At 62.4% G+C, this 57,671-nt stretch carries 50 protein-coding genes, 1 tRNA gene and 1 pseudogene (2 of these 52 cut by a window edge); 24 read left to right on the forward strand and 28 right to left on the reverse strand.

The window, feature by feature from the left end; translation table 11 throughout:
* Positions 1-682 carry the 3' portion of a tRNA pseudouridine(38-40) synthase TruA gene (gene truA / locus AC1DVS_RS21765; protein ID WP_478026313.1) on the forward strand. It extends 59 nt beyond the left edge of the window, so the window shows 682 of its 741 coding nt (coding positions 60-741); its start codon lies off the left edge, out of view; its stop codon occupies positions 680-682.
* Between the two features lie 79 nt (positions 683-761).
* On the opposite strand, the gene AC1DVS_RS21770 is transcribed toward truA, so the two are convergent.
* Together AC1DVS_RS21770 and dnaE are read right to left on the reverse strand one after the other, a co-directional pair.
* On the reverse strand, positions 762-2,342 hold the full coding sequence (locus AC1DVS_RS21770; protein WP_478026396.1) for a long-chain fatty acid--CoA ligase: 1,581 nt from the start codon (positions 2,340-2,342) through the stop codon (positions 762-764).
* Positions 2,343-2,479: 137 nt separating this feature from the next.
* On the reverse strand, positions 2,480-6,082 hold the full coding sequence (gene dnaE, locus AC1DVS_RS21775; protein WP_478026315.1) for a DNA polymerase III subunit alpha: 3,603 nt from the start codon (positions 6,080-6,082) through the stop codon (positions 2,480-2,482).
* An 87-nt stretch (positions 6,083-6,169) separates the two neighbouring features.
* Here dnaE and AC1DVS_RS21780 point away from each other — a divergent pair, with 87 nt between their 5' ends.
* A complete protein-coding gene (locus AC1DVS_RS21780; RefSeq protein WP_478026317.1) occupies positions 6,170-6,310 on the forward strand; it encodes a hypothetical protein in 141 nt (46 codons plus the stop codon).
* Positions 6,311-6,329: 19 nt separating this feature from the next.
* Here AC1DVS_RS21780 and AC1DVS_RS21785 read toward each other — a convergent pair whose 3' ends face one another.
* From AC1DVS_RS21785 to AC1DVS_RS21815, 7 genes and pseudogenes are all read right to left on the reverse strand, one after another.
* On the reverse strand, positions 6,330-6,812 hold the full coding sequence (locus AC1DVS_RS21785) for a glutathione peroxidase (protein WP_478026318.1): 483 nt from the start codon (positions 6,810-6,812) through the stop codon (positions 6,330-6,332).
* Positions 6,809-7,414: a GNAT family N-acetyltransferase gene (locus AC1DVS_RS21790; RefSeq protein ID WP_478026319.1), complete on the reverse strand. Its 606-nt coding sequence runs from the start codon at positions 7,412-7,414 to the stop codon at positions 6,809-6,811. Before AC1DVS_RS21790 ends, AC1DVS_RS21785 begins: the two co-directional genes overlap by 4 nt.
* A pseudogene (locus tag AC1DVS_RS21795) lies at positions 7,411-7,509 on the reverse strand (ABC transporter); the annotation flags it as partial. The pseudogene AC1DVS_RS21795 and the gene AC1DVS_RS21790, both read right to left, overlap by 4 nt.
* Before the next feature lie 10 nt (positions 7,510-7,519).
* Entirely contained in the window at positions 7,520-8,125 is a 606-nt protein-coding gene (locus AC1DVS_RS21800) for a GNAT family N-acetyltransferase (RefSeq protein WP_478026321.1), read from the reverse strand.
* On the reverse strand, positions 8,122-8,796 hold the full coding sequence (locus AC1DVS_RS21805; RefSeq protein ID WP_478026323.1) for an ABC transporter ATP-binding protein: 675 nt from the start codon (positions 8,794-8,796) through the stop codon (positions 8,122-8,124). The genes AC1DVS_RS21800 and AC1DVS_RS21805 overlap by 4 nt, the downstream gene beginning before the upstream one ends.
* Positions 8,789-10,039, reverse strand: coding sequence for a lipoprotein-releasing ABC transporter permease subunit (locus AC1DVS_RS21810; protein ID WP_478026325.1), 1,251 nt, complete (start codon positions 10,037-10,039; stop codon positions 8,789-8,791). The genes AC1DVS_RS21805 and AC1DVS_RS21810 overlap by 8 nt, the downstream gene beginning before the upstream one ends.
* Before the next feature lie 385 nt (positions 10,040-10,424).
* Positions 10,425-12,971, reverse strand: a complete 2,547-nt coding sequence (locus AC1DVS_RS21815; protein ID WP_478026327.1) for a TonB-dependent receptor — start codon at positions 12,969-12,971, stop codon at positions 10,425-10,427.
* A gap of 257 nt (positions 12,972-13,228) precedes the next feature.
* On the opposite strand from AC1DVS_RS21815, the gene AC1DVS_RS21820 reads away from it, so the two are divergent.
* Together AC1DVS_RS21820 and AC1DVS_RS21825 are read left to right on the forward strand one after the other, a co-directional pair.
* Positions 13,229-13,702, forward strand: coding sequence for an Hsp20 family protein (locus tag AC1DVS_RS21820; RefSeq protein ID WP_478026329.1), 474 nt, complete (start codon positions 13,229-13,231; stop codon positions 13,700-13,702).
* A gap of 154 nt (positions 13,703-13,856) precedes the next feature.
* Positions 13,857-14,435 carry a PAS domain-containing protein gene (locus AC1DVS_RS21825; protein ID WP_478026331.1) on the forward strand — a complete coding sequence of 193 codons (579 nt, stop codon included), beginning with the start codon at positions 13,857-13,859 and terminating at the stop codon, positions 14,433-14,435.
* Positions 14,436-14,521: 86 nt separating this feature from the next.
* Here the strand turns inward: AC1DVS_RS21825 and AC1DVS_RS21830 are convergent, their stop codons facing one another.
* From AC1DVS_RS21830 to secG, 3 genes are all read right to left on the reverse strand, one after another.
* Positions 14,522-14,950, reverse strand: coding sequence for a hypothetical protein (locus tag AC1DVS_RS21830; protein WP_478026333.1), 429 nt, complete (start codon positions 14,948-14,950; stop codon positions 14,522-14,524).
* A 181-nt stretch (positions 14,951-15,131) separates the two neighbouring features.
* Positions 15,132-16,763 (reverse strand): CTP synthase, encoded by a 1,632-nt coding sequence (locus AC1DVS_RS21835; protein ID WP_478026335.1) that lies wholly within the window; start codon positions 16,761-16,763, stop codon positions 15,132-15,134.
* Positions 16,764-16,857: 94 nt separating this feature from the next.
* On the reverse strand, positions 16,858-17,226 hold the full coding sequence (gene secG, locus AC1DVS_RS21840) for a preprotein translocase subunit SecG (protein ID WP_478026398.1): 369 nt from the start codon (positions 17,224-17,226) through the stop codon (positions 16,858-16,860).
* A gap of 213 nt (positions 17,227-17,439) precedes the next feature.
* On the opposite strand from secG, the gene AC1DVS_RS21845 reads away from it, so the two are divergent.
* From AC1DVS_RS21845 to eda, 8 genes are all read left to right on the forward strand, one after another.
* On the forward strand, positions 17,440-17,760 hold the full coding sequence (locus tag AC1DVS_RS21845) for a MarR family transcriptional regulator (RefSeq protein WP_478026399.1): 321 nt from the start codon (positions 17,440-17,442) through the stop codon (positions 17,758-17,760).
* 118 nt (positions 17,761-17,878) lie between these two features.
* Positions 17,879-18,070 (forward strand): hypothetical protein, encoded by a 192-nt coding sequence (locus tag AC1DVS_RS21850; protein ID WP_478026336.1) that lies wholly within the window; start codon positions 17,879-17,881, stop codon positions 18,068-18,070.
* Positions 18,067-18,996, forward strand: a complete 930-nt coding sequence (argC, locus tag AC1DVS_RS21855; RefSeq protein WP_478026338.1) for an N-acetyl-gamma-glutamyl-phosphate reductase — start codon at positions 18,067-18,069, stop codon at positions 18,994-18,996. Before AC1DVS_RS21850 ends, argC begins: the two co-directional genes overlap by 4 nt.
* A gap of 85 nt (positions 18,997-19,081) precedes the next feature.
* A complete protein-coding gene (zwf, locus tag AC1DVS_RS21860; protein WP_478026340.1) occupies positions 19,082-20,542 on the forward strand; it encodes a glucose-6-phosphate dehydrogenase in 1,461 nt (486 codons plus the stop codon).
* A 53-nt stretch (positions 20,543-20,595) separates the two neighbouring features.
* Positions 20,596-21,306, forward strand: coding sequence for a 6-phosphogluconolactonase (pgl, locus tag AC1DVS_RS21865; RefSeq protein WP_478026341.1), 711 nt, complete (start codon positions 20,596-20,598; stop codon positions 21,304-21,306).
* Positions 21,303-23,120 (forward strand): phosphogluconate dehydratase, encoded by a 1,818-nt coding sequence (gene edd, locus AC1DVS_RS21870; RefSeq protein ID WP_478026342.1) that lies wholly within the window; start codon positions 21,303-21,305, stop codon positions 23,118-23,120. The genes pgl and edd overlap by 4 nt, the downstream gene beginning before the upstream one ends.
* A 2-nt stretch (positions 23,121-23,122) precedes the next feature.
* Positions 23,123-24,091: a glucokinase gene (gene glk, locus AC1DVS_RS21875; RefSeq protein WP_478026344.1), complete on the forward strand. Its 969-nt coding sequence runs from the start codon at positions 23,123-23,125 to the stop codon at positions 24,089-24,091.
* Entirely contained in the window at positions 24,088-24,693 is a 606-nt protein-coding gene (gene eda, locus AC1DVS_RS21880; protein WP_478026345.1) for a bifunctional 4-hydroxy-2-oxoglutarate aldolase/2-dehydro-3-deoxy-phosphogluconate aldolase, read from the forward strand. The genes glk and eda overlap by 4 nt, the downstream gene beginning before the upstream one ends.
* Before the next feature lie 116 nt (positions 24,694-24,809).
* Here eda and mltG read toward each other — a convergent pair whose 3' ends face one another.
* The 6 genes from mltG to fabD form a co-directional block, all read right to left on the reverse strand.
* On the reverse strand, positions 24,810-25,778 hold the full coding sequence (mltG, locus tag AC1DVS_RS21885) for an endolytic transglycosylase MltG (RefSeq protein WP_478026346.1): 969 nt from the start codon (positions 25,776-25,778) through the stop codon (positions 24,810-24,812).
* A 5-nt stretch (positions 25,779-25,783) separates the two neighbouring features.
* Complete coding sequence (gene fabF, locus AC1DVS_RS21890) at positions 25,784-27,043, reverse strand: beta-ketoacyl-ACP synthase II (protein ID WP_478026348.1); 1,260 nt, start codon at positions 27,041-27,043, stop codon at positions 25,784-25,786.
* Between the two features lie 145 nt (positions 27,044-27,188).
* Positions 27,189-27,425: an acyl carrier protein gene (locus AC1DVS_RS21895; RefSeq protein ID WP_478026350.1), complete on the reverse strand. Its 237-nt coding sequence runs from the start codon at positions 27,423-27,425 to the stop codon at positions 27,189-27,191.
* 85 nt (positions 27,426-27,510) lie between these two features.
* Entirely contained in the window at positions 27,511-28,056 is a 546-nt protein-coding gene (locus AC1DVS_RS21900) for a hypothetical protein (RefSeq protein ID WP_478026352.1), read from the reverse strand.
* Between the two features lie 85 nt (positions 28,057-28,141).
* Positions 28,142-28,879, reverse strand: coding sequence for a 3-oxoacyl-[acyl-carrier-protein] reductase (gene fabG, locus AC1DVS_RS21905; protein ID WP_478026353.1), 738 nt, complete (start codon positions 28,877-28,879; stop codon positions 28,142-28,144).
* Positions 28,880-28,921: 42 nt separating this feature from the next.
* A complete protein-coding gene (gene fabD / locus AC1DVS_RS21910; protein ID WP_478026355.1) occupies positions 28,922-29,857 on the reverse strand; it encodes an ACP S-malonyltransferase in 936 nt (311 codons plus the stop codon).
* Positions 29,858-30,022: 165 nt separating this feature from the next.
* Here fabD and AC1DVS_RS21915 point away from each other — a divergent pair, with 165 nt between their 5' ends.
* The 5 genes from AC1DVS_RS21915 (at position 30,023) to AC1DVS_RS21935 (ending at position 32,907) form a co-directional block, all read left to right on the forward strand.
* The gene (locus AC1DVS_RS21915) at positions 30,023-30,406 is read left to right on the forward strand and encodes an RcnB family protein (RefSeq protein WP_478026357.1); all 384 of its coding nucleotides are present in this window, start codon (positions 30,023-30,025) and stop codon (positions 30,404-30,406) included.
* 243 nt (positions 30,407-30,649) lie between these two features.
* Positions 30,650-31,072 carry a 30S ribosomal protein S6 gene (gene rpsF, locus AC1DVS_RS21920; protein ID WP_478026359.1) on the forward strand — a complete coding sequence of 141 codons (423 nt, stop codon included), beginning with the start codon at positions 30,650-30,652 and terminating at the stop codon, positions 31,070-31,072.
* A 14-nt stretch (positions 31,073-31,086) separates the two neighbouring features.
* Positions 31,087-31,311 (forward strand): 30S ribosomal protein S18, encoded by a 225-nt coding sequence (gene rpsR / locus AC1DVS_RS21925; protein ID WP_034158365.1) that lies wholly within the window; start codon positions 31,087-31,089, stop codon positions 31,309-31,311.
* 11 nt (positions 31,312-31,322) lie between these two features.
* Positions 31,323-31,931, forward strand: a complete 609-nt coding sequence (gene rplI, locus AC1DVS_RS21930) for a 50S ribosomal protein L9 (RefSeq protein ID WP_478026360.1) — start codon at positions 31,323-31,325, stop codon at positions 31,929-31,931.
* A 325-nt stretch (positions 31,932-32,256) separates the two neighbouring features.
* The gene (locus AC1DVS_RS21935) at positions 32,257-32,907 is read left to right on the forward strand and encodes a CAP domain-containing protein (protein ID WP_478026362.1); all 651 of its coding nucleotides are present in this window, start codon (positions 32,257-32,259) and stop codon (positions 32,905-32,907) included.
* Positions 32,908-32,928: 21 nt separating this feature from the next.
* Here the strand turns inward: AC1DVS_RS21935 and AC1DVS_RS21940 are convergent, their stop codons facing one another.
* The 8 genes from AC1DVS_RS21940 to mutL all read right to left on the reverse strand — a co-directional run bounded on the left by AC1DVS_RS21940 (position 32,929) and on the right by mutL (position 44,635).
* Positions 32,929-33,729 (reverse strand): hypothetical protein, encoded by an 801-nt coding sequence (locus AC1DVS_RS21940; protein ID WP_478026364.1) that lies wholly within the window; start codon positions 33,727-33,729, stop codon positions 32,929-32,931.
* A gap of 25 nt (positions 33,730-33,754) precedes the next feature.
* Positions 33,755-34,108 carry a low molecular weight protein tyrosine phosphatase family protein gene (locus tag AC1DVS_RS21945; protein WP_478026365.1) on the reverse strand — a complete coding sequence of 118 codons (354 nt, stop codon included), beginning with the start codon at positions 34,106-34,108 and terminating at the stop codon, positions 33,755-33,757.
* Positions 34,105-34,467, reverse strand: a complete 363-nt coding sequence (locus AC1DVS_RS21950) for a hypothetical protein (RefSeq protein WP_478026366.1) — start codon at positions 34,465-34,467, stop codon at positions 34,105-34,107. Before AC1DVS_RS21950 ends, AC1DVS_RS21945 begins: the two co-directional genes overlap by 4 nt.
* Positions 34,468-34,986: 519 nt before the next feature.
* Positions 34,987-40,944, reverse strand: a complete 5,958-nt coding sequence (locus AC1DVS_RS21955; protein WP_478026368.1) for a beta strand repeat-containing protein — start codon at positions 40,942-40,944, stop codon at positions 34,987-34,989.
* A 163-nt stretch (positions 40,945-41,107) separates the two neighbouring features.
* On the reverse strand, positions 41,108-41,233 hold the full coding sequence (locus tag AC1DVS_RS21960; protein WP_478026370.1) for a hypothetical protein: 126 nt from the start codon (positions 41,231-41,233) through the stop codon (positions 41,108-41,110).
* Positions 41,234-41,471: 238 nt separating this feature from the next.
* A complete protein-coding gene (locus AC1DVS_RS21965) occupies positions 41,472-41,894 on the reverse strand; it encodes a hypothetical protein (protein ID WP_478026371.1) in 423 nt (140 codons plus the stop codon).
* A 515-nt stretch (positions 41,895-42,409) separates the two neighbouring features.
* The gene (locus tag AC1DVS_RS21970; protein WP_478026401.1) at positions 42,410-42,751 is read right to left on the reverse strand and encodes a VOC family protein; all 342 of its coding nucleotides are present in this window, start codon (positions 42,749-42,751) and stop codon (positions 42,410-42,412) included.
* Between the two features lie 18 nt (positions 42,752-42,769).
* Positions 42,770-44,635: a DNA mismatch repair endonuclease MutL gene (mutL, locus tag AC1DVS_RS21975; protein WP_478026373.1), complete on the reverse strand. Its 1,866-nt coding sequence runs from the start codon at positions 44,633-44,635 to the stop codon at positions 42,770-42,772.
* 161 nt (positions 44,636-44,796) lie between these two features.
* Between mutL and AC1DVS_RS21980 the strand changes: the two genes are divergently transcribed.
* From AC1DVS_RS21980 to AC1DVS_RS22010, 7 genes are all read left to right on the forward strand, one after another.
* Positions 44,797-45,843, forward strand: a complete 1,047-nt coding sequence (locus AC1DVS_RS21980; protein WP_478026375.1) for a rod shape-determining protein — start codon at positions 44,797-44,799, stop codon at positions 45,841-45,843.
* A 102-nt stretch (positions 45,844-45,945) separates the two neighbouring features.
* On the forward strand, positions 45,946-46,818 hold the full coding sequence (locus AC1DVS_RS21985) for a rod shape-determining protein MreC (RefSeq protein ID WP_478026376.1): 873 nt from the start codon (positions 45,946-45,948) through the stop codon (positions 46,816-46,818).
* Positions 46,815-47,330, forward strand: coding sequence for a rod shape-determining protein MreD (mreD, locus tag AC1DVS_RS21990; protein WP_478026378.1), 516 nt, complete (start codon positions 46,815-46,817; stop codon positions 47,328-47,330). The genes AC1DVS_RS21985 and mreD overlap by 4 nt, the downstream gene beginning before the upstream one ends.
* Positions 47,327-49,411, forward strand: coding sequence for a penicillin-binding protein 2 (gene mrdA, locus AC1DVS_RS21995; RefSeq protein WP_478026380.1), 2,085 nt, complete (start codon positions 47,327-47,329; stop codon positions 49,409-49,411). The genes mreD and mrdA overlap by 4 nt, the downstream gene beginning before the upstream one ends.
* Positions 49,408-50,520, forward strand: a complete 1,113-nt coding sequence (gene rodA, locus AC1DVS_RS22000) for a rod shape-determining protein RodA (protein ID WP_478026382.1) — start codon at positions 49,408-49,410, stop codon at positions 50,518-50,520. The genes mrdA and rodA overlap by 4 nt, the downstream gene beginning before the upstream one ends.
* A 114-nt stretch (positions 50,521-50,634) precedes the next feature.
* A tRNA-Lys gene (locus AC1DVS_RS22005) sits at positions 50,635-50,710 on the forward strand.
* Between the two features lie 352 nt (positions 50,711-51,062).
* A complete protein-coding gene (locus AC1DVS_RS22010) occupies positions 51,063-54,077 on the forward strand; it encodes a TonB-dependent receptor (RefSeq protein WP_478026383.1) in 3,015 nt (1,004 codons plus the stop codon).
* A 1,130-nt stretch (positions 54,078-55,207) separates the two neighbouring features.
* Here AC1DVS_RS22010 and AC1DVS_RS22015 read toward each other — a convergent pair.
* Both AC1DVS_RS22015 and AC1DVS_RS22020 read right to left on the reverse strand, forming a co-directional pair.
* Complete coding sequence (locus AC1DVS_RS22015; RefSeq protein WP_478026384.1) at positions 55,208-57,058, reverse strand: hypothetical protein; 1,851 nt, start codon at positions 57,056-57,058, stop codon at positions 55,208-55,210.
* A 74-nt stretch (positions 57,059-57,132) separates the two neighbouring features.
* Positions 57,133-57,671: the 3' end of a glycoside hydrolase family 28 protein gene (locus AC1DVS_RS22020; protein ID WP_478026386.1), read on the reverse strand. It continues 889 nt past the right edge of the window; 539 of the gene's 1,428 nt are visible here — the last part of the coding sequence; its start codon lies beyond the right edge, outside the window; its stop codon occupies positions 57,133-57,135.

Genomic DNA, 57,671 nt, shown 5'->3' on the forward strand with positions numbered 1-57,671 from the left:
CCAGGCCCATGGACCGAGCGTGCAGGAAGCGATCGAGGTGGCGGCGCGAAAGATTACCGGGGAGACGGTGGCCGTCCACGCCGCCGGGCGGACCGATGCCGGCGTCCACGCAACCGGCATGCGCGCCCATCTCGATATCGAGCGGCCGATCACGCCGTTCCGGCTGAAGGAGGCGCTCAACGCCGTAGTGCGGCCAGCACCGGTGGCGATCCTCGCTTGCGAGGTCGTGCCCGACGACTGGCATGCGCGCTTCTCCTGTACGGCGCGCCACTATGAATACCGTATCGTCACACGCCGCGCGCCGCTGACTTTCGAGAACGGGCTGGCGTGGCGATTACCCGGCAGGCTCGATGCCACAGCTATGGCCGAAGCCGCTGCGCGCCTCGTTGGACGTCACGACTTCACCACCTTCAGATCGGCGCACTGCCAGGCGGACAGCCCGCTCAGGACGCTCGATCGGCTCGATGTGGTGGAGACGGGCGAGCGGATCAGCGTCTTTGCCTCGGCACGGTCGTTCCTGCATCACCAGGTACGCTCGATGGTCGGCTGCCTGGCGCTGGTCGGGCAAGGGAAATGGTCTCCGGACGATGTACAGTCAGCGCTGGAAGCGTGCGACCGCGCGCAGCTTGGGCTGAACGCACCGTCGGATGGGCTGTATTTCCGCCAGGCGGATTATCCCTGAATGCCGCCCCTTCCTTTTCCTTTCCAACGGTTGAAATTGTTCCGGTGGGCCCGAAGGCCCAAAACCTTCCTGTTCGCCGCTAGGCGGCCGCCAGCTTGTAATCCTTGAACTGAGCCCGAAGCTCAGTCTTGAGGAGCTTGCCGGTCGCGGTGTGGGGCAGTTCATCGACGAAGACGATCTCGTCGGGGAGCCACCATTTGGCGACATGCTTCGCCAGATGATCGGTGATTTCGTCGGGGCTCACATTGCTGCTCGGCTTGCGGACGACGAGCAGGATCGGCCGCTCATCCCATTTCGGGTGATAGACGCCGATCGCCGCGGCTTCGTGTACGCCGGCGCAGCCGATCGCGGCGTTTTCGAGTTCGACTGAGCTGATCCACTCGCCGCCCGACTTGATAACGTCCTTGGCGCGGTCAGTGATCTGCATCGTGCCGTCGGGGTGAAGCACCGCGACATCGCCCGTATCGAACCAGTTGTCGGGGCCGACCGCATCGGCATCGGCCTTGAAATAGCGCTTGATCACCCAAGGACCGCGCACCTGGAGCCGGCCCGAGCTGACGCCGTCACGCGGTTGTTCGCGGTCGTCATCGTCGAGCACGCGAAGCTCGATGCCGAACGGGATCTGGCCCTGTTTCGCGACAAGATCGAGCTTTTCGTCGAGGCTCATCTCGTCCCAGTGCGGCGGCGGCGTGCCGGCAGTGCCGATCGGCGACGTCTCGGTCATGCCCCAGAGATGCTTGACGGTGACCCCCATCCCCATGATCCGCTCGATCATCGCCCGCGGCGCGGCCGAGCCGCCGATCGTCACCTGCTGGAGATGGCGCGGCACCACGCCGCTGCTGTCCATATGCTGGAACATCGAGAGCCACACAGTGGGCACGCCGGCGGAATGCGTCACTTTCTCGTCGTTCATCAGGCGGCAGAGCAGCGCCGGATCATTGACCGCGGCATAGACGAATTTCGCGCCCGACAGCGCACCGGCGAAGGGCAGTCCCCAGGCGGCGGCGTGGAACATCGGCACGATCGGCAGCACCACCGCGCGGGGCGAGAGGTTGAACACCCAGGGCGCGACCTCGGCCATGGCGTGGATCATGGTCGAGCGATGCTGGTAGAGCACGCCCTTGGGATTTCCGGTGGTGCCGCTGGTATAGCAGAGCATACAGGGATCGCGCTCGGAGCCCTCGACCCATTGATAGTCACCATCCTGGGCGGCGATCAGCGCCTCGAAGCTGTTCGGCCCATCACCGTCGAACACCACATAATGCTCGATGCTGGTCCATTGCGGCTTCAGCCGGTCGATCAGCGGCTGGAAGACCTTGTCGTAGAACAGCACCCGATCTTCGGCATGGTTGGCGATATAGACGAGTTGCTCGTCGAACAGGCGCGGGTTGATGGTGTGGATCACCCCGCCCAGCCCGATCGCGCCGTACCAGGAGACGAGATGGCGGCTGTGGTTCATGCCCAGCGTGGCGATGCGGTCGCCGGGCTTGCAGCCGAGCTTTTCGAGCGCCTGCGACAGTTTCCGGGCGTCGCGGGCGATGCCGGCCCAGTTCGTACGGGTCTCACTGCCATCGGCCCAGACGCTTACAATCTCACGAGTGCCATGCTCTCGCGCGGCGTGATCGAGCAGCCGCGGCACCCGGAGTTCGAAGTCCTGCATTCCACCTAGCACGCGTATCTCCCCTCCCGCTTCTTCTCCCCTCCCGCTTGCAGGAGGGGCTGGGGGAGGGCCTGCCCGACTATTCACGCCTATAACAGGCCCTCCCCTAGCCCCTCCCGTAAACGGGGGGGAATAGGTCATCCCACGAGCGCCAGCCTCGTCTCGGAGGTCTTCAGCGTCACGTTGCTCACATCCTGCAGGTTCTCGATCCGCGTCGCAAGTTCGCCGTCGAGGAGGAAGTCGCGGCCAAGCAGTACCCGCGCCACGCCGCCATCGGGCAAGGCAGCATTGACCCACACCTCGCCCCGCGCGCCGCGCGCCTCTGCGATGAGGCTGCCCAGCGCCGCCATCGCTTCGGGGGTCGCCACCGACAATTCCATCACGAACCGAGCGCTATTGGCGAGTGTCTCGAACGGCTGAATGCGCTTCACCGTAACCCGCGGCGTATCCTCGCCCGGCCGGCGATCGAGCTCGACCGTCACCAGCCCGCAACCGCCGTTGCGCGCAGCCTCTTCGAGATCGGCAGCGACTGCGTCATCGAAACAGGTCGCGATGAACTGTCCGGTCGGATCGGAGAGCGTCGCCATCAGATAGCGTTTGCCCCGCGCCGAGGTCCGCCACCGCGCATCCTCGACCAGGGCCGCCATCGTCGCACCCGACCGGGTCCCGTCATCGGGAATGGCGAGCTCGCCCAAAGCCGCATAACTGCGCGCGCCGTGCATCTTGGCGAGATGCGCATGGCGATCGACCGGGTGTGCCGAGAAATAGAAGCCGAACGCTTCCCTTTCCTGTTCCATCCGCTGCGCCAGCGTCCAGCGCGCCGATAGCGGCAGCTTGATCGCCGGTTCGACTGCATCCGTGCCGCCGAATAATCCCCCCTGCCCGCTGATCCGCATATCATGGACGCGGGCTGCGGTGGCGAGGATCGTTTCGGCAGTGGCGAAGATGCCGGCGCGGTTCGTATCGAGCGAGTCGAATGCGCCGGCGGCGGCGAGCGTTTCGAGCTGGCGCTTGTTGAACATGCGCGGATCGACCCGGCGCGCCAGATCATCGAGCGAGGTGAAGGGGCCGTTCTCGTCGCGCTCGGCTACCACCCGCTCCATCGCGCCTTCACCCACGCTCTTGAGCGCTGCGAGCGCATAGCGGACGGCGAGCCCGTCAGGCGTACTCTCGACCGAGAACTCAGCCTCGCTGCGGTTGATGTCCGGCGGCAGGATGGCGACGCCCATCCGTCGCATATCGTCCGTGAAGATGCCGAGTTTGTCGGTCAGCGTCATGTCGAAGCACATCGACGCGGCGTAGAATTCCTCCGCATAATGCGCCTTCAGCCACGCCGTCTGATAGGCGAGCAGCGCATAAGCGGCGGCGTGCGACTTGTTGAAGCCATAGCCGGCGAACTTGTCGATCAAATCGAACAGCTCGTTCGCCTTTGCCGCCGKGATCTTGTTGACTGCCAGGCAGCCCTCGACGAACCCGGCGCGCTGCGCGTCCATCTCGGCCTGGATCTTCTTGCCCATCGCGCGGCGCAGCAGATCGGCCTGACCGAGGCTATAGCCGGCCAGGATCTGCGCGGCCTGCATCACCTGTTCCTGATAGACGAAGATGCCATAGGTCTCGGCCAGGATCGTCTCGAGCAGGGGATGCGGATAGGTGATCGGCTCGCGGCCGTTCTTGCGGGCGCCGAAGCTCGGGATATTGTCCATCGGGCCTGGGCGGTACAGCGAGACGAGCGCGATGATGTCGCCGAAATTGGACGGGCGGACTGCCGCAAGCGTGCGCCGCATCCCTTCCGATTCCAGCTGGAACACACCGACCGTGTCGCCCTTCTGGAGGAGCTTGTAGACGCCCTCGTCTTCCCATTCGAGCGCGTCGAGATCGACATGGATGTTCCGGGCTTCCAGCAGCTGAACCGCTTTCTTCAGCACCGACAACGTCTTCAAGCCAAGGAAATCGAACTTCACCAGCCCCGCACCCTCGACATATTTCATGTCGAACTGAGTAACGGGCATGTCGGACCGAGGATCGCGGTAGAGCGGCACGAGTTCAGCCAGCGGCCGATCGCCGATCACCACGCCGGCGGCATGGGTCGAGCTGTGGCGCGGCAGGCCTTCGAGCTTCATCGCAAGGTCGAGCAAGTGGCGCACGCCGGCATCGCTCTTGTATTCGGCGTGGAGCTCGGAGACGCCGTTGAGCGCGCGGTCGAGTGTCCAGGGGTCGGTCGGGTGGTTCGGGATCAGCTTGGCGAGGCGATCGACCTGGCCGTAGCTCATCTGGAGCACGCGGCCGGTATCCTTCAGCACCGCGCGCGCCTTCAGCTTTCCGAAGGTGATGATCTGCGCGACCTGGTCGCGGCCATATTTCTCCTGGACGTAGCGGATCACTTCGCCGCGACGCGTTTCGCAAAAGTCGATGTCGAAATCGGGCATCGACACGCGTTCCGGGTTGAGGAAGCGTTCGAAGAGCAGGCCGAGCTTCATTGGATCAAGATCAGTGATAGTCAGCGACCAGGCGACCACTGAACCCGCGCCCGATCCGCGGCCCGGGCCGACCGGAATGTCATGGTCCTTCGCCCATTTGATGAAATCGGCGACGATCAGGAAATAGCCCGGGAACCCCATCTGGATGATGACATCGAGCTCGAATTCAAGACGGTCGCGGTAAGGCTGGCGCCAGTCTTCTTCTTCTCCCCTCTCGCTTGCGGGAGGGCCTGTCACAACTTCGGACGCCGCGTCTGAGGACACGCCCTCCCCTAGCCCCTCCCGCAAGCGGGAGGGGGATAAGGAAGAAGGGGCAGAGCCCGCCAACTCCTCGATCCGCTTCAGCCGTTTCTCCAACCCTGCCCGAGCATCGCGACGCAGCGCCTCAGCCTCAGCCGCCGGGTCGCCCGCCAGACTCGGCAGGATCGGCTTGCGATACGGCGCCATCACCGCACAGCGCTGCGCCACGACCAGCGTATTCGCGATCGCCTCGGGCAGATCAGCGAACAGCAGCCGCATGTCCTTGGCCGGCTTCATCCAGGCATCCGGCGAGCTGCGCGGGCGATCGGTGCTGGTGATATAAGTCGAATGGGCGATGCACAGCATCGCGTCATGCGCGTCGCCGAATTCCTGCTCGGCAAAGCAACAGGGGTTCGTCGCGACGATCGGCAGATCTCGTGCATAAGCGAGATCGAGCAATGCCGGCTCCGCCTTGCCTTCGGTCTCGTCGAGGCGGCGGACCAGCTCGATATAGAGCCGGTCGGGGAACAGCGCCTGGAGGCGATCGGCATAGGCCAGTGCCCTATCGGTCTGGCCCTCGGCGAACAGGCGGGTGAGCCCCCCTTCTCCACCCGCGGTCAGTGCGATCAGCCCCTCGGTGCGCCCCTCGAGCGCCGCGAAGTCGACGTGCGGCAGGAGTTCAAGCGGCCGATCCAGATGAGCTCGCGACACCAGCGCACAGAGATTCTCATAGCCGGTCTCGTCCTGCGCATAGAGCGCGAGCCAGTCGAGCGGCGCCTCCATCCCCTCGGGCATGTCCGGGCGGGCAAGACCAAGCATCGCGCCGATGATCGGCTGGACGCCGCTTGCCTTGCAGCCATCTGAAAAAGCCATCGCCGCGTAGAGGCCATTGCGATCAGTCAGCGCAGCGGCGGGAAAGCCGAGCTCCTTGGCGCGCTTGGCGATTGCCTTTGGCTCGATCGCGCCGTCGAGCATCGTGTAGGACGAGAAAATACGAAGGGGCACGAACGCTGAATGCGGCATATCGCGACTATGCGTTCCTGATCCGATTCTGTGAAGGCCATGCCGGCAAATTGCTGTGGATCGTCACCCGAACCGTTCCACGCTCCGGTGGTCAATCTGTTGCTCGCCCCCTTCATCATCTGGACGATCCCGCTGACCGCGCGAACCCTGCCGGGTTATATCCTCGGCGTCAGCTTCCTGATGAGCGGCATCATCGCGATCGCGGACACAAGCGTGGCGCCTGCCTGAGGGCTGAACGGCGGGCGAGCTACCCCAGCAGCTTCTCGATATCAGCCTCGATATCGCCCGGCTTGGTCGTCGGCGCATAGCGCTCCACAGTCTTCCCGCTGCGGTCGACCAGGAACTTGGTGAAGTTCCACTTGATACCCTTGGAGCCGAGCAGCCCCGGCGCGTCGCTTTTCAACCTCTCGAACAGCGGATCGGCATTGTCGCCATTCACGTCGATCTTGGCAAAGACCGGGAAGGTCACGTCATAGGTCAGCGAGCAGAAATTGGCGATCTCAGCCGCGTCGCCCGGCTCCTGTCCGCCGAACTGATTGCAGGGGAAGCCGAGCACCTCGAAGCCACGGTCAGCATATTTACGGTGCAGCGCCTCGAGCCCCTCATATTGCGGGGTGAAGCCGCATTTCGAAGCCGTGTTGACGATCAGCAGCACCTTGCCGGCATAAGCGGACAGATCCGCGACGCTGCCGTCGGCTGCCTTGACGCTCATCTCGGTGATCGCGGTCATGCGCTCTTCTCCTCGTGACGGCCCAGCATCATCTGCAGGTTGCGGCGTACGCCTGGCCATTCATGGTCGAGGATCGAATAGACCACCGTATCGCGAACGCGTCCATCAGGCATGATCCGCTGCCCACGCAACACCCCGTCCTGCTTGGCGCCAAGTCGTTCGATGGCGGCCTGGGAGCGTTTGTTGAACCAGTCAGTCCTGAACTGCACGCAAACGCAGCCCAGCGTCTCGAACGCATGTGTGAGCAGCAGCAGCTTGGCCTCGGTATTGACGCCCGAGCGCTGCACGCTGGCGGCGTAAAAGGTGCCGCCGATCTCAACGCGCCGATTGGACTCGTTCATCCGCAGATAGCGGGTCGAGCCGACGACCCGACCGGCTTTATCCTCGACCGCGAAGGTCATGCTCCGCGCCTGCTCCTGGTCGCGGAAGGTGTAGGCGAACCAGAGGTCGATGGTCTCGGGCCCGGGCGCGAGTGAATAGAATAGCTCCCAAAGCCGCCCGTCGGAGGTCGCCGCGACCAGCGCGTCGCGATCTTCAATCGCCAGCGGACGCAGCGTGACGTGCCCGCCGCTCAGCACTGGCGTTTCGCGCCAGTTGCTCATGCCAGCCGTCCGTCGTGAAGCCGCATCACCCGATCCATCTTCAACGCCATCTGCTCATTATGTGTCGCGACTAGGGCAGCCGAGCCTTCATCTCGGTGATCGCCGTCATGCGCTCTTCTCCTCATGACGGGCCATCAGCAAGTCGAGATTGGCGCGTACCCCGGGCCATTCGTCGGTAATGATGCTGTAAACAACCGTGTCGCGAAAATGCCCGTCGGGCATGATCTTGTGGTTGCGGAGCACCCCGTCGAGCTTGGCGCCGAGCCGCTCGATCGCCGCCCGTGAGGCGCGGTTGTGCCAGCCCGTGCGGATCTGGACACAGCGGCAGCCGAGCCCGTCAAAGGCATGGCCGAGCAGCAGCCGCTTCGCCTCGGTGTTGAGCCCGGTGCGCTGCACGCTCTTCGCATAGAGCGTGCCGCCGATTTCAAGGCGTTTGTCAGCCTCGCTCATCCTCATGAAGCGCGTCGTGCCCGACAGCCGGCCGTCAGCTGCAATCACCGCGAACGGCAGCACACGCCCGGCGTCGCGCTCGGCGAACACCTTGTCGAACCAGGCGTCCACTGTCTCCGGCGATGGCACGAAGGTATAGAAGAGCGAGGCGAGATCGCCGTCAGCCATCGCCTCAAGCAGCGCCCCGCGATCCTCCATCGCCAGCGGACGCAGCGTGACGTGCCTGCCAGCCAGCGTCGGCGTCTCACGCCAGACGCTCACACCAGCCGCCCGTCATGCAGCCGCACCACCCGATCCATCTTCAGCGCCATGCGCTCATTATGCGTCGCGACCAGAGCAGCCGAGCCCTCTTCGCGCACCAGTCGAAGGAACTCCGCAAGCACTACATCGGCAGTCGCCTCGTCGAGATTGCCGGTCGGCTCGTCCGCAAGTACCAGCGCGGGGCGGTTGGCGAGCGCGCGCGCGACCGCAACGCGCTGCTGCTCGCCACCTGAAAGCTGGTTCGGGCGGTGAGTCAGCCGGTGACCGAGGCCGAGCGCGCTCAGCAGCTCGGCAGCGCGCGCATCCGCTTCCTTACGCGTGCGATCCTTGATCAGTTGGGGCAGCACGACATTCTCGGTCGCGTTGAAATCGGGCAGCAGGTGATGGAACTGATAGACAAAGCCGAGCTGATCGCGGCGCACGCGGGTGCGCCCATCCGAATCGAGCTTAGCAGCCTGTTCGCCGGCGATGCGGATCGAGCCACCGAAACCGCCTTCGAGCAGCCCGACTGCCTGGAGCAGGGTCGATTTGCCCGACCCCGACGCGCCGAGCAGCGCCACGATCTCGCCCGCGCCGACAGTTAGGTCGACGCCGCGCAACACCTCGATGGTCACGCCGCCCTGGGCGAAGCTGCGGGTCAAACCCGCGACCGCTAATACCGGCTCACTCATAGCGCAGCACCTGGACTGGATCGGTGCTCGCCGCCTTGAACGCAGGGTAGAGCGTCGCGAGGAACGTCAGCAGCAAGGCGATCGACACGATCCCGATCACCTCGAATGGGTTGGTTTTGGAGGGCAATTCGGCGAGGAAGCGGATCGACGGATCCCACAGATTCTGCCCGCTGATATATTGCACGAAATCCACCACGCGCTGGCGGAAATAGAGGGCGATGAATGCCAGGATCAGGCCCGAGACGATCCCCAGCACGCCGATCGTGGTGCCCACGGTCATGAAAATCCTGATCATCCCGCCCCGCGTGGCGCCCATCGTGCGCATTATGGCGATGTCGCGGGTCTTCGCGCGCACCAGCATGATCAGCGATGAGGCGATGTTGAATGCGGCAACCAGGATGATGAGGCTCAGCACGCAGAACATCACTACGCTCTCAACCGCCAGCGCCTCGAACAATTGTGCATTCATCTGCCGCCAGTCCTGCACGACCGCCCTGCCTCCTACCTTCTCGGCCAGCGGCGCGAGAATCGGCCCGACATTGTCGGGGTCAGCCGTCTGGAGCTCGATCATCTGAACCGAATCGCCCATCAGCAACAGGGTCTGGGCGTCCTCCATCGGCATCAGCACATAGGCTTTGTCATAATCATAAATGCCGACCTTGAAGATCGCGCCGACCGTGTAGTTGACGATCCGCGGCACCGTGCCGAACGGCGTGGTCTGGCCCTGCGGGCTGATCAGCGACACCTGGCTGCCGACCTGCGCGCCCAGCGCATCGGCAAGGCCCGATCCGATCGCAATCTGATTACTGCCGGGCGTAAGGCCTTTCAGCGAGCCCATCACGACGTTGGTGCTGATCGTCGGATTAGTGCGGATATCCTCGACTCGCATGCCGCGCAGCAGCACCGCTTCGACTCGGCCATTGAAGGTGGTCATCAGCGGTTGTTCGATCAGCGGTGTCGCACTGGTCACGCCAGGCGTTGCCTTCGCGATCGTCATCACGTTGCGCCAGTCGGGCAATTGCCCGCCAATACCCTGGACGACCGCATGGCCGTTCAACCCGACGATCTTGTCGAACAGCTCGGCGCGAAAGCCAGTCATCACGCTCGTCACCACCACCAGCGCGAAGACGCCGAGCATCACCGCGCCAAGACTGAAGGCGGCGACGACGAGGATGAACGCCTCGCCCTTGCCCGGCAGCAGGTAGCGGCGGGCGATCATGCGTTCGTAGCGCGACAGGATCATGATGTTCGGAACAACCCGTCCGGAGAGAGAATCGGCGTAGCTCTAAGGCGCGCGTGCATTGCTGGCAACTGAACGGGCCTGTTGCGCAATCGCCACAGGGTTGCCGTAATCCGTTCGGGATCGCCACATTCCCGGTGACAAACTGCAGGTCCGCACCTAGCAATCCTTTCACTGACACACAGGCAACGGCCGTGGTTCGGGGAATGCTTTCAGCGCCGCTCGGGAAACGAGCCTGGTAGCGGAAGCGGACAAGGGGGCTGACGAGCAGTCGTCACGCAGGCGCCCGGGTTGGAAACAGCCCGGGCGTTTCCGATTCTGGCGGTAGTGCAGCCGGCGAAAGCTGGGCCGCTCTCCGCAGGACATCCCATGGAGAGCGCACCCACCCTTAGAACGACTTGCTGATCGTCCCGCCAAAAGTGCGCGGGTCACCCGGCTGACCGACGATCAGGCCAGTGCTGCCCGACTGAGCGCTCAGCAACTCGTAGTAATTCTTGGCGAACGCGTTGCGGACCCAACCATAGACATTGAAATCCTTGTGCCGATAGCCAAGGCGGAAGTTCGAAAGCGCATAGCCGTTGATATTCATATAGGCGGAGTAGGACGGGTTCGACGAGTATTTCGAACGATAGCTGCCGTCATAGCCGAGGTAGACCTGCCCCTCGCCGACCGGCACATTATATTCCGCGCCGTAAGAGAAAGCCCATTTCGACACGCCGGGCAGCACCTGGCCCGATATGTCGCAAACGAGCGGGCTCAGCCCTGGCGTTCCCGCCGGCGACGGCGTCGCGCCATTCAACGCCGGGTTGCCGCCAGCCAGTTCGGGCGGGCACGGTGCGTTGACGAAGCGCACATATTTGGCATCGGTATAGGCGCCGTTGGCATAGATGTTGAAGCGATCGGTGGGGCGGAACGACGAGTCGAACTCGATGCCGCGCACCCGAACCTGGCCGGCATTGGCGAGATAGCCGCGAATGACGGTCGTCTGACCATTGTTCACCGTCGCCTGGAAATCATAGACATCATCCCAGAAGCCGGCGAGATTCAACGTCACGCGTCGGTTGAGGAACTGGGTCTTCAGGCCGAGCTCGAAATGATTGACCTTTTCCGGCTTCACGGTCTGCGTGGTCAGGTCAACACCGGTATTGGTCGCATTGAGCGGCAGGCCCGAAAGGTTGATCCCGCCCGACTTGAAGCTACGCGCATAGGTCGCGTAGCCATGGACGTCAGGCGTGAAATCATAAGAGAGCGTCACGTCGCCCGACACGTTCCATGCGCTGAAGCGCGGGCTGTAGCGCTGTGGGGCCAGCGTATTGATCTGGTTCGTAAACGTCGTCTTGGCAGCTCCAGCCGGATAGGCAGCCAACAACGCAGCGACATTGTCCGCCGTCGCGACAAAGTCATACTGGCTGTTATGAATGCTGACGACGGCATCATAGAAGCCTGACTTCTTGTCATAATTGACGCGAAGCCCGGGCTGGAGGTGGAGCTTGTCCGTCACGGCCCAGTTCAGCTTGCCGAACACGGCGAAGCTGGTGTTGTTGAAACTGATCGTGTTGGTCGAGGTCAGGCCGTTCAGGACCAACGGGTTGCAGGCATCAGGCGATGAGGCGGCGCAGGCGCTCGAGCCCACCGGTATTGATGACCCTGGATTGAGCAGCCACCGGCTCGCCGCCGAGCCCTGAACCTGCAGGCCGTGCGTATTGATCTGCTGGTGAAAGAAGAAGGCACCAAAGGTGTATTGCAGGCTCTGCTTCCCGTTCGAAGCGATACGGAGCTCCTGCGATTCCTGTGTCTGATGTGAGGGATTCGCCGAGACCGTGGTGATCGGCAGGCCGGTGAAGTCACGGTCATTCGCCGGCTTCCAGTCCCAGTAGCGCCACGCGCTGACAGAGGTGATTGTGGCCGATCCGATATCCCAGTTTCCAACCAGGGAAGCGCCGCCCATCTCCTGTTTCGCGTTCAGATCAGCATCCAGGTCGGTCACCCGGTCGAATGGGTCGGTGCTCGGTGGAGCGTAGTGCAACGCCGCGGCGAGCGACGCATATTGCCTGTTCAGAGGGCGCTGCGTCGGCGCGACGTACGCATAATATTGCACGCAGCATAACGGGTTCTGGAGGTTGAAATCACCAGCCAGCGTGAAGCTGAGATCGGGCGTCGCGCGCCACAGCAATTGCCCCCGAGCGCTGAAATTATCCTGCCGGTGGATATCTTCGTCAGTCGTCACGTCATGGATCGTGCCGCCGCGGCTGGTGCGCGACACCGAGACCCGGACGGCGAGTTTGTCGTCGATGATCGGCGCCGATGCAGACCCCTTGATCTGCAGGAAATCATAATTGCCGCCGCTCACCTCGAAACGCGCCTCAGGCGAGAAGCTTGGTGGGCGCGTCGTGACGTTGATTGCGCCAGCGGTGGTGTTCTTGCCGTAGAGCGTCCCCTGCGGGCCGCGCAGAATTTCGACGCGGTCGACATCGACAAAGTCGAAGGTCGCAGCGCCGGCGCGCCCGACATAGACACCGTCGAGATAGAAGCCGACGCCCTGTTCGATGCCGTCATTGGTGAGGCCGAACGGCGCACCAAGGCCGCGAATATTGATCGCCGAGTTGCGCGGGTTGCTCGAGACGAACTGGAGCGTTGGCTGAAGCTGCTGGAGCCGGTTGACGTTGAAGGAACCGGTGCGGCTGATCTCCGCTCCGCCGACCACTGACAGTGCGAGCGGTACTTCCTGTGCCCTCTCCTCGCGCCGCCGTGCGGTCACGACGATATCGCCGGAACTCGGCGCTGCCGCGTCCGGTGCGATGGTCTCCGGCGTAGCGGCCTGCGCATCCGGAGCAGCGGGCGCCGGAGCGGCAGTCGTGGCCGCAATTTCGGCGCTGACAGTCGGCGAGCTGAGGGCGGTCTGGGCAAGCAACAGGGCAGGCAAGTGGGCGAGCATCGATATCCCCTTTATCCTCGGCTATCCGAGTCGCAGCTATAATGCCTACCAATTCGATATGGTTTCACCCCCGTAAGAACTTGCCGCCTCAAAAGTTGAGCTTTCACCCGCGCAAATCCGCCATTTCCCCTCTTGAAACCTCGGTGAAGCGCCCCAGATTTGCGGTGCGCGGCGCCATAAGGGCCGCGTGAATCCAGGGTGCCGCGCATGTGCGGGTGCCCCTTCGACGAATATCTCGCTTATCAAGGAGACACGTGATGCGTCAGTTCGATTTAACCCCTTTCCGCCGCTCGACGATCGGCTTCGACCGCCTGTTCGACATGCTCGAAACCAGCGCACGACAGTCGGCTGCGGACAATTATCCTCCCTTCAATCTCGAAAAGCTCGCTGACGACCGCTACCGGATCACGCTCGCCGTGGCCGGGTTCGGCCGCGACGAGATCGAGATCACCGCGCAGCAGAACCTGCTCCAGGTGAAGGGCAGCAAGGCCGAGAAGGAAGGCGCGAATGCCGCTTTCCTCCATGTCGGCATTGCCAATCGAAGCTTCGAGCGCCGGTTCGAGCTCGCCGATTTCGTCCGGGTGGACGATGCGCGGTTGAACGACGGCCTGCTGACGATTGAACTCGTCCGCGAAGTGCCGGAGGCGATGAAGCCCAAGACGGTCGCGATCAAGACCGGCGCGCCGCTGATGGCAGTCGAAGGCGGCCGTGACGAAAGCGCTGCCGCGTAAGATCGGTTGTTAGCGTTACATCTGTCGGGCGTCCGGGCCGTTGGTCCGGGCGCCCTTTTCACGCTCTTTGCGCCGATCACACGATTTCTGGGAACTCCCGAGCGCGTTTTGCGTTTAAATGCCCGAACACAGGTCTATAATGGCCTTGGGGGGCGTGGTGAACCAAAGGGTCGAATTTGCTGAATCGCTGGTAGAAACAGCCCTTTCGGCGGTCGAATGGGGCGGCCGTGACGCGTTGACCGAAGCGCTCGATACACTTCCCGCGGCCATTTATGTTACCGCTCCCGATGGTTCGATCACCTATTACAACCGCGCCTGCATCGCCCTGGCGGGTCGCACGCCTGACCTTCGGCATGACCGCTGGTGCGTGACGTGGCGCCTCTTCACCCTTGAGGGAGAGCCTCTCCCCCATGCCGACTGCCCGATGGCGATCGCCATTCGCGAGCGGCGGCGGATCCGCAATGTAGAAGCGATCGCCGAGCGCCCGGACGGCACACGCGTTCAGTTCATGCCCTTCCCGACGCCGTGGTTCAATGCGGACGGGAATTTCGCCGGTGCAATCAACCTGTTGCTTGACGTGACCGACCAGCGCCAACTGGAAACGTTGCGCTGCCAGGCAGCGCGCTGCCGCCGCCTCGCCAACGCCATCGGTGACCGCCAGGCGATTGAGGTGCTGAGCGCGATGGCAGTGGAATATGATGCCCAGGCCGACCGGATCGGCACGCCGAACTAGTTCTTCGAACAACACGGCATTGGGGCGACATGCGCGTCAGCGCTGCCGCCCCCTTTAATCCATAATTGTCTGGCTGTTCTTCCGCCTCAATGGGCGCCGAGGCCTATCTGCTTGAGATTATTTTGGGTCTGCATCCGGGCTGCCGCGGATTCCTCGCCTTCCGGTTGCGGAGCAGCTTCCGGCGGCTCGCCCGCCTTGCGAGCGAAGAGACGCGGTTTGGCAGCTTCCTGAGGTTGCGGTTCGCCGGCGCGCAGGGTCGCGCCATCAAACACCTTCACATGACCGTCGGCAGCGTTATCCGGTTGCGGATCACCCGCGCGCAGGGTCGCGCCATCGAATACCTTCACATGACCGTCGGTGGAGCTGTCATTGCCCGGTGCCGCGATCACGGTAGTCGGAGGGGAATGATCGGCGTCCCTGAGCTTGGACGGACCGGGGTGACGCTGCCCTATGGCGGGCGCGGTGGTGAGAATCAGCGCGGCGAACGCGACGGAAATCCCGAAAGGTTTCGACATGGCGGTTCCTTGAATTGCGGCCAAAGTGCCGAATGGCGGCCTGAGTAGCGCTCCGATAACGAGCGTCCGGCGCGATTGGCAGGTGCAGCGGCGCACTGCGGCATGCGCAACCCTTGTGCAACGGTTGCACGGCGACGGGCTGCGAAACCGGTGTGTAGACAAATCCGCTTATGAAGCGTGCCTAAACCAGTCGACTCTGCCGCACCGCCGCCTCGACGAAGCTCGCGAACAGCGGGTGCGGATCGAACGGCTTGCTCTTCAGTTCGGGGTGGAACTGGACGCCGATAAACCAGGGATGATCGGGCCGCTCGACGATCTCGGGCAGCGTCCCGTCAGGCGACATGCCCGAAAAGACCAGTCCGCCCTGCTCCAGCGCATCGCGGTAATGCGTGTTCACTTCGTAGCGATGGCGATGCCGCTCGCTGATCTCGTCGCTCTGATAGACCGAAGCGACGACGCTGTTGCCGGCCAGCACTGCGGGATAGGCGCCAAGCCGCATCGTGCCGCCGAGATCGCCGCCTTCCTCGCGCTTCTGTAGCGCGCCGTCAGCCATCCATTCGGTGATCAGGCCGACGATCGGCTCATCGGTCGGGCCGAATTCAGTGGTCGAAGCATGCTCGACGCCGCCCGCGCGCGCGCCTTCGATACATGCCATTTGCATGCCGAGGCAGATGCCGAAAAAGGGGACCCGGCGCTCGCGCGCGAAGCGGACGCTGGCGATCTTGCCCTCGCTGCCACGCTCGCCGAACCCGCCGGGAACCAAAATCGCGTGCATCGGCTCGAGCCGTGCGGCCACATCATCGGCGTCGCGTTCGAACAGTTCGGCGTCGAGCCATTGAATGTTGACCTTCACCCGGTTGGCGATGCCGCCATGCACCAGCGCCTCGTGAAGCGACTTGTAAGCATCCGGCAGGCCGACATATTTGCCGACCACGCCAATCGTGACTTCGCCCTCGGGGTTATGCAGCCGGTCGAGAATATCTTCCCACCGATCGAGCCGCGGTGCAGGTCCGGGTTCGATTCCGAATGCCTTGAGTACCTCTAAATCGAGACCCTCGGCATGATATTGAGTCGGCACTGCATAAATGCTCTTCGCATCGAGCGCCGGAATCACGGCCTCGGTGCGGACGTTGCAGAACAGCGCGATCTTGGCGCGTTCGCTTGCCGGGAGCGGCTGTTCGCAGCGGCAGACCAGCACGTCAGGCTGCACGCCGAGCGCTGCAAGTTCGCGAACCGAATGCTGGGTCGGCTTGGTCTTCAGCTCGCCCGCCGCGGCGATATAGGGCACCAGCGTCACGTGGATGCTGACGGATTGGCCGCGACCGAGATCGTTGCGCAGCTGCCGGATCGCCTCGATGAACGGCAGCGATTCGATATCGCCAACCGTGCCGCCGATCTCGCACAGCACGAAATCCAGGTCCTCGGTCTCGGCCTGGGCGAATTCCTTGATCGCATCGGTGACGTGCGGAATCACCTGAACGGTGGCGCCCAGATAGTCGCCCTTGCGCTCGCGGGTGATGATCTGCTGGTAAATTCGCCCCGAAGTGACATTGTCCGACTGGCGGGAGGCAACGCCGGTAAAGCGCTCATAATGGCCGAGATCGAGATCGGTCTCCGCCCCGTCGTCGGTCACATAGACTTCGCCGTGCTGATAGGGCGACATCGTGCCGGGATCGACGTTCAGATACGGATCGAACTTGCGGATTCTCACGCGATAGCCGCGCGCCTGCAGGAGAGCCGCGAGGCTCGCTGCCATGAGACCTTTGCCGAGCGAGGAGACCACGCCGCCGGTGATAAAAATAAACCGCGCCATGGGAGGAAATGCCTAGCGTCGTTCGGGGGCGCGCGACAAGCGCGCGACTCCACTTAGTTCAAAAAAACCCGGAAAAGCTGAAAAGACCGGGAGGCTATTGCTGGAGCGGTACGCCGCTATTGCCGGTCGGTGCCTGGGCGGGCGCCGCCGGGGTCTGCGGTGCCGTCGCCGGCTGGCTCGCCGGAACCGTGCTGCTATCGGGTGCCTTGGTCGCCTGCGAAGCATCGATCTTCGAAGTGTGCCCAGAGGCCGCGATCACCGCCAGCCCGATGCTCAGGCCGACGAACAGAGTGGCCAGGATCGTGGTGAGCCGCGTCAGGAAATCGGCAGCGCCGCGCGCGGACATCAGACCCGAAGGGCTTCCCCCCATGCCAAGCCCACCACCCTCGGACTTTTGCACCAGGATGGTGGCTACCAGACTGGCGGCGATGATCGCCTGAACGACGAGAAGGAAGGTGAACATGAAAAAGCGCAACCTGTGGCTGGGGAAGGCGGGCACATAGGCGAGCCGCGCTCTCCGATCAACCACCGCCCGCCGCACATCGCAAGACATTTCGCCTGCGCACTGAAACCAGCTGCGTTCAGGAACGTTACAGGCCAGAGCTCCACCTTGCGGAGCCCGGGTGAATGGAAGTTTTTTGTGGCCACAATTCCTGATCGATCGCTCAACGGCTGGATGCGGACCCTGGTGGATTATGTGCGATCGGGCGAGCCTGATCTCACCAATCGCCAGATGGCGCTGCTGATGGTCGTTTATCTCAATCCCGGCCCACATACGGTGCGCGGACTGGCACGGCTTTTAAACGTTTCGAAGCCAGTGGTAACGCGCGCCTTGAACAGGCTCGGGTCGCTCGGCTATCTGCGCCGTCAGCGGGACGAAACCGACAAGCGTAATATTTTCGTCGCGCGTACCTCTGAAGGGGCAGAATTTCTTGAAGAGTTTGGCCAGTTCATCGGCGACGCCGATCAGCCAGTTGCCCGGCGGGCCAGCGCGTAGGAGCTTTGCGCTTCTCGGGCCGTCGGTCGTTTTTGATCCGCTGACACAGGCTGTTCGGCGCGACGTTGCTGATATTCGTCTCGCTGACCGCGTGTTCGCGCCCCATTATGCAGCACCGATGCCGCGTCGAGTCGCGACCGAAACCTCGCTGCTCTGCTCTCCTGAAGGCGATGCGGCGATTCTCGCCACACTCCGCCCGGGCGAGATCTTCGAGGTGCTTGATATCGCCGGCGGCAATGCCTGGGGAATCGCGGTTGCCCATAACCTGGTCGGCTATGTCGACGAGACCGCGCTGGATTCGGTAGTATGAGCTTCACTGTTTTCATCGACGGCGCTGAAGGCACCACTGGCCTGGAAATCCGCGAGCGGCTCGCCGGGCGGGATGATATCGCGCTGGTCAAGCTCGAAGAGAGCAAGCGCAAGGATCTCGCGGCACGCACAGAAGCGATCAACAGCAGCGATTTCGTCATTCTGTGCCTGCCAGACGACGCCGCGCGCGAAGCCGTCACGCTGATAGACAATGCCCATACGCGCGTGATCGACGCCTCGACCGCACACCGCGTCGCCGATGGCTGGACCTATGGTTTCCCGGAGCTCGAGCCCGGCCAGAGCATGGCGATCGCCGAAGCCGCGCGGGTCTCGAACCCCGGCTGCTATCCCACCGGCTTCCTTGCGCTGGTGCGGCCTCTGGTACGCGCCGGGCTGGTTCCGGCCGACTGGCCGATCACCGTCAACGCAATCTCCGGCTATTCGGGCGGCGGCAAATCGATGATCGCTGAGTTTGAAGGTGGCGGCCCCGTGCCGGCAGCACGCGCCTATGCGCTCGGCGGCGCGCACAAACATGTGCCGGAGATGCAGAAACAGGCGCGGCTCGAGCATCCGCCGATCTTCGCGCCTTCGGTCGCCAATACCTATCGCGGCATGATCGTCGAGGTGCCGCTGCCGCTCCATATGTTCGTCCGGCGCCCCTCGCTTGCCGCCTGCGAGACGGTGCTGCGCGAGGCTTACAAGGATTCGCCGATCGTCACGGTCGCCGCGGGCGATGTCTCGATCGTCCAGATCGAGGACGATGCCGGCACAGACCGTCTCACCCTGCGCGTTTGCGGCAATGCCGAGACCGGTCAGGCGCGGCTGATCGCCACGCTCGACAACCTCGGCAAGGGCGCGGCCGGCGCAGCCGTTCAGAGCCTCAACATCATGGCCGGGTTCGATCCGGCGGCTGGACTGGTGCTTTAACGCCCACCGGACTAGTTATTCGCGCTTGGCCCCCCGCCTCCGCCTCTGGTAGGCGCGGCGCCGAACGAGATTTCCAGGAGACACTATGCGCGACCCTGTGGGCAAGCTGTTGCTGTTTGGCGCGACGGGAGATCTCGCGCAGCGCATGCTGTTGCCGTCACTCTATGGCCTCCACGCCGATGGCCTGTTGCCCGAGGGACTGACGATCACCGGCACCGCGCGCTCCGACCATGACGATGCGAGCTACCGCAAATTCGCGAAGCATGCACTCGACGAGTTCCTGCCTGAGGATCGCAAGGACGATAAGGCGGTCAAAACCTTCCTCGAGCGGATCGGCTATCAGTCGCTCGATGCCTCGAAGGTCGAGGGTTTTCCCAAGCTCGCCGAAAAAGTCGGCGATGTGTCGGGCGGCCTCGCCATCTTCCTGTCGACTGCGCCCTTCCTGTTCGAGCCAACCATCAAGGGTCTAGAATCCTGCGGCCTCGCCGGGCCCAGGACGCGGATCGGCCTCGAAAAGCCGCTCGGCTATGATCTCGCTTCGAGCAAGGAGATCAACGACGCGGTCGCGATCGCTTTCCCCGAGGATCGTACCTTTCGGATTGATCATTATCTCGGCAAGGAAACCGTCCAGAACATTCTCGCGCTGCGTTTCGGCAACAGCTTTTTCGAGCCGATCTGGAATGCGCAAGGCATCGACAATGTCCAGATCACCGTCGCGGAGACGGTCGGGCTCGAGGATCGCGCTGGTTATTACGACACGGCCGGCGCTCTCCGCGACATGGTCGCCAACCACATCCTGCAACTGGTCGCGCTGATTGCGATGGAGCCCCCTGCCCGCTTCGACGGCACCGCAATTCGCGACGAGAAGGCGAAGGTGTTCCGCTCGCTCCGCAAGATCAACCCGGAGGATGTGCCGCACGTCACCGTGACCGGCCAATATACCCAGGGGGCGGTCAATGGCGAGATCGTGAAGGGCTATATCGACGAGCTCGGCAAGCCATCGATCACCGAGACATTCGTCGCGGTCAAGGCGCATGTCGATAACTGGCGCTGGCAGGGCGTGCCATTCTATCTGCGCACGGGCAAGCGCATGCCGAACCGCCATTCCGAGATCGCGATCCAGTTCAAGGCTGTACCGCATTCGATGTTCGCGAGCCGTGGGGGCCTGCTTCAGCCCAACATGCTGATCATCCGCCTGCAGCCCGAGGAATATGTCCAGCTGTTGGTGATGGCCAAGGAGCCGGGCCTCGACCGCGACGGAATCCGCCTGCGCGAGGTGCCGCTGAACCTGAGTCTCGACGCCGAATTCGCTGGCACGCGCCGACGCATCGCCTATGAGCGGCTGCTGCTCGACCTGATCGAGGGCGATCCGACGCTGTTCGTCCGCCGCGACGAGGTCGAGGCGCAATGGGAATGGATCGACGCGATCCGCGCCGGCTGGGCCGCAAACGACGTGAAGCCGAAAAATTACGGGTCGGGCACATGGGGCCCATCGGCGGCGATCGCGCTGACGGAGCGCGACGGCGTTACCTGGCAGGACGATTGACGGTCTCGCCCGCTGACGCGAACCCTGTGAAATGAACGAGTGAGAGTGAGAGTATGAGCGACGAAATCGAATGGTGGGATTATGACGACGCGGCCGAAATGGCGGCGGCAGTCGCTGGCGATATCGGCTTCGTGATCGAAAGCGCGATCGATGCGCGCGGCGGGTGCGTGATCGCGCTGCCGGGCGGCAAGACGCCTTTGCCGATCTATGAAAAGCTCGCAGCGACCAAGCTCGACTGGAAGCGCGTCACGATCATCCCGACCGATGAGCGCATTGTCCCGCTGGGCGATCCGCTCTCGAACATCACTGCGATCGGCAAGACCTTCCTGTCCAAGGGCGCCCGAGTCATCCCGATCGTGAGCGAGGCCGCCAAGGATTATCGCGCCGCCGGCAAGGCAGCCGATGCTCGGCTCGGCGATCTGCACTGGCCACTCGACCTCTGCCTGCTCGGCGTCGGCGCAGATGGCCACACCGCCTCGATCTTCCCCGGCCCGGATTATGACGAGGCGATCAACGGCCCGCGCGAGCGGCGCGCGCTCGGTGTGATGCCGGAGCCGCTGCCGCCCGAGGCGCCGGTCGCCCGGATCACGCTCAGCCGCGCCGCGATCGTCTCGGCCAAGGCGCTGATGATCGCCGTCACCGGCGATGCCAAGCGCAAGGTGATCGAGGCCGCGATCAAGCAGGGCCCGTCTTCCTCCTACCCGATCGGCCGCGTCCTTGCCGACGCAGAGCTGCCGGTCGACATCCATTGGAGCCCCGCATGAGCCTTCACGCCGATGTGAGCGCGGTCACTGACCGGATCATCTCCCGGTCGAAGCCGACCCGGGACGCCTATCTCGCGCTGATCCGGCGCGAACGCGATCAGCATATCGAGCGGCCAACGCTCGGCTGCGCCAACCTAGCGCACGGCTATGCCGGCACTGAGGAAGACCGCGACGCGATGAAGGCCGGCCGAGGCATGAACATCGGCATCGTCACATCCTACAATGACATGCTCTCGGCCCACGCGACCTATTATCGCTATCCTGAGCAGATGAAGGTCTGGGCACGCGAAGCCGGTGCCACCGCTCAAGTCGCCGGCGGCGTGCCGGCGATGTGCGACGGGGTCACGCAGGGCTATCCCGGCATGGAGCTCTCGCTGTTCAGCCGCGACACGATCGCGCTGTCCACTGCGATCGCGCTCAGCCACGGCATGTTCGAGGGCGCTGCCCTGCTCGGCATCTGCGATAAGATCGTGCCCGGCTTGTTGATGGGTGCCCTCCGTTTCGGCCATCTGCCGATGATCCTTATTCCCGGTGGTCCGATGCGTTCGGGCCTCCCCAACAAGGAAAAGGCAGCGGTTCGCGAGCAATTCGCTGAAGGCAAGGCAAGTCGCGACGATCTGCTCGACGCCGAGATCGCCGCTTATCACTCCAAGGGCACCTGTACCTTTTACGGAACGGCAAACTCGAACCAGATGATGATGGAGATCATGGGTCTCCACATGCCCGGTGCCGCTTTCGCCAATCCCGGCACGAAGCTCCGCCAGGAGCTGACCCGCGCCGCCGTTCACCGCCTGGCTGAAATCGGCTGGAACAGCGACAACTATCGCCCCTTGGGCGAATGCGTCGACGAAAAGGCGATTGTCAATGCAGCCATCGGTCTGCTCGCGACCGGCGGCTCGACCAACCACCTGCTCCACCTTCCCGCCATCGCGGCCGCAGCCGGCATCGTGATCGATTGGGAGGATTTCGACCGGCTTTCAAAGGCCATCCCGCTGATCGCCCGGGTCTATCCCAACGGTGCCGCTGACGTGAACGCTTTCGAAGATGCGGGGGGTATGCCCTGGGTCATTCACCAACTTCTTGATGCGGGGCTGCTTCATCAGGACTTGAAGACAGTCGCCGGGAGTGACATGACAACGTACGCCAAACGTCCCGGAATCGAGGCGGGGGCGCTTGTTTGGGGGGATGTGGGGGCTAGTGGAGACGATACGATCCTGCGCGCGCCGTCGGCGCCATTCGCGGCCGAGGGCGGATTCCGCATTCTCACCGGCAATCTCGGCCGGGCCTGCATCAAGGTGAGCGCTGTCGATCGCGACCGTTGGACGATCGAGGCGCCCGCACGCGTCTTTTCGGATCAGGCTGCCGTGCAGGCTGCGTTCAAGGCCGGCGAACTCGACCGCGATGTCGTTGTGGTCGTTCGCTTCCAGGGCCCGCGCGCGAACGGCATGCCCGAACTCCACAAGCTTACCCCACCCCTCGGCGTGTTGCAGAATCGCGGGTACCGGGTCGCACTCGTCACTGACGGCCGCATGTCCGGAGCGAGTGGAAAGGTGCCGTGCGCAATCCATTGCTCGCCCGAGGCGCTTGGCGACGGGCCGCTCGCGAAGCTGCGCGACGGCGATCTTATCCGGATGTCCGCTGAGACCGGCGAACTCGTCGCCCTGGTCGATGACGCCGAGTGGAATGCCCGCATCCCCGTCGAGGCGCCGCCGGCCGCTCAGGGCATGGGACGCGAGATGTTCTCACTGTTCCGCGCCTCGGCGAACGAGGCCGAAAAAGGTGCATCAGCCGTAATGGCTGCAATGGGATGGTAAATATGGAAGTCGTCGCGGTCGATATTGGCGGAACCAATGTGCGTTTCGCCATCGCCGAGATCGCGAATGGGCGCGTCATTTCGCTTGGTGAAACCTCGATGCTGAGCACCGCTGACCATGCGAGTCTGCAGACCGCGTGGGAGGCTTTCGCTGCCTCGCTCGACCGTCCTTTGCCGCGCGCTGCCGCCATCGCGGTCGCTTCGCCAATTGGCGGCGAGGTGATCAAGCTCACCAACAACCCGTGGATCATCCGCCCTGCTCTGATCAAGGAGCGGCTCCACGTCGATGAATTCGTCCTGATCAATGATTTTGGCGCGATCGGCCATGCCGCGGCGCAGCTGCCCGACAATAATTTCCTTCACCTTTGCGGCCCCGATGCGCCGTTCGCCAAGAACGGCATATTGACGGTTTGCGGGCCCGGCACCGGGCTCGGCGTGGCGCAGATTTTATGCGGACCCGATGGGTATAACGTGATCGAGACCGAGGGCGGCCATATCGATTTCGCGCCGCTCGACGCGATCGAGGACGCACTGCTCGCGCGGCTGCGCAAGACGTTTAACCGGGTCTCGACCGAGCGGATCGTCGCCGGCCCCGCCATCGTCGCGATCTACGAAATGCTCGCGGAAATCGAGGGCCGTGCGGTGCCGCGGCTCGATGACAAGGCAATCTGGCTGATGGCGCTCGAGGGTAATGACAGCCTCGCACTCGCCGCGCTCGATCGCTTCTGCCTCAGCCTCGGCGCGGTAGCGGGCGATCTCGCGCTGGCGCAGGGGGCGAAGGGCGTCATCATCGCAGGCGGATTGGGTCTGAGACTCAAAAATCATCTGGTGCATTCGGGCTTCTCCGAGCGTTTTTCGGCGAAAGGCCGTTTCCGGACGATGATGGAAGCGATACCGGTGAAGCTCATCACTCACCCCCAGCCCGGCCTGTTCGGCGCCGCGGCCGCCTTTGCCCAGGAGCATGCCCGATGAGCGGTATCGAAGCGATCATGCGGACCAGCGCCGTTATCCCGGTGCTGGTGATCGAAGACGCCTCGACTGCCAGGCCACTGGCTGAAGCTCTGGTCGCCGGCGGGCTGAAAGTGCTCGAAGTGACGATGCGGACGCCCGCCGCGCTCGACGCGATCCGTGAGATGAAAAAGGTTCCGGGCGCGATCGTCGGTGCCGGCACAGTCGTCTCGACTGAGCAGTTCGAGCAGGTGATGGAGGCCGACGTCGAGTTCATCGTCTCGCCGGGCCTCACCGAGCGGCTGGCCAAGCCGATCATCGCCAGCGGCGTTCCTTTCCTCCCGGGCATCGCCAATGCGGCCGACATCATGCTTGGGCTCGAGCTCGGGCTCAGCCATTTCAAATTCTTCCCGGCCGAGGCGTCAGGCGGACTGAAAGCACTGAAGGCTCTCGCCGCGCCCTTCTACCAATGCCAGTTCTGCCCGACCGGCGGCATCACCCAGGCAAGCGCGCCTGAATGGCTCGCGTTCAAGCCGGTGCTTTGCGTGGGTGGAAGCTGGATAACCGGCGGCTCGATGGCCGAGGTGGAGGCGAAAGCACGGTCTGCGGCGGGATTGCGTCGCTAAAAGCCCCTCCCCTTCAGGGGAGGGGTTGGGGTGGGGCAGTGCCTCAAGCAACGTCAAGGGTGAGGCAGAGTCCCCCACCCCCAACCCCTCCCCTGAAGGGGAGGGGCTTGAGAAGGTCACATCTCCCCGCGCGACCGCCTGATCGCATACCATTTCTGCACATTCGCATTATGCTGCTCGAGCGTATCGGCGAACACATGCCCGCCGGTTCCGTCCGCAACGAAGTACAGCGCGTTCGACGGTGCAGGATCGAGCACCGCATCAATCGACGCCCGCCCAGGATTGCAGATCGGCCCCGCCGGCAGCCCGGTCATCGCATAGGTGTTGTACGCGTTCACCGCATGCACTTCGGATCCGAGAATGCGCCGCCCCAGCGGTTTACCCTTGGTGATCGGATAGATGATCGTTGGATCGGCCTGCAGCATCATCCCGCGCTTCAACCGGTTGGAATAGACCGCCGCGACCAGGCGCCGTTCGCTTGGTTTGCCGGTTTCCTTCTCGACGATCGATGCGAGGATCAGCGCCTCGCGTGGTGTGCTGACCGCCAGTCCCGGCTTGCGCCGTTCCCACGCGCCAGCGAGATATTTGACCATGGCGCGCTGCATGCGATCGACGATGAACTGCTTGGTGTTGCCGCGCTGGAAACTGTAGCTGTCCGGCAGGATCGTGCCCTCGAGCGGCACTGCCACCGTACCGGTGAGCCCAGGCGTCTTGTCGAGCACCTCCTTCACCATCACTGACGGCCAGCCCTCGGGAATGGTGACGAAACGCTGCAGCGTCTTGCTGCCCTGCAGGACCTTCAGGATGTCCGATTGAGGGATATGCGCCGGAAGCCGATATTCGCCGGCCTTGATCGGCGCGTCGGATCCCAGGATCTTGGCAAACAACCGGAATTGCTGCGCCGAGCTGATCGCCCCGGCCTTTTCAAGCTGAGTCGAGGCGCCGGCCAGACTGGTGCCCGGCGCTATCTCGACCGTGATATTGTGTTTGAGCGGACCCTTCCCGCCCCAATATTGCAGCCCGACAAAGCCCAGCGCGATCGCCGCCAGCACCAGCAACAGCGCGAAGCAGCCGAGCTTGCGCACTTTTGCTAAATCGCCCGCATCACGAGGCTGGCATTGGTCCCGCCAAAGCCGAAGCTGTTGTTGAGCACCGCCTTGACCGAGCGCTTCTTCGCGACATGCGGCACCAGATCGACCCCGGCGCAATTGTCGCTCGGATTGTCGAGGTTGAGCGTCGGCGGCACGATCTGGTCGCGCATCGCCAGGATGCAGAAGATGCTCTCGACCGCGCCCGCGCCGCCAAGCAGATGCCCGATCGCCGATTTGGTCGAGCTCATCGACAAGGTGTCGATATTGTTGCCGAACAGCCGCCGCACCGCGTTCAGCTCAAGCTCGTCGCCGAGCGGAGTCGAGGTGCCATGCGCATTGATATAATCGATGTCGGAGAGCGCGAGCCCTGACTTCCGCATCGCCATTTCCATCGAGCGGAACGCGCCTGAGCCCTCGGGGTGCGGCGCCGTGACGTGATAAGCGTCGCCCGACAGACCATAGCCGATCACCTCGGCATAGATTTTCGCGCCGCGCGCCTTGGCCCGCTCATATTCCTCGAGGCAGACAACGCCCGCGCCTTCGCCCATCACGAAACCGTCACGGTCCCGGTCATAGGGCCGGCTGCCCTTCTCGGGTGTATCGTTGAAATTGGTCGACAGCGCCCGCGCCTGGGCGAAGCCGGCGATGCCGAGCGGGCAGATCGCGCCCTCAGCGCCGCCCGCGAGCATCACATCGGCATCATCCATCGCGATCATGCGCGCTGCGTCGCCGATCGAATGTGCGCCGGTCGAGCAGGCGGTCACGACCGCATGGTTCGGACCCATCAGGCCATATTTGATCTGCACCTGGCCGGTGATCAGATTGATCAGGCGGCCATGGACGAAATGCGGGGAGACGCGGCGCGGACCCTTTTCGTGGAGCACGATCGATTCGCTGGCGATGCCCGGCAGACCGCCGATCCCGGCGCCGATCGAACAGCCGGCGCGAAAGCGCTCGGCCTCGGTCATCTCTGTCAGGCCGGCATCTTCCAGCGCCTGGCCGGCGGCATCGATGCCATAGATGATGAATGGATCAACCTGGCGCTGCACCTTATGGTCGACGCGCTTGCCGGGATCGAAGCCATATTCATGCTCAGGCGGCTTCACCTCGCAGGCGATGCGGCAAGCATAATCAGTCGCGTCGAAGCGCGTGATCGTGGCCGCGCCCGATTTGGCGGCAATGATGTTGGCCCAGGCAGTTTCGACATCGGCGCCCAGCGGCGTCACGAGCCCAAGCCCGGTTACGACAACACGGCGCATGGCCATCTCCGTTCTTCAGTTCTTCTGTTCTTGGAAATAGAAACGGCTCCCCGACCCACATGGTTGCCCGGGGACGGGGAGCCGATCATTCAGTGCCGGCCCGACTTCGGGCTGGTTCCGGCGCAGCATGCGCCATCACCATGTATCAGCTCTTGTGCTCGTCGATAAAGGTGATCGCGTCCTTGACGGTCGTGATCTTCTCGGCAGCGTCATCGGGGATCTCGACTTCGAATTCCTCTTCGAACGCCATCACCAGCTCGACGATGTCGAGGCTGTCCGCGCCCAGATCGTCGATGAAGCTCGCGTCCTCGGTCACCTTCTCGGCCTCGACGCCGAGATGCTCGACGACAATCTTCTTCACCCGGTCTGCGGTCTCGCTCATTGTATCGTCCCTCTATCGCTGGGGGTTTTGAATTCCTGAACGCACGTAGAACGCGTGTGGTGCCCTTGCAAGGGGGGTGAGGCAGCTAGCGCGCGGTGAGCATATCTCGATTGGTATCCATCGTGTCGATCTCGAGGATCAAAGCAGCCACGTGGCCCACCTGCGCGCGACTGGTCAAATGGACGTTGCCCTTCTCCAAGGCATTCCCAAACGCGTTGGTACTCTCAAGCGGCGTCGTCTGATTCCGCACCAAAGCCAGACGATGGTGCTTGGGCAGCGCTCGAAAAATCGCCTCTACGCGATTCGGATCGAATCCGTCACGCCGAACCATCTCTTGCGCGCCAGGCAGACCCACCTTCGCCAAAGTATAGTTAAAAGCGGCAGTCCGCTGCGAATCCGACCATCCATGCTTCACTTGGCATTGATCGAGAGAGTCGATCACAGCGTCTCTTGTCTTTGAAACATCTGGAGGATTTTCGTGAAGCATACGAGCTTTAATGTCCGCAGCGATTGCACTCAACGTCACCGAGTCTAACTTAGTAAATACGCAATCAATCGGGGCACCTTCTGCGGCGAAAGCTGGTGTGGAAATGTATGTTGCTACGATGAAACAAACTATTCCGCTTTTCATGCAACTTCCTCCGATTCCACGCGGCCGATTACCATCGCACAAGGACAGTTTTTCACTCACTATCTGCCGGAGGCAGAAAATAGACTCAGATCATCGCCATCCCGCCATTCACGTGCAGCGTCTGCCCGGTAACATAACCCGCCTCCTTGCTGGCGAGATAGACCACGGCCGCGCCGATATCGCCGCCCTCGCCCATCTTCCCCGCGGGGATGCGCGCGTTGAGCGCTTCCTTCTGCGCTTCGGGCAGGACATCGGTCATCGGCGACGCGATAAAGCCCGGCGCGACACAATTCACGGTGATCCCGCGCGAGGCCAATTCCTGTGCCAGCGCCTTCGACATGCCGACCAGCCCAGCCTTGGAGGCGGCATAATTCGCCTGGCCCGGATTACCAGTCGTCCCCACAACGGAAGTAACCGAGATAATCCGCCCGAACCGCGCCTTCATCATCGGTCGCGCCGCAGCTCGGGCGAGACGGAAAGCGGCTTCCAGATTGACCCGGATCACCATGTCCCATTCCTCATCCTTCATCCGCATGACGAGGTTGTCGCGGGTGACGCCGGCATTGTTGACCAGGATATCGAGCTTGCCGAGCGCTTCGACGGCCTGCGGCACGAGCGCGTCCACCGAAGCTGCGTCCGAGAGATCGCACGGCAATGCGACATGATCGCCGCCAAGCCCGGCCCTGAACACCTCGAGCTTCTCCACATTCGATCCGGAGACCGCGAGGCGAGCCCCCTGCCCCGCCAGCGCCTCGGCAATCGCCGAGCCGAGCCCGCCGGAAGCGCCGGTCACCAATGCTGTCATGCCTGTCAGGTCGAACATTCTTCTCTCCTCGTTCCCTCTCCCTGAAATGAGAGCGAAATTCTAAAGTGCCTTTGCGAGCGCCTCGATATCATCCATCGTGATCACGCTCACCGCATCCACATCAGGCACGATCCGCCGGACCATCGGCCCAAGCACCTTGCCGCCGAATTCGACGAAGCGCTCCACCCCCGTATCAGCCATCGCCAGCACCGATTCGCGCCAGCGCACCATGCCCGTCACCTGCTCGACCAGAAGGCGGCGGATCGTGTCCGGGTCGCTGACCGGCTGCGCGGTCACGTTCGCAAACACCGGCACCAGCGGCGAATCGATCCGCGCCTCGGCCAGCGCCTTCTCCATCGCGTCGGCGGCAGGCTGCATCAACGGGCAGTGGAACGGCGCCGACACCGGCAGCAGCATGGCACGCTTGGCGCCATATTCCTTGGCGATGTTCACCGCGCGCTCAATCGCTTCGCGCGCGCCGGAAATCACCACCTGCGACGGATCATTGTCATTGGCGACGGTGCACACCTCGCCCTCGGCCGCCGCATTGGCGATGATCCGCGCCTTTTCGACATCGGCGCCGAGCAAAGCCGCCATCGCACCGACGCCGACCGGCACCGCCGCCTGCATCGCCTGCCCGCGATGCTTGAGCAGCAACGCCGTCGTCGCGAGATCGAGCGAACCGGCCGCACACAGCGCGGTATATTCGCCGAGCGAATGGCCAGCGACATAATCAGCCTTGTCGGCAAGGCGGACGCCGCCTTCCTTCTCCAGCACCCTGAGCGTCGCGATCGCATTCGCCATGATCGCCGGCTGGGCATTCTCGGTGAGCTGGAGCTCGTCCTCAGGCCCTTCGCTCATCAGCTTGAAGAGATGCTGGCCGAGCGCCTCATCGACTTCCTCGAACGCCGCGCGCGCAACCGCGCTCGCCTCGGCCAAAGCCTTGCCCATACCGACAGCCTGGCTGCCCTGCCCGGGGAAGATGAATGCGCGCATGCTCGGTTCCTTCGATTCAGGCTGGCGGACTAGAAAGCTGAACGAAGTTAGGCAAGCCGCGACAAATGGCGACCATTTTGCCGTGTCTTCGGGACGGGCCTGCGACAACCGCATCCTAGATAGGTCTGGACGCCGAACGAGGCGCCGAACCGAGGAGTGAGTACCATGAAGAAGTTCATCCTGAGCGCGATCGCCGCGTCGATGATCGCCAGCCCGATGGTTGCCAGCGAAGCGTCCGCGCAGAGCTATGGGGATCGCTATCCGCACCAGCGCCACGAGACCGTCGTCCGTCATCAGCCCGGCCGCACCGTGGTCGTCGACCGCACCGTGATCCGCAACGATCGCATGCAGTACCGCAACGACTGGCGCCGCGGCGAGCGCTTCGATTATCGCCGGGCGTACAATTACCGGGTGATCAACGACTATCGCGGCTATCGCCTGCGGACCCCGCCACGCGGCTATCACTATGTCCGTTCGGGCAATGATGCGGTGCTGGTGGGCGTCACCAGCGGCATAATCGCCGGGATCATCGCCGGCGCCTTCCGGTAAGCCGTCAATCGGCTCACCGTCCGGGGAACGGGAGCGGCGGGGCAGCAATGCCCCGCCGTTTCTTCGCGAGAGGCCCCTCTCTTCTCGCGAGACGCCTTGCCTTTCCGCCGATTTCAGCTAAGGGACCAGCCATCGGGGTGGAGAGCACACGCTTTTCGCCCCGGTTTGCATTGAAGAAGATAGCCGGAGGGGCGTCGCGCATGGTGCGCACGTCAGCGATCGGCCAAGATGAGAGAAAGCAGCATGGCTCTGTACGAGCACGTGTTCCTTGCGCGCCAGGATCTGGCACAGGCGCAGGTGGACACGCTGGCGGAAACCGCCACGAAGATCATCGAAGACAACAAGGGCAAGGTCGTAAAGACCGAGAATTGGGGCCTGCGCAGCCTCGCCTACAAGATCGCGAAGAACCGCAAGGCGCATTACGTGATGCTCGAAATCGACGCCCCCGCTGGTGTCGTCGCCGAGCTCGAGCGCCAGACGCAGATCAACGAAGACATCATCCGCTACATGACCGTCAAGGTCGACGGCCTCGAAGAGGGTCCGTCGGTGATGATGCGCAAGAGCGATCGTGATCGTGAGCGTCGCAGCGAGCGCGGCGATCGTGGCGACCGTCCGGACCGTGGTGATCGGGGCGACCGCCCCCGTCGCGACTTCGACGGCGAATAAGGAGCATATAGACCATGGCACGCCCATTTTTCCGCCGCCGCAAGAGCTGCCCTTTTTCGGCAAAAGACGCTCCCCGGATCGATTACAAAGACGTCCGGCTGCTCCAGGGCTTCGTGTCCGAGCGTGGTAAGATCGTTCCGTCGCGCATCACCTCGGTGAGCGGCAAGAAGCAGCGCGAACTCGCCCAGGCGATCAAGCGCGCCCGTCATCTGGGGCTCCTGCCCTACATCGTTAAGTAAGGAGCGGTCGCATGGATGTGATCCTGCTGGAACGCGTCGAGAAGCTTGGGCAGATCGGCGATGTGGTGAAGGTCAAGGACGGGTTCGCCCGCAACTTCCTTCTGCCGAACAAGAAGGCGCTTCGCTCGAACGAAGCCAACCGCAAGGTCTTCGAGAAGAACCGCGAGAAGATCGTGGCCGACAATGCCGCACGTCGCGGCGAGGCGGAGGTCGAAGCCAAGACGATCGACGGCATCACGCTGACGCTGATCCGCCAGTCGTCGAACACCGGCCAGCTGTACGGCTCGGTCGCCGTTCGCGATCTGCTCGACGCGCTCGAGACTGAGGGCCACAAGGTGCCGAAGTCGGCGATCGTGCTCAACAAGCCGATCAAGGCAATCGGCGTCTATGAGGTCAAGGTCGCGCTGCACCCTGAGGTGTCGGTGACGATCAAGGTCAACGTCGCCCGCTCGCCTGAAGAGGCCGAGATGCAGGCAAAGGGCGTCGACGTGATGACGGCGATGTTCGAAAAGGACGAGGCCGGCTTTGTCGAGGATTATGATCCGAACGCAGAGCCAGGCGCGACCGCTGAAGTCAGCGCCGCACCGGCCGAAGCCGCGGAAGAGCCCAGCGAAGGCTGAGCTCTCGCAAGGGCAAAGAAAAAGGGCCGTCCCGAGCGATCKGGGCGGCCCTTTTCTTATCGTCTCCCCTCCCGCTTGCGGGAGGGGAGACGAGTGCACGCGTCCAGCCCCTATCTAACCCCGCCCACTCACTGATGCCGCACCCGCCCTCGCCTGCTTGCCCCGAGCAAGTTACGCTTTCGGCGTGCAATCGCCACTCCCCGGCGCATCTCCATGGTTTATGCCGCGCCAGCCAATTGCCTTCTTTCCGCGATAAGATACCATCCACAACATATTGAAATCCGCCGTAATCACACGGTGGCCGGGGCCGGGGGGCCTTCAGACAATGGGTTTGGGTCGTTGCGCCGCGGCGCTTGGATTGTGCTGGCTCACCCTGGTCGCGGCAAATGAACCACCGCGCCTCGAAGATGCGGTCCTCGCCGAAGTCAATTATGTCCGTACCCATCCGCACGATTATGCCGACGAGCTGCGCCGCTACCGCAACTTCTTCGACGGCCGCGTCGTCCGCCTGCCGGGCGACGAAATCGGCGTGATGACTCGCGAGGGCACCGTTGCAGTGGACCAAGCGATCACTTTCCTCGATCGGCAGGCGCCGCTTCCCCCGCTCGCTTATGGCGAAGTGCTCGCGCTGGCGGCGCATGACCTGGCCGAGGAGCAGGGCGAGACCGGCTATAGCGGCCACCGCTCGGCCAATGGCGCCTTACCCGGCGACCGGGTGAAGCGACGCGGCGGCGGCATTTTCGTCGGCGAGACCATCTCCTATGGCTATGACGACCCCGGCGCCGTCGTCCGCCAGCTGGTGATCGACGACGGCGTCCCCGGCCGCGGCCACCGCAGCCTTATCTTCGCGGCCGGCAACAATTACGCCGGCGTCGGCTGCGGCACCCACCCGCGCGATCGCTTCATGTGTGTCATCGATTACAGCACGACTCCGAACGGCGCGCCTTCGCTGCCCAGGTTTGCTGCCTCACGATAACTGCGCTTCGTCTCGCGTGCTTCAGCCGAACCTCAGCGTCGGCCCCAGGATCAGCGCAAATCCAGCGCTGACCAAGACTCCGATCGCAAACACGATCCAGCTCCGCTCGATTGTGAAGGAGCGCGCGATGCTACCGCGCTGTACCGCATAGCCCATCGAGATGAAGCCGGCGTTGCCCCCGAAGGATGAAGCCGCGGCGGACATGATGGTGATGAAGATGCCGATCGGGTTGAGCATCCCCACGAGCACCGCATCGAGACCAAGCGTCAGATAGAAGATATGGGCGATCCGCCGCCGTGCGACCTTCGTTTCCTCGGTATCGCCAAGCATAGCATTGAGCGCCGAGATCGCGGCCTTCACCAGCCGGAAATAGACGAATCCGCCGATCGCGATGAACAACGCCCGCCACAGCCAGGGCTGACCCAGCCCGGCAAGCCCCCCACGCGGTGTCGGCCCGAGATCGCCGACCCCGCTGAACCCCGAGAACAGGAAATAGCCCGCGGCGACGAACCCCTTTCCGATCATCACGTAGAAGAGCACCAGCCGGGCGAGGTCGCCCGTTGCGCGGCGCCACAACTGCCACGCAACCAGCGCCAGCGCTGTATCGACCGTGACACCCGCACAGGCCACCAGTCGCCGCGAAACCAGGCTGGTGCTCTCGCACTCGACATAAAAAGCGCTAACCGAAACCAGCTTCCCGCCAAGCGCGATACAGGTCGCGGCATGGCCACCAATCTCATGCCACATCGTCAGCACGGGCAACAGGATCAACCCGAGCCCGACGATAGTGACCGGATCGATCCGGCTTTCCTGCTGCGCCATGCGATGCCCCCTGCTTGCGCTTCTTTTAGCCCTTTCCCGCAAACGCGGAAGGTGGTGCCGGGAGATGCCGCGCCATCCTCGCTTCAAGCAGCTCGACCAACGCTGACTCCATGAATTCATACTCGTCCGGAATGTCGAGACAGATCACCCGCTTGCCGTTCAGCGCCTCGCGGAACCGCCGCCGCAGCTTGGCCCGGTGAGTCTTCTCCATCACGACAATCACATCGGCCCAGCGCACCAGCTCCCCGGTCAGCGGGTTGTCCGCATCATGGTTCGTCCCTGCCGACGACACCTCGATATCAGCCCGATCCGCGAAGATATGCTCGGCGGTCGGGCTGCGCAGCCTGTTCTGGCTGCAAACGAACAACACGGTCTTCAAGGCGTCTGGCGCCACACTGGAAACACGGCGTTCGCCGTCGATCCCATTGCCTTGATCATCTCGCCATGATCGAAGCCGGGCATGGCCATGAGGATATCGATCACAACCTCCTCCCCGGTTGCACCTTGCGGAAAGCTGCAGGCCAGCTGATCGCCCTGGCCATATAGCAACCACCAGACATCCGCATCCCACGGACCGCTATCATTGGTTGCGATGGCAACACCCGAGAGCTCGTCAAGCGCGACCCACCTGGTTCCGCCAGCTTCGTCGCTGCCGACAATGCGCCCATCGCTAACGGCAATCGTCCATTTGCTCTCCGGCTCCAGCTGAGCGGGCCGCTTCTTCATCCAGCCAAACATATGCGCCAAACTCCAACCAATTCCCCGCACCTGAGGCAAAGACCACCGAGCCGCCAGGTAATCCATCGCTTTTGCGGCATTCCCGAATCTACCTGATCCCTCCAATTTTGGAGATGTCGCGTCCCTGAATTCCTCTCCAGTGGGAGAGGATACGGAAGCTTGGCAGCTTGCTGCCTAGCTGAAGTTGGTGAGGGGGGCCGCACTCTCGATAGTGCGGAGCCCCTCACCAACTTCGCCTAATTCGCTTCGCTCATAAGGCTTCGCGTCCTCTGCCAAAGGAGAGGAGCGAGATGGCGAGGCGCTGCAATGACCGCCGGCGCAATCATTTCTATTGAGCGCCTGCCCCCTCGGCATAGGTCGATGGGCAGGTCATGGCACTGTGTAGCGCCCGCACAGCATGGGTTGAATCAGATTGGCGTGTTGGAGGAGTCAGACGGACGCTGACATTTCTCCAACGCGGAAAGCGTAGCTGCGCCAATCGGAATATCAGCCATAAACGATTGATTCCTGCCGCAGCTATCAGACAAAAGTTGCGTCCGCCCATGTGGAGTGCGCCAGCGCGACATGCTGGAGCGCGACCGTATCGGCAGCATCGAGCGAGATCGTATCGACTGCATCGAGCGTGATCAGCAGATCGCTTCCCTGTTGCTGGGTAGCCCCCAGCAGATGCGCCCAATCCGAGAAGATGTCGCTGTCGAACTGCAGCACATCATGCTTCGCGAAATCCTGGCGGTCAGCCAGATTTTGCGCGCCGTCATTCGACACGACAGCGAATGATGTCGATGAATCGGCCTCACCCGGTGCGCGCAGGTTCCCCCACAGTCCGCGCACAGCTTGCTCCGACGCCGCCGCCTCGCCATCGGCAAGGTCGGAAATCGGCACGAATGCCGGGCCGCCCCCTAACAGCCCGGAACCAAGGCTATCATGAGAATACCCTACGGCCACGTCGCCGAAAGCACGCACTGTGCCGTCCGTCAGCGTGAACGATCCGGTATTGACGGTCATCGCCTGGCCCCAATTCCAGGCGCGATCGACCGCCGTACCAGCAAGCGAGATCGACGCGATGCCCAACGCGCCGAGCGACAGGAACTCGCCAGAATCGACCCGGCCATTGCCGTTCTGGTCGGCCCAGACGTCGAACGACGACCATTTGTTGTCGAGGCCGGAAAACTGGCCGTCGCCATTGCTGTCGAAAGCGCGCAGACCGTCAAGGTCGGACGCGGCATTGGCCTTGTCGCCGACGAACGAAAGCTCGTTCGCCCCGCTCACAGTGCCGTCACCGTTACGATCGTAGACGAGGAACCCGTCGCCCTGCCCCACCCAGCTCGTCGCCTCATTATGGCCGTCACCAGTCCAATCGAACCGAGCGGTCGATTGAGACAGGTCGACGGTACGGACGCCATTGCCGTCGAGGTCGAGGATGATCGGCGCGGAGATGCCGATCGAGCCGTCCTGGAATTGCGCGGTTTCAATGCCGGACAAGGTGTCCGTACCGTCATTCCCATCGGTTGTCGGCGCGTTGTCGGTAATCACGACACTGCCGCCGCTGGTCGCAATCGAATAGCTTCCCATTGTGCCCGAGAAGATCGCGACATCATTCCCATCGCCGCCGCTGAGATAGTCGTCGCCGGCCCGGCCGGTCAGAATATCGTCTCCCATGCTCCCATAGATCATATCGCTGCCGGAGGACCCGGTCAGGCTGTCGTTGCCCGCCGCGCCGGTCAGCCGCAACAATGAGCCGCCGGTGCCGATGGAACCGGACGGTCCGATGATCGTCACCGGGTTGGAGCTCCACGCGGCCGTCACATTCAGATAACCGCTAAAGGTCGCCGCCGAGAGATCGAGCGTCGATGTCACGCCGTAGATTGTCGACGCCGAACCGGCATAGTCGCTCGCCACAATCTGCTCGATGCCGACGATGCTTGTGATCGCCATATAGCGGTAGCTGATGTCCAGAATGTCATAGCCCGCGCCGCCGTCGATATACGTACCGCTGGTCCAGCTCGTCCAGAAGGTGATCGTGTCGTTACCGTCACCGCCCTGATAAACACCGTCACTGCCGCTCACCAGGAGCCAGTCATTGCCCGCGCCACCGTCGATCACATCGCCGTCGCCGCCCATGAGATTGTCGATCCCGGCACCGCCATAAACATGGTCTGCCGCACCATCGTCAACGAAACCGTAGGGCGACTCGAAGTTGGTGTCGTTGCCGTCGCCGCCATACAGCGTGTCGCTGCCATCCCCGCCATCGAGATAGTCGCTGCCGCCGAGACCGGACAGCACGTCATCGCCCGCGTCGCCGATCAAATTATTGGCCAGATCGTCTCCCTCGATCTGATCCGCATAGGCAGACCCATCCACTTCGTAGATGTTGAAAAAGGAATCGCCGGCGGCTTCGCCGCCAGTGCCGCCGTTGACGAGCGACAGGGAAACGCCGCTCGTGGCGTTCGCATAGCTTGCGACGTTGAATCCGTAGTCGGACCGGCCGTCCAGGACATCGGCTCCAGCACCACCAATCAATATGTTGTACCCGTTGCCGCCGATCAGGACATCGTCGCCGTCCCCGCCATCGAGCGTGTCGCGGCCATCCCCGCCATCGAGCCAGTCGTTGCCGCCCTGGCCATAGAGCCTGTCATTACCACCACGGCCATAGAAGGTGTCGTTGCCGCCCTGGCCGAGCATGATATCGTCACCGCCCGTGCCTATGAGATTCTGCCCGACTGGTGTCACGGGCGTCTCGTCACTGTCGGTTACCGTGATCGCGATGGCCTGGCTGTCGGTGAACACACCGTCGCTGGCCGATACGATGACGTCATAGACATTGTTTGCCCCGGCATCGGTCGGCGCCTCAAAGTCGGGCGCGCTGACGAAGGCAAGCGCGCCAGTCGCCGCATTGATCGTGAACAGCGCCGCATCCGCGCCGCCGGTGATCGCATAGACTGGTGCGGCTCCTTCGGGATCCACCGCGGTGACAGTCGACACAGCTGTCGCGTTCTCGGAGACCGAGAGGGCCGCAACGTCACCCCCACCATCCGAGGTGATGGCGAGTGGTTCGTTAACGTTCGTAACGGTGACAGCAAGCGCCTGGGTATCGGCGGTCACGCCGTCACTCGCCGACACGATCACGTCATACACATTGTCCGCACCGGCATCACCGGGAGCCTCGAAATCGGGAGCGGCGATGAAAGAGAGCGCACCTGTTGCCGCATTGATCGTGAACAGGGCGGCATCCGCGCCGCCCACAATCGAGTAGCTCCGCGACGCGTTTTCCGGGTCGCTGGCAATAATGGTGGTGACACCCGCCGCATTCTCGGCAACCGCCAGCGCGGCACTCGCCCCGCCTCCGTTCGATGTGATGACAACGGGCTCGTTGACGTCGCTCACCGATATCGTCAGCGCCTTCGTATCGGAGAACGTGCCATCGCTCGCCCGCACCGTGACATTATAGACATTGTCCGCGCCCGCATCGGCGGGTGTCTCGAAATTCGGCGCGGCGATGAAGCTCAGCGCACCAGTCGTGGAATTGATCGAGAATAGCGCCGCGTCGGCACCGCCGGTGATGGCAAAAGCGGCGCTGGTGCCCTCGGGATCAGTGGCCGTAATCACCGCCGCCAGGGTCTGATTTTCCGCAACCGAAAAACTGCTGCCCGACGTGATGGCAGGTGTTTCGTTGACGTTAGTCACCGTGACTGCAAGTGCTTGGGTATCGACGGTGACACCATCGCTGGCCTGGACGACCACATCATAAATGTTATTCGCACCGGCGTCAGTAGGTGTCTCGAAATTGGGTGCCGCAATGAATCCAAGCGCGCCACTGGCCGCATTGATCGAGAATAGGGCAGCGTCGGCACCGCCGATGATCGAATAGCTGCGCGTAACGCCTTCGGGATCGGTCGACGTCACTGTCGTAACCGCAACGCTATTCTCAGCCAGCGAAATCGCCGCCGAACTCCCGGCCCCATTCGACGTAATCACAACCGGCTCATTTACGTTGATAACCGATATCGAGAGTGCCTGAGTGTCCGGCGTAGTAAATCCGTCGGTGATCTGGATCGTCACTTCATAGATATTATTGTGATCCGCGTCTGTTGGAGATTCAAAATTCGACGCGCCTCGGAAAAATAGCTGACCGATGGGACTGAATAGGAATAGGGCAGCGTCGGCTCCGCCGATGATCGAATAGGTAGTCTGGTCCACCCTTCCATCGGGATCTCCAACCGTGACGCTGGTTACAAAGCTCACATTTTCGTTAAGAGTGATGGCAGCAGACGTACCTCCACCGTTTGATGTGATGTACGGCGCTTCGTTATCATTGAGTACGGTTATACTTACCGTCTTGGTAACGCTGTATACTCCGTCACTCGCTGTAACTGACAGATCAAAGATATTATCTCCGTTGGCATCGGCATGAGCTTCATAGTCCGGCGGAGAAATGAAACTCAGTATGCCCGTAGCGGCATTGATGGTGAACTGGCTGGCATCGGCCCCTGACACGCTGAAAGTCGGGCTCGTGTTGTCCGGGTCCGACGCGTTGAAATCGGCAACGGCTTGTGTCCGATTCTCAATGACTGTCATGCTAGCCGATGTTTGCGTTTCCGAGAAAAACGCCGCCGTGGTGGTGGTAAAAGTAAACACGGGTGCTTCGTTGACATTGGTGACCGTTACGGCGAGTGCTTGCGTATCGACGGTAACCCCGTCGCTGGCCTGCACGACCACATCATAGATGTTATTAGCGCCTGCGTCCTTTGGTGCTTCGAAATTAGGTGCAGCGACGAATACGAGCGCGCCACTGGCCGCATTGATCGAGAATCGGGCAGCGTCGGCACCGCCGATGATTGAATAGCTGAGCGAGGCGCCTTCCGGGTCGTATGCAATCACTGTCGTAACCGCGGCCCCGTTCTCGGCAACAGAAATCGCTGCCGAGCTTCCGGTCCCATTCGATGTAATCACAACCGGTTCATTTACATCTGTCACGGTTACAGCGATGAACTGCGTATCAACGTAAGTGCCATCTGCTACTGCGACGACAACATCATAAATATTATCCGATAGAAAGTCATTTTTTATTTCGAAATTTGGAGCGGCAGTGAAAGTTAAAATACCTGTTAAGGCATTAATCGAAAATTTTGCCGCATCGACCCCGCCAATGATCGAATAGGTCAGGCTTGCAGCTGCATTGGGATTGCCTGCGATTACGGTCGTCACTGCTGTCTGGTTTTCGGCCACAGATACCGCAGCCGAGTTTCCCCCACCATTTGAAGAGATGACCGGACCTGCATGGGTTGTCAGGACTTCACCTTTAATATCATAATCAGTTAAGGAGGATGTATTGCTATACCACACGGAAAATATATTGCCGTTTCCATCAACAGCAACATCGCCGCTAGCCTCGACTCGATTTGAAACAGTGTTGACCGTAATCTCTCCGCCAACGACATTACCATTCGTATCGTAAATCTGTCCCAGCGTGCTTGTGTTTAGATCGAGTCCAGCGGTAGAATTCCATGTGACAACGAAGCCACCTGATGGTAAATCATCCACCTGAGGGTGCAAGGAAGCTTGTAGTCCTCCCGTATAACGATCGATACTGGTCGTGTTGACTTGGAACTCGCCGCCTATCTTAGTCCCGTCAGCCGAGAATATCTGGGCCTTGATCTGAATATCATTGAAGGTCAGGCTGGACGCGCTGGACCATGCAACAACGAATCTGCCTCCGGAAATCTGTGAGACCGACGCGTCGTCCTGATTGAACGAGGACATCGTGCTCAGCAGAAATGGCGCGCCAGTCTTTGCGCCGCTGGCGTCAAAAGTCTGGCCGTAGACATCGGCAAGCACGCCGGCACCGAGCGTCCATACGGTGACGAAACCGCCGCCTGCCAGTCCCGTTACCGACGGGGTTAACTCAGACCCCATGTTGAGAGGGCTGACGAGAAATTCGCCTCCGACTGCCGTTCCAGCCGCAGTATATATTTGCCCCTTGATCGCTGCACCCGATCCGTCTTGAGCGGCGTCTGAGGTTTGCCATGTTACGACAAAATTGCCCGAATCCAGCGCTGTTACCGAAGGCTTGGTCTGGTCGCCGACAGTCTGACTTTCGACAAGGAACTCATTGCCTAATGCTGTCCCGCTGGCACCGTATACGCGCGCTTTGATCGCCGTGCCGCTACCATCCTGGGTTGTGTCGGCAGTCTGCCATGTGACGACGAACCCGCCATTGCTGAGCGTCGTGACGCTGGGCGCCGTCTGATCACCAGCCGGAGACGAATCGACCAAGATTTCGCCGCCCAACTTTACCCCGGCCGTATTATAGCGCTGCAATTTGATCGCACGTCCGGAACCATCCTGGGTCGTATCGGTGGTTTGCCAGACGGTGACAAAGCCGCCTGTGGCGAACCCGGCGACGCTCGGGGAAAATTGGTCGCCCGTCGTCTGGGTGTTGACAACAGATTCCAGCCCAAGGCGAACATACTCGACCATAATAACCCCCCAAAATTCCCCGTAGCGCTGATCGCTAGAAGCCAAGACTTAACGCAGCGTAACCAACAGGAATCATTCGTTGCAATCGCAAAATTAACTATAATTGAAATTCATAAATATGAAATTCGCGTCAATTTTAGGCTATTGTGTGCGCAAAATAGATTCACATTTGGCGGTCTATAAAATACAAACTAAATTTACAGCGCTGCTGATTGGTTAAAATATTCATTTCCAGCAGCATTTCTCTATCCCGTTCCGCCGCACAGCGCTGATCATTTTCCTCACCCATGAAGAATGCCTCGCTCCCTACCTTGGCGGGGTCGGCAATAGCAGTTGGCCTTGATCAAAACTCACCGCTCAGAGCCGTTAAAGTCGGGCGATGGCGCCGCGTTGAGCACGAGCMAATCGCGTCGCCTGACGAGTGTGAAAAGATGTGGCCAAGGGTTGCTGCGCAGCAGCCCTTGGCCGTGACAGCAAATAGCTGTCCCTAATTATCGTGTCTCACCTCAGGGGAGCATTCCAATGCGTCAATTCTCTTCGTCGGGAACGTCGCTTGGAAGCAGCTTCAGGCGCCGATATTCGCTGTTCACAGCCTCCACCTCGGATGCGCTGAGCGTCACGGGGCCGGAGACCGAACGAAATTCGAGCTTCGCGCCGTCACCGATGCCCAGGCTGCCGCCGCTACGCGCGCGCACAATGTCCAGGGCCGTCTGCATGGCGGGATCGTCCAGCGACGCGGCAAGGCTTGAGGAAGCGAACGCCTGCTTCGGCACAAGGAAATGGCCACCCGATGCCTCTTGCACCTCGACCATCGGCACCTCGTTCTTCGGATGCGCCGGAGAGAACGCGCCGGCGACGAGCCGTACGGTTACGGCCAGGATCAGGATAAAACCAAGGCGCGCGAAGAGCCCTTTGAGAAAATACATGGATCGTCCCCCGGGAAGGATCACCGCGCTGATAAATCGTCAAAATTAAAATCGGGTTTTGCGGTAACGGCGGCATCGACGGGCGATGCCTGGGCTATGGGGTCACATAAGGCATCGAGCATACTGAAGATCACGGCGCGTGATTCAACACATTGGCCATCCGTGCGAAGACTCTGACTATGATGTCTCCGCCAGAACTGCCTTCACCACGCGTCCGATCGAGCACCCTGTTCCGGCAATGCTCCACCCTGTTAATTCCAACACGCCTCCCTGTTATTTCCAACACCTCTCCCTGTTATCTCCAACACGCTTCCCTGTTCCGGAATAACAGGGAGAATGACCACTATAGCCTTAGTAATAAAGGATATTATTTCCAACAAATTGCCCGAAAACGGGCCAAAAATAAAAATTCCTCCCTGTTATTGCGCCGTAACAGGGAGAAACAGGCGCTAACTGCCCCCGGATTTCCTCCTGAACAACTTCTCGCAGCCCGATTTCACGTTATTTTTTCTTGGCTCCCTGTGCGACGCGGCGAGCTTTCAACTCACCTGCAGCAACTCCACCTTGTGACCGCCGGGATCTTGAACCACTGCGTGATAGCCGCGCTCGCCCTGGGTGGGTGGTTTCACAATACGCCCAAACCGCCCCGCCATCTCACAGGACCGCTCCAGGTCGTGGACCGCGAAGCCTATGCGCGTCGACGATGTTGTCTGATTTTCCGACGCCGGATAAATCTCGAAAATTGTCGCCCCTAATTCGCACGAAAAATGCGTCGGGCCGGTTCCGTGCTGCTCCTGCACAAACGACAAGCCGAGCGCTTCATAGAAGGCAACCAGTTCGGTCATCTTGTCCGTGCGCAAGACGATCAGATTCAGGAACATGGTATTCAACGCCACTCCTCACTTCCGCCCAAACAGCTTCTCGATATCGCCGTGCGCCAGCTTCACCCAGGTCGGCCGACCATGGTTGCACTGCCCGGAATGCGGGGTGACCTCCATCTCGCGGAGCAGCGCGTTCATCTCGGCGACCGACAGCACGCGCCCCGCCCGCACCGAGCCGTGGCAGGCCATGGTCGCCGCGACATGGTCGAGGCGCTCGCGCAGGGATAGCGCCTCGTCGAAAGCGGCGAGTTCGTCGGCGAGGTCGGTGACGAGCCCCACCACATCGCCTTGCCCCAGCATCGCCGGCACGCTGCGTACCAGCATCGCGCGCGGGCCGAAGCGTTCGAGGTCGAGCCCGAATTCGGTGAGCTCAGCGGCACGGGCTTCAAGGCGGTCGCAGGCAGGCTCGTCGAGTTCGATCACCTCGGCAAGGAGCAAGGCTTGCGAGGAAACTGCGCCATTGGCCATCGCCTTGCGCATCCGTTCGAGAACGAGGCGTTCGTGCGCGGCGTGCTGATCGACCAGCACCAGCCCGTCCTCGGCCTCAGCGACGATATAGGTCTTCGCGACCTGGCCACGCGCCACGCCGAGTGGGAAGCTGACCGTGTCGGGCGGCGGCGCATAGGCCGGCTCGGCCCGCGCCATCGGCGGCGCGATGAACGAGGTGCGACGGTCAAACACGGCGTGCTGACGGCCGCCCAATATCAGCCCCTCCCCTTCAGGAGCATCGGCGTAGCCCTGTCCCCCGGACAGGGCCGAAGACGCCGATGCTGGGTAAGGGGTGGGGGAAGTCTCACCGAGACCAACACCCGATCTAGTCCACAAATCCGGCGCAGCGCCACCAGTCGGCTCCTGAGTCCACGCCGCCAGCGCGCTATCGCTCGGCCGCTGCACACTGCGATGCCCGGCCTCGTCGAGCGCGCGCCGCAAGCCCGAGACGATCATCCCACGCACCATCGCCGGCTCGCGGAAGCGCACCTCGGTCTTGGCGGGGTGGACGTTCACATCCACCGCATCCGCCGGCACCTCGAGGAACAGCGCCACCATCGCATGCCGGTCGCGCGGCATCATCTCGGCATAGGCGCCGCGCACCGCACCCACCAGCAGCCGGTCCTTCACCGGCCGGCCGTTGACGAACAGATATTGATGATCCGCTACGCCGCGGTTGAAGGTCGGCAGCCCGGCGATCCCGCCGAGCCGCAATCCTTCGCGCTCAAGCGCAATGACGATGCCGTTGTCGCTCAACCCCCGATCGGTCAGCGCGGCGACACGGTCGGGAAGGCTCTCGTCGGCCGAAACCGACAAGGCTCTGCGCCCATCATGCTCGACGCTGAAGGCGATATCCGGCCGCGCCATCGCCAGCCGGCGCACGACATCCAGGCTCGCGGCATATTCCGACCGCGCCGATCGCAGGAACTTCCGCCGTGCCGGCACCCGCTCGAACAGCGCCTCGACCCGCACCCGAGTACCAGGGGGAATCGCCGCCGGCCCCTCCGAGATCAGCGCGCCGTTGTCCACCAGCCGCGCCCAGCCCTCCTCCCCGCGCGCCCGGCTTTCCAGCGTCAGCCGCGCGACGCTCGCGATCGAGGGCAACGCCTCACCGCGAAAACCGAGCGTCGTGACGTTTTCGATCGCCTCGTCCGGCAGCTTCGAGGTCGCGTGCCGCTCCAGCGCGAGCGCCATTTCGGCAGGCGCCATGCCGCTGCCGTCATCGGTCACTTCGATCAGCTCGGTGCCTCCCGCCACGAGACGAATCGCGATCCGGCGCGCGCCTGCGTCGATGGCGTTCTCGACCAGTTCCTTCAACGCGCTGGCGGGCCGTTCCACCACTTCACCGGCAGCGATACGATTGACGAGATGTTCAGGCAGGCGGCGTATTGACATGGGTGTAGCTCTAGCCCAATCGACGGCATCCCGCGACCCGCATTCATCAGCAACTAGAGCGTGGAATTCCAGCTCTGGCTAACCGGTTATGAAGCGTTTTCGGGATGATAGGTGCGAATTGCCGCAACCCGGCTCAGGGGCGGCCTGGAACGGAATGATAAATGGCTTTCTTCTCGCGGTTCTTCAGAATGATGTCGCACGATATGGCGATCGACCTCGGCACCGCAAACACGGTCGTCTACCTCCGCGGGAGGGGCATCGTCCTCAACGAACCGTCGGTGGTTGCAGTCGAGACGCTCAACGGCGTGAAGCGCGTGAAGGCGGTCGGCGAGGACGCCAAGCTGATGATGGGCAAGACGCCCGACAGCATCCAGGCGATCCGCCCGCTTCGTGACGGCGTCATCGCCGACATCGACGTCGCCGAGCAGATGATCAAGCACTTCATCCACAAGGTCCATGGCGGGCAGCGCCGCTTCCTGCGCTGGCCCCAGATCGTGATCTGCGTGCCGTCAGGCTCGACTTCGGTCGAGCGCCGCGCGATCCGTGACGCGGCTTCCAATGCCGGCGCTTCGCAGGTGTGGCTGATCGAGGAGCCGATGGCAGCCGCGATCGGCGCCGACATGCCCGTCACTGAGCCGATCGGCTCGATGGTCGTCGATATCGGCGGCGGCACGACTGAGGTCGCGGTGCTGTCGCTTCGCGGCCTCGCCTATACCACTTCGGTCCGGGTCGGCGGCGACAAAATGGACGAGGCGATCGTCTCCTATGTCCGTCGCAACCATAACCTGCTGATCGGCGATGCCACGGCTGAGCGGATCAAGCAGGAAGTCGGCGTCGCCAAGCCGCCACCAGACGGCATCGGCCTCACCATCCACGTCAAGGGTCGCGATCTCGTCAACGGCGTGCCGAAAGAGATCCAGATCAACCAGGGCCAGATCGCTGAAGCGCTCTCGGAGCCGGTCGGCCAGATCGTCGAGGGTGTCCGTATTGCGCTCGAGAATACCGCACCGGAACTGGCCGCCGACATCGTCGATCAGGGCATCGTGCTCACCGGCGGCGGCGCGCTGCTGAAGGGCATTGACGAAGTGCTGCGCGACGAGACCGGCCTGCCAGTCACGATTGCCGATGATCCTTTGACCTGCGTCGCGCTCGGCACCGGCCGTGCGCTCGAGGATCCGGTCTTCCGTGGTGTACTGCATAGCGCCTGAGGTCTTTGGGCGCGAAGCCTTTGGGTTTATGACTCACCGGCTTGATAATGTGTTGAGTCCCCGGGCCGATGGTTGGTCCCTGGACATGTGGATGGGGGAGTGATGGCGCCGCCTCGTAATCGGCGTCCGGGCTTTTCACGGCGGGCGCAGTACAGCCTCTTCCTGGGTTATGTGATCGCCGTTGCGGGCTCGCTCGTCGGCGCGGTCCTGCTTGCCCTCGCCACGCTCGATCCCCCCGCCTTCGCCGCACTGCGGGCCAGCATGGCGACGGTGACCACCCCGGTCTCTTCGGGCGTCGGCTGGGTCGGTCGCGGCATTGGCGCGATCCCCTCCTCGATCGGCAGCTATGTTGCCGTGCGCGACAAGAATGTGGCGCTCCAGAAGCAGCTCGACGATGTCCACGCCCTGCTGATGCGCGCACGGTCCCTGTCCTATGAGAATCGCCGCCTGAAGACCCTGCTCCAGGTGCGCGAGCATGTCGCAGGCCCGGTCGTCGCCGCGCGGTTGGTCAGCTCCTCCGCGTCGAGCACGCGGCGCTATGCCGTGCTCAATGCCGGATCCTGGCAGGGCGTGAAAACGGGTCAGCCAGTGCGCGGGCCTGAGGGCCTTATCGGCCGTATCCTCGAAGTCGGCCCGAACAGCGCCCGCGTCCTGCTCCTGTCGGATCCGGATAGCGTCGTGCCCGTCCGCCGCACCCGCGACGGTTTACCCGCGCTCGCTGCCGGGCGCGGAGACGGGCTGCTCGATATCCGTGCCGCGACCTCAACCAATATCGGATTCGAAGCCGGCGATGTGTTCGTTACGTCGGGTGCCGGCGGCATCTATTCGCCCAATGTGCCCGTGGCGCGGGTCATCAAGCGCTCGCGTGATATCGCGCTGGCTCGCACGCTGGCGCAGCCCGATACGCTCGATTTCGCGCTTGTCGTGCAGGCCTATATGCCTGAGGCACCGCCAGTGCCCGCTCCCGTGAAATGAGGGCGCCGACCCGCGGCCCCTTCGACGCCGCGCCGCCGCCCGCGGCCGCCCGGATCCTGCCACCGGCTTCAGTGATGATCGGCTCGCTGATCACGATCTGGCCGTTCATCACCTCTTTCCCAATCCTGCCGCCGCTCGGGCTGATGATGTTGCTCGGCTGGCGCTTGACCCGCCCGAGCGTGTTCCCGATCTGGGCACCGCTGCCGCTCGGCTTTTTCGACGATCTGTTCAGCGGCCAGCCGCTCGGCAACGCGATGTTGCTCTGGACGCTCTGCTTCTTCATGATCGACCTGATCGACCACCGTCTGGTGTTCCGTGATTTCTGGCAGGACTGGTTGATCGCGTGTGGCTCTATCGGCTTCTGCCTCCTCGCCGGGCGGCTGATCGCGACGCCGCTCAGCGCGCATGTCGATACGGTGTTGCTGCTCCAGTTCGCGATCGCCTGCCTGCTGTTCCCGCTGATTGCGAGCTTCTGCGTCTGGCTTGATCGCAAGCGGAAGGGTTCGAGATGAGCCAGCCGCCGCGCATGGTCACCGAGGCGCAGCAAAGCTACAGCTTCTCGCGCCGCGCCGTCATGCTCGGCGCTGGCCAGGCAGGGATCGGGCTGTTGCTAGCCGGCCGCATGGCCTGGCTCGCGATCGAAGAGAATGAGCATTACAGCCTGCTCTCCGAAAGCAACCGGGTGAACATGACCCTGGTGCCGCCGCGCCGGGGCTGGATCGTCGATCGCCACGGCGTGCCGATCGCCAACAACCGCACCGATTTCCGCGTCGACATCATTCCCGATCGGCTTGAGGACAAGGGCCGCACGCTTGGCCTGCTTCGCGAGATCCTGAACTTGCCGCCTGAGGAAATGGATCGGATCGTCACCGATCTGAAGCACGCACAGGGATTCCGCCCGGTTCAGGTCATCGAGAATCTCGACCTCGAGCGCTTCGCCGCGGTCAGCGTGCGGATGCCCGAACTGCCCGGCATCGCCCCGTCTCGCGGATTTTCACGCAGCTATCCGGCCGGTGCCGCAGTCGCGCATCTCACCGGCTATGTCGGTGCCGCGTCGGTCGAGCAGTACAAACAGACCAAGGACCCGCTGATGGTCACACCCGGCTTCAAGCTGGGCAAGGACGGGCTTGAAAAGACACTCGAAAAGCAGCTGCGCGGCCAGCCGGGCGCCAAGCGCGTCGAGGTCACAGCGCGCGGCAAGCTGGTCAAGGAGCTCGAGACCAGGGCCGATGTACCCGGCGAGACGGTGCACCTGACGATCGATGCCGGCCTGCAGGAATATGCCGCGCGCAGGCTGGGCACCAACTCCGGCTCGGCAGTGGTGATCGATATCACGACCGGCGAGATGCTCGCGATGGTCTCGATGCCGGCCTATGATCCGAACAGCTTCTCGGACGGGATCAGCCATCTCGAATGGAAGATGCTTTCCGATAACGATCACGTGCCCCTGATGAACAAGGTGCTTCAGGGTCTTTATCCCCCCGGCTCCACCGTCAAACCGATGAACGCGCTCGCCCTGCTCGAGGCTGGGGTCGATCCGACCCATCGGGTTTCCTGCGCGGGTGCGCTCCGCGTCGGCAATGGCGTCTTCCACTGCCACAAGCGAAACGGCCATGGCGCGCTCGATATGAAGAACGCGGTCATGCAAAGCTGCGATATCTATTTCTATCAGATGGCGCGCGACGTGGGTTATGACCGCATCGCGCCGGTGGCGCGGATGCTTGGGCTCGGCCAGAAATACGACCTGCCGTTCGGCAGCCAGCGTTATGGCACGGTGCCGGATGCGGCGTGGAAGCTGAAACGCTATAAGGCCGACTGGACGGTTGCGGATTCCCTCAATGCCTCAATCGGCCAGGGCTATGTGCTCGCGAACCCGTTGCAGCTCGCTGTGATGGCCTCGCGCATCGCCTCGGGCCGGTCGCTCACACCGAGCATTCTGGCAAATCACGCCCATCCCGCGGCCGCCCTCCCCGTCGATCCGGCCCATCTCGCCATCGTGCGCGATGCGATGTTCGGGGTGGTCAACCAGGGCGGCACCGGCGGCGCGGCGCGGCTCCAGATTCCGGGCGTGACGATTTCAGCGAAGACCGGCACGGCTCAGGTCCGACGTATCACCATGGCCGAGCGCTCGACCGGCGTGCTCAAGAACGCCTCGCTGCCCTTCAAGATGCGCGACCACGCACTGTTCGTCTGCTTCGCGCCCTCGGACAAGCCGCGCTACGCCGCCGCCGTGGTGCTCGAGCATAATGGCCATACAGTCCGCAATCTCGATACCCCCCTTATCGGCCGCGACATCATGACCTATCTGCTCGATCGCGATCGTGCGCTGAAATCACTCGCCGAGGTCGAACCGACCTGGGGCGGCGATATCAGGACACGCATGGCAGCCGAGACGACCGCCTATCGCGCCGCCGCCAACGCGCCGCCGCCGGTCGATGCGGCGCAGACCGAAACCGATGCCGACGCGCCAACCAATGCCGCTGCGGTCGCGAACGCGACCAGGGCCGCGGACGCAACCGCTGACGCACTCGCCAACGCGACTGCACATGGCGACGGCGTCGCCCAGACCGGCTCGACGGAGGATGATCGGTGAGCGGCCTCAACTTCGTCCCCGCCCCGCTTGCGCAGCTGCCCTGGAAGATCATCCTGCTGGTGCTCGCCATCGGCTGCTTCGACCTACTGGTGATGTATTCAGCGGCCGGCGGCAGCCTCCACCCATGGGCGCTGTCCCAGGGCATCCGCTTCTTCATCTTCCTCGCCGCCGCGGTGCTGCTGTCAGGAGTGCGCGAATCGACCTGGAGCATGATCGCGATACCCGCTTACACGGTGCTCATCGGCATGCTCGTGCTGGTGGAGCTGATCGGCGCGGTGCGCGGCGGCGGCCAGCGCTGGCTCGATCTCGGCATCATCCGTCTCCAGCCTTCCGAGTTGATGAAGGTCTTCATCGTCCTGGCGGTCGCGCGCTTCTACGATGCATTGCCGCCAAACGAGACGCGGCGCTTCAGCGCGATCTGGCCCGCCTCCCTGCTGATCCTGATCCCTGCCGCACTGGTGATGAAGCAGCCCGATCTCGGCACCGCCTTGATGATCATGTTCGGCGGCATCACCGTGATGTTCCTCGCCGGCGTCCCCTTGCGCCTCTTCATCGGCGGCGCGCTTGCGGTCGGGGCCGCGGTGCCGCTTGCGGTGAATTTCGTGCTCCATGGCTATCAGCGCAACCGCATCCTCGTCTTCCTCGATCCCGAAAGCGATCCGCTCGGCATCGGCTATCATATCAGCCAATCGAAGATCGCGATCGGATCGGGCGGGATTTTCGGCAAGGGCTTCCTCAATGGCACGCAGAGCCATCTCGACTATCTGCCTGAAGGCCAGACCGATTTTGCGCTGGCGACGATGATGGAGGAATGGGGACTGGTCGGCGGCATTTTGCTGATCCTGGCCTTTTTCATCATTGTCCAATGGGGGGTGATGGTGGCGTTGCGTGCGCAAACCCGCTTCGCCCGCCTCACCGCGGCAGGGCTGGCCTCGACGATCTTCTATTATGTCGCGATCAACATGGCGATGGTGATGGGTCTGGCGCCCGTGGTCGGCGTGCCGCTGCCGCTCATCAGCTTTGGCGGATCGGCGCAGATGACGGTGCTGCTCTGCATCGGCATCCTGATGTCGATCGACCGCCAGAACCGCCAAACGGTGCGTTGGTAGGATCGATTTTACCACATTGGGGAAAAAAGGGTTTGCAACAAAGGTGACGGATGCTAACGGGCGCCCTCCCCGAAGCGGCGGCGCCTCCAACGCGCCTCATCTGCTGCCCGGTATGGACGCATAGCTCAGTTGGTAGAGCAGCTGACTCTTAATCAGCGGGTCCTTGGTTCGAGCCCAAGTGCGTCCACCATATCCTTCCAGTTAAATCGACGCCCTGGCTGAGATGTAGACTCTCGTCGGCACGGCTTCCCCTTCATCGATCTTGAGAACGCGTCGAGGCGCCGTGGCACCATTGCCGCGTGAGGATTAATGCCAAAATCGGCAAAATGACCATTATGTGGGACAAGAACGCACGATTTGGACTTTACAGCCGATTTCATATATCGGACAAGTCTGACGCTGGACAGTTAACGCGGAGAGGATCTGAGGCAGCCTGCCATTGCCTGTCGCATGTATGAGTTCACGGCCAGGCCGCCTCACCACCTTTCCCGGACAGCAAAACAAAAGCCTTTGATTCAAAAGGCGCCAGGGGAGGCACGGGAATGACCTTAGACGTCACCAAGAGAAGCCGGGCATGGCTTCACCATTCATCGTTTCTGGCCATGACCACGGTGCTGGCGATTGCCGCCGTGCCGTCAGTGGCCGCCGCCCAAGCCGCACCAGCGGCTGATACGCCCGCGGTGGCGCCACAGGCTGATGCCGAAGACAGCGCCGGCGATATCGTCGTTACCGGCTATCGCGCCGCGCTAGCCAGTGCGATCGCCAACAAGCGGCTTTCGAACAACATCGTCGACGTCATCAAGGCGGACGACATGGCGAGCTTCCCAGACGCCAACCTTGCTGAATCGATCCAGCGCATCCCGGGCGTATCGATCACGCGCGACGCGGGCGAAGGGCGCAACGTCACGGTCCGTGGCCTTGGCGGCGATTTCGTGCGTACCCTGCTGAACGGCATCGAGGCCTATTCATCGACGACTGGCTCGACGCTCGGCGTTGTGGCGGGGATCAACCGTACGCGCGGCTTCGATTATTCGACCTTCGCTTCGGAATTGTTCAACAGCGTCACGGTCAGCAAGACCCAATCAGCCGAGATGGACGAAGGGTCGCTCGCCGCGACGATCGACCTTACGACCGGCCATCCGTTCGACAAGCCGGGCTTCCGCGCCGCGATCTCCGGCCAGGGTGCTTATTACGACAGCAACAAATCCTTCGCGCCGCGCGTCGCCGGCCTGATCAGCGACACGTTCGGCGACTTCGGCATCCTGGTCTCCGCAGCGTACAGCACCCGCAAGGCGCAGGAAGACGGCTATAGCGACACGTCGCAGTCGGACTATTCGGACGCCAATAACGGCTTTTGCGGGCTTGCCGTCGATGACCCCAACCAGGCCGGCAGCCAGGTCATCAATACGCCGATTCCCTTCGTCAATCCGCTCTCCGGCGCGGGCAATCGGCCAGCCAATCAGTGCTTTTCCGGGCTGCCATCGGATCCTGTTGCCTATGCCAAGGTCAAMAAGCCGAACGTCTTCCTGCCGCGCAATCCCGGGCTCGGGCGCTTCACGCTCGATCAGAAGCGCCTCGGCATCACTGGCGCGCTGCAATGGCAACCTTCGAACGATACCCATGTCACCCTCGATGTGGTCTATTCGAAGTTCGATCAGGACCGGCTCGATTACGCGCTGTCGCTCGCGTCCAACAATCGCAACGTAAACGGTGCCTCGGCAGCTTTCCCGCTGTTTGCCGGCCGGGTCGATTCACAGCTGATCGACGTCAATGTCGATCCGAACGGCCAAGTCAACTACATGAAGATCAACCATGTCGACATGAAGCAGATCGAGGAAAAGAGCCATACCACGACCTCAACCCATGAAGTCGGCCTGACCTTCGACCAGAATTTCACCGATAACTTCAGCGGCCGGCTGAAGGTTGGCCATGCGGGATCGAAGTTCAACCAGCCATGGGATGTCTTCATCTCCTATGACGCCTTCAACAAGGACGGCTATAGCTGGGATGCCCGCAACGACGTTCGCCGGCCGCTGATCGTTTACGGCTATGATGTCACCAATCCGGCGAACGTGACTTTCACCAATGCCGGCACCGGCCTCACGCCGGATATCCGCATCGTCCAGGCGGAGGTGAAGAACAACCTCGCCACTCTTTCCTATGATTTCAAATACAAGGCATCTGACACGCTCTCGGTCAAATTCGGCGCGATGTACAAGAGGTTCGATTTCGTCGCCGAGCAGCAGCAGCGGCTCTATCCCAATAACGGCACTGACCTGACGCGATTCAATTTCGCCAAATTCGCCGCCGATTTCCCGACGCTCGCGCCGCTGAGCGAGACGCTCACCAATTTCGGCAGCCAGCTCGGATTGCCGGCCGGCTCAGCGACAGGCTGGGTCGTCCCGAACGTCCAGGCCTATATCGACAAGCTGGGCCTGCTCTGTAACTGCTCCAATAATTATGGCGACTTCACGCTGAGCACGACTACCGCGCTTGGCAGCAACCGCAAGGTTCGCGAAGAGGACAAGGCGCTTTACGCCCAGCTCGATTTCGATTTCGAGGTCTTTGGCGGGCATCGCCTGCGCGGTAATGCCGGTCTTCGTTATGTCGCGACCGATGTCGCCGCGACGGGGTATACCTCGGCGACCAGCCAGGTCACGGTCGGCCACTCCTATCATGACTGGCTGCCGGCGGTGAACATGGCGCTGGATATCACGCCGGACATTGTCGCCCGCGCCGCCTTCGCCATGGTCATGGCCCGCCCCGGCCTCGCCAATCTGAGCCCGGGCGGAACGGTCAACACCAATTTCGGCGCGCAGTCGGCGTCGATCGGCAACCCGCTGCTGAACCCCTATCGCGCCAAGAATTACGACCTGAGCTTCGAATGGTATCCCGGCAAGGGCGCCCTCGTCGGCGTTGCGCTGTTCTACAAGGACGTCGGAAGCGTGATCAACACGCTCGCCGCGCAGGAGCCCTTTGGCAATACGGGCCTGCCGCTCAGCCTGTTGCCGGCCGGGCAGGATGCGAGCACGATCTATCTCGTGACGCGGTCTCGCAACAGCCCGGGCGGCTATATCGAAGGCGTCGAGGTCAATGTGCAGGAGCCCTTCACCTTCCTGCCCGGCTTCCTGAGCCACTTTGGTGCGGCGGTGAACTACACCTATGTGAAGTCGAAGGTGCTCTATTATCTGTCGTCGGGCGTGACCGCATCGACGACCTATAATCAGTTCCTGAACGTGTCGCCGCATTCAGTGAACGCCACGCTCTATTATGACGACGGCCGGTTCTCGACGCATGTTTCGGCTGCCTATCGCGCCAAATATCTCACGGCTCTTCCCTTCAAGTCCGAAGTGCCGGATGCCAATGGCAGCTATTCGACGCTGAACATCGATGCGTCGATGTCGTTCGCCCTCACCAAGCGCTTCAAGATCACGGCCGATGCCCTGAACCTGACGAACCAGCCGGCTGACCAGTTCAGCGGCGAAGTTCGCAGGTCCCAGCGCGTGTTCAGCACCACCGGCCGCCAGTTCTTCCTGGGCGCCTCCTACACATTCTGATCCCCGAGAGGCTTGATCCGATCCTCCCCACTAAGGCCCGCCCGGTCATCCGACCGGGCGGGTTTCTTTTGTACGGCGCCGGCAAAATCCATCACGAATACTTGGCGTATTTTTGCGAGTTAAACGCGAAAACCGTGTGAAAGTCGATTTGAACGCGGGATTTTCGAGCTGTTTTTGGCACTTTCTCGAATAATATGAAGCAGTTAATGTCTCGCATTATTCCTTCGAAATCATCGAGTTGGAAAATATTGCGGTTCCGTAATATCGATTTCCCACCTCCGGGATTGGTGAGGCTAATCATGCCCTCTTCGGCGACCCCGGTTCAATAGAGCGCTTCGCGAAACGCATTTTTGCGAGCCATCGTGTGGTATGAAATTTAAAACCGCTGCGCTCGCTGTTCGGAAATTTTAGCGCCCTAGCGGCCATTTTCCAATTTTTTTTCATGGGCTATTGATCAAGACGCCCCGGCACAAACTGCCAATTTTCTTGTGCGGAAAGTATTGATTTTTGCGAGTCGCAAAAATTGACTTGGTTTTTCTTGATTCTCCGATCCATGGTGGCGAGCAGGGACGCGTCGCCGCCGGGCGAGCGGCGGCGTTTCGAGTGTCTCGACAATGGGAAAGAGCAGGCGGGCATGGCATCGGATCCGACGCGACCATAGCAGAGGGTGCGAAGGGTTGAATCGACGGCCCGTCCTGGCGCGATCGCTCGGGAAGCGGCGTGGCGCAGAGCCACCCTAGTCACCCGAATCTAGGGCCGATCGACATTCAGGCCTCGAAATCCTCTCCAGTGGGAGAGGATAGTGTAGCTTGTCAGCTTGCTGACTAGCGAAACTTGGTGAGGGGCTCCGGGAGCTATCGAGAACTCCCGGAGCCCCTCACCAACTCCGACTAAGTCGCTGCGCTCCTAAGTCTTCGTATCCTCTCCCACTGGAGAGGAATTATGTGGACCTCCTGAATGTCGATTGGCCCTAAAGTTCGTAACATTATATCTAGCGTCACCCCCGACTTGTTCCGGGGTCTATCGAGCCGCAAGAGCAACGCTTGCACACCCCGCGGAAACATGAATGCCGGAACAGGTCCGGCATGACGAAATAGGGAACCTGACGGCTCGAACTTCGGTTCCGCTCCTTAGGGATTGGGCACGGTGAACAGCCGGTCGTAATCGCGCCAATGCGCGTTCATGATATCGATCTTGTGCTTGATCTCCCGGGCAGTGTCCGGGCCGAGGCGCATGATCGTCTCGTCCTGTGGTGTCGGGGCAAGATCGAGGATCGGTTCGCTGCTGCTTTCGAGCAGCGTCCGCAGGTAGACCATGGTGTCGATTTCCTTGCGCGCCGTCTCCATCAGATCCGTGCGGTCCCAGCTCGACTGGACGCCCAGCACCGGATCGGACTCGGGCTTCACGCCAAGGCTTTTCACGCGATCGAGCTGGGCCTGATAGGCGACCATATTGTCGGCTGACTGGAGCAGGTAGATCAGCGCCTGGACGCGCTTGCCCGTCAGATCCCACTGCGCGCGCGCGGCATCGGTGGTGGCGGCCGCCTTAATGCCCTGGATCAGCGCCAGCGCCCTTGTGGCACGCGGCATCGCGGTTTCGATCGTGCGCTGGAACAGGAGTTTGGCGCCGTATCCCTCGTACATGCGCATCGCCTGGATATCGGTGAGGTCAGCGGCCTGCTCCTCGCCCTTGGCCTGGAACAGGAAGGGCCTGTAATCCTTCTTCTCCGCCTCGGTCAGCTCAAGCGGAAAGGGCACCATCGGCCGGGTGATCCAGCGGTTGAGGACGTGGCCGAAGCGCAGCATGCCGCCGAAATCGAGGACGTCGAGTTTGCTGCGCACATCGGCAAGTGCGCTCCAGACCTCGACGAGATTATCGGCCTGTGCTTCGCCCACTTCGCTGACGGCGAAAGCGCGCAGGGCCACGATCCGTTCTGTGGCCGAGCGCATCGGCAGGTCATGCGTCGCCTTCAGCAGCCGATAGGTGAAGTCCACGCTCTGCGCATCGCCGAGATTGACTGACGCACGGTCCGGAGACGGCGGAGTGAGGCCGGCGAAGGAGGGCGCGACGATCCCGACGACCGGATAGAAGGGGCGCGCGCCCCCGCCGCCCCGGCTGCCGGTTGCGAACGGGCGTCCGTCAGGCCCTTCCAGTCCCTGGACCGCAAGGCCGCGCGGCAGCTTGCGGACGATGTTTTCCAGCACATCCGGCGCGAAGGTGGGGACCATCCATTGCCGTGGCTCGATCTGGTTGATGTTGATCCGGATCTCGTGGCCAACCTCTTTGGCGGCCTGCTGCGCATTGATCATGAAGGTGGTGACGCGATCGGCGATGGGGCGGTCCCGGAAATTGCTGTTGCCGTTCGGCCCCGAATAGAGCGACGGGGTCCAGTCGAATCCCGAGCCGGCGTCCGTCGTGACCCAGTTGAAGGTCTCGACCTGCGGACACGTCTTGAGCAGCGCCTGCACGGACTCGCGGTACATCCGCAATATCTCAGGCCGGTCGACATTGGGCGCGAAATGAACTTTCCGCGAGCGAGCGGGGTGATCGATGCGGGGTCCGCGATATTCGGGATGCGCGGTGAAGAATGGCTCGGGCAGCACCGCCGGCTCGTTCGCGCTCCAGACGCCCTTCAGGCCATATTTCCGCAGGATGGCGCAGCGCTTCGCGACGATCGCCTGAACCCGCAACGCATAGGGCATGTTGACATAGGGCCGGACCTCGGCCGGCGGGAAGATCTTGAACAGCGTCGCATGGCGCACGAACCACGCCGGATAGGGATCATCCTTGTCGAGCTCCCACATGGCGAGCGGCAGGTCGTCGGTGACGGTCATCTCGGTGGCGCCGAGATCTTTGGACAGCGCGGCCCTATGCTCGAAGAGCGCCAGGTCGGCGGTGTCGCCGGCGAGATCGGCGTTCGGACGGGCGGCCGTTTCATGCCCCCGTGCGGCGGCAGGCTGGATCTGTGGCAGCATCGCCAACAGCGGTAGCGCCATTAACCCGATCGACCGAGTCACTCTCCTGCTCACCACTATCTTCTCCTGAAACCGCGACATCATCCGTTCGTGACCAGGATTGCCGGGTCGCGCGCGGGATGCGCTGCCTCCCCGACAAAGCCGGCATTGGCCAGCGCGGAGACATCTTCGACTTGCAGCGCGTGGGTGAAATAGTCAGGGCGGTTCTCACCCCATTCCACCGTGCAATGATCGAGCGTGATGTGATCGGCGTGGCGGATGAGCATTCCCGGCGTGCCATGCTTTTCGATCGCATCGATCGCCGATGTCGGGCGGTTGTCGAACACGCCGCCCGGATATTTCGTCCAGCGGTCGAGAGTCACCTTGACCCTGTCGAGCGTGACGTTGCGGATCCGGCTCGCGCCATGGCCCTGGATCCGGATGCTGTTTTCAGCGCGGCCGGTGACATTCTGCACCAGCACATCATGGATGGTGCCAAGCGTGGTTGTCGGCGTGCGCGGGATCGCGGTAAAGGAAATCGCCTCGCCGCGCCCCCACCACGGCGCGGAGAAATAGCGCGAGACGAAGGTGATGTCGCGGTACACAATGTCATAGACGCTGCCCTGATCGCGCAGCTGAA

Source organism: Sphingomonas sp. P3_C5, assembly GCF_056402635.1.

What these genes read in the sequence shown, in the direction of transcription:
- AC1DVS_RS21770 (WP_478026396.1), bottom strand. Translation starts at nt 2,342, where the DNA reads ATGCAGGACTTCGAACTCCGGGTGCCGCGGCTGCTCGATCACGCCGCG.
- AC1DVS_RS21785 (WP_478026318.1), bottom strand. Translation starts at nt 6,812, where the DNA reads ATGACCGCGATCACCGAGATGAGCGTCAAGGCAGCCGACGGCAGCGTC.
- AC1DVS_RS21790 (WP_478026319.1), bottom strand. Translation starts at nt 7,414, where the DNA reads ATGAGCAACTGGCGCGAAACGCCAGTGCTGAGCGGCGGGCACGTCACG.
- AC1DVS_RS21805 (WP_478026323.1), bottom strand. Translation starts at nt 8,796, where the DNA reads ATGAGTGAGCCGGTATTAGCGGTCGCGGGTTTGACCCGCAGCTTCGCC.
- AC1DVS_RS21810 (WP_478026325.1), bottom strand. Translation starts at nt 10,039, where the DNA reads ATGATCCTGTCGCGCTACGAACGCATGATCGCCCGCCGCTACCTGCTG.
- AC1DVS_RS21815 (WP_478026327.1), bottom strand. Translation starts at nt 12,971, where the DNA reads ATGCTCGCCCACTTGCCTGCCCTGTTGCTTGCCCAGACCGCCCTCAGC.
- AC1DVS_RS21820 (WP_478026329.1), top strand. Translation starts at nt 13,229, where the DNA reads ATGCGTCAGTTCGATTTAACCCCTTTCCGCCGCTCGACGATCGGCTTC.
- AC1DVS_RS21830 (WP_478026333.1), bottom strand. Translation starts at nt 14,950, where the DNA reads ATGTCGAAACCTTTCGGGATTTCCGTCGCGTTCGCCGCGCTGATTCTC.
- AC1DVS_RS21835 (WP_478026335.1), bottom strand. Translation starts at nt 16,763, where the DNA reads ATGGCGCGGTTTATTTTTATCACCGGCGGCGTGGTCTCCTCGCTCGGC.
- secG (WP_478026398.1), bottom strand. Translation starts at nt 17,226, where the DNA reads ATGTTCACCTTCCTTCTCGTCGTTCAGGCGATCATCGCCGCCAGTCTG.
- AC1DVS_RS21845 (WP_478026399.1), top strand. Translation starts at nt 17,440, where the DNA reads ATGCGGACCCTGGTGGATTATGTGCGATCGGGCGAGCCTGATCTCACC.
- AC1DVS_RS21850 (WP_478026336.1), top strand. Translation starts at nt 17,879, where the DNA reads ATGCCGCGTCGAGTCGCGACCGAAACCTCGCTGCTCTGCTCTCCTGAA.
- argC (WP_478026338.1), top strand. Translation starts at nt 18,067, where the DNA reads ATGAGCTTCACTGTTTTCATCGACGGCGCTGAAGGCACCACTGGCCTG.
- zwf (WP_478026340.1), top strand. Translation starts at nt 19,082, where the DNA reads ATGCGCGACCCTGTGGGCAAGCTGTTGCTGTTTGGCGCGACGGGAGAT.
- pgl (WP_478026341.1), top strand. Translation starts at nt 20,596, where the DNA reads ATGAGCGACGAAATCGAATGGTGGGATTATGACGACGCGGCCGAAATG.
- edd (WP_478026342.1), top strand. Translation starts at nt 21,303, where the DNA reads ATGAGCCTTCACGCCGATGTGAGCGCGGTCACTGACCGGATCATCTCC.
- glk (WP_478026344.1), top strand. Translation starts at nt 23,123, where the DNA reads ATGGAAGTCGTCGCGGTCGATATTGGCGGAACCAATGTGCGTTTCGCC.
- eda (WP_478026345.1), top strand. Translation starts at nt 24,088, where the DNA reads ATGAGCGGTATCGAAGCGATCATGCGGACCAGCGCCGTTATCCCGGTG.
- fabF (WP_478026348.1), bottom strand. Translation starts at nt 27,043, where the DNA reads ATGCGCCGTGTTGTCGTAACCGGGCTTGGGCTCGTGACGCCGCTGGGC.
- AC1DVS_RS21895 (WP_478026350.1), bottom strand. Translation starts at nt 27,425, where the DNA reads ATGAGCGAGACCGCAGACCGGGTGAAGAAGATTGTCGTCGAGCATCTC.
- AC1DVS_RS21900 (WP_478026352.1), bottom strand. Translation starts at nt 28,056, where the DNA reads ATGAAAAGCGGAATAGTTTGTTTCATCGTAGCAACATACATTTCCACA.
- fabG (WP_478026353.1), bottom strand. Translation starts at nt 28,879, where the DNA reads ATGTTCGACCTGACAGGCATGACAGCATTGGTGACCGGCGCTTCCGGC.
- fabD (WP_478026355.1), bottom strand. Translation starts at nt 29,857, where the DNA reads ATGCGCGCATTCATCTTCCCCGGGCAGGGCAGCCAGGCTGTCGGTATG.
- AC1DVS_RS21915 (WP_478026357.1), top strand. Translation starts at nt 30,023, where the DNA reads ATGAAGAAGTTCATCCTGAGCGCGATCGCCGCGTCGATGATCGCCAGC.
- rpsF (WP_478026359.1), top strand. Translation starts at nt 30,650, where the DNA reads ATGGCTCTGTACGAGCACGTGTTCCTTGCGCGCCAGGATCTGGCACAG.
- rpsR (WP_034158365.1), top strand. Translation starts at nt 31,087, where the DNA reads ATGGCACGCCCATTTTTCCGCCGCCGCAAGAGCTGCCCTTTTTCGGCA.
- rplI (WP_478026360.1), top strand. Translation starts at nt 31,323, where the DNA reads ATGGATGTGATCCTGCTGGAACGCGTCGAGAAGCTTGGGCAGATCGGC.
- AC1DVS_RS21935 (WP_478026362.1), top strand. Translation starts at nt 32,257, where the DNA reads ATGGGTTTGGGTCGTTGCGCCGCGGCGCTTGGATTGTGCTGGCTCACC.
- AC1DVS_RS21940 (WP_478026364.1), bottom strand. Translation starts at nt 33,729, where the DNA reads ATGGCGCAGCAGGAAAGCCGGATCGATCCGGTCACTATCGTCGGGCTC.
- AC1DVS_RS21950 (WP_478026366.1), bottom strand. Translation starts at nt 34,467, where the DNA reads ATGTTTGGCTGGATGAAGAAGCGGCCCGCTCAGCTGGAGCCGGAGAGC.
- AC1DVS_RS21955 (WP_478026368.1), bottom strand. Translation starts at nt 40,944, where the DNA reads ATGGTCGAGTATGTTCGCCTTGGGCTGGAATCTGTTGTCAACACCCAG.
- AC1DVS_RS21960 (WP_478026370.1), bottom strand. Translation starts at nt 41,233, where the DNA reads ATGGGTGAGGAAAATGATCAGCGCTGTGCGGCGGAACGGGATAGAGAA.
- AC1DVS_RS21970 (WP_478026401.1), bottom strand. Translation starts at nt 42,751, where the DNA reads ATGTTCCTGAATCTGATCGTCTTGCGCACGGACAAGATGACCGAACTG.
- mutL (WP_478026373.1), bottom strand. Translation starts at nt 44,635, where the DNA reads ATGTCAATACGCCGCCTGCCTGAACATCTCGTCAATCGTATCGCTGCC.
- AC1DVS_RS21980 (WP_478026375.1), top strand. Translation starts at nt 44,797, where the DNA reads ATGGCTTTCTTCTCGCGGTTCTTCAGAATGATGTCGCACGATATGGCG.
- AC1DVS_RS21985 (WP_478026376.1), top strand. Translation starts at nt 45,946, where the DNA reads ATGGCGCCGCCTCGTAATCGGCGTCCGGGCTTTTCACGGCGGGCGCAG.
- mreD (WP_478026378.1), top strand. Translation starts at nt 46,815, where the DNA reads ATGAGGGCGCCGACCCGCGGCCCCTTCGACGCCGCGCCGCCGCCCGCG.
- mrdA (WP_478026380.1), top strand. Translation starts at nt 47,327, where the DNA reads ATGAGCCAGCCGCCGCGCATGGTCACCGAGGCGCAGCAAAGCTACAGC.